At 65.5% G+C, this 54,974-nt stretch carries 55 protein-coding genes and 1 other RNA gene (1 of these 56 running past the window's edge); 23 read left to right on the top strand and 33 right to left on the bottom strand.

The annotated features are described in order from the left end of the window. From HYH08_RS13020 to rsmH, 5 genes are all read right to left on the bottom strand, one after another. Window positions 1-133: the 5' end (the start) of a UDP-N-acetylmuramoyl-tripeptide--D-alanyl-D-alanine ligase gene (locus HYH08_RS13020; RefSeq protein WP_220010204.1), read on the bottom strand. The gene continues 1,247 nt to the left of window position 1, outside the view; only the first 133 of its 1,380 coding nucleotides appear in the window; its start codon is at window positions 131-133; its stop codon lies off the left edge, out of view. Next, window positions 130-1,602 (bottom strand): UDP-N-acetylmuramoyl-L-alanyl-D-glutamate--2,6-diaminopimelate ligase, encoded by a 1,473-nt coding sequence (locus HYH08_RS13015; RefSeq protein WP_220010203.1) that lies wholly within the window; start codon window positions 1,600-1,602, stop codon window positions 130-132. Before HYH08_RS13015 ends, HYH08_RS13020 begins: the two co-directional genes overlap by 4 nt. An 84-nt stretch (window positions 1,603-1,686) precedes the next feature. Next, window positions 1,687-3,453 (bottom strand): peptidoglycan D,D-transpeptidase FtsI family protein, encoded by a 1,767-nt coding sequence (locus HYH08_RS13010; RefSeq protein WP_220010202.1) that lies wholly within the window; start codon window positions 3,451-3,453, stop codon window positions 1,687-1,689. Continuing rightward, window positions 3,450-3,842 carry a cell division protein FtsL gene (ftsL, locus tag HYH08_RS13005; protein WP_220010201.1) on the bottom strand — a complete coding sequence of 131 codons (393 nt, stop codon included), beginning with the start codon at window positions 3,840-3,842 and terminating at the stop codon, window positions 3,450-3,452. The genes HYH08_RS13010 and ftsL overlap by 4 nt, the downstream gene beginning before the upstream one ends. Window positions 3,843-3,845: 3 nt before the next feature. Then, complete coding sequence (gene rsmH, locus HYH08_RS13000) at window positions 3,846-4,835, bottom strand: 16S rRNA (cytosine(1402)-N(4))-methyltransferase RsmH (RefSeq protein ID WP_220010200.1); 990 nt, start codon at window positions 4,833-4,835, stop codon at window positions 3,846-3,848. Window positions 4,836-5,370: 535 nt separating this feature from the next. On the opposite strand from rsmH, the gene HYH08_RS12995 reads away from it, so the two are divergent. Further along, window positions 5,371-6,153 (top strand): N-acetylmuramoyl-L-alanine amidase, encoded by a 783-nt coding sequence (locus HYH08_RS12995; protein ID WP_502787942.1) that lies wholly within the window; start codon window positions 5,371-5,373, stop codon window positions 6,151-6,153. A 163-nt stretch (window positions 6,154-6,316) separates the two neighbouring features. On the opposite strand, the gene HYH08_RS12990 is transcribed toward HYH08_RS12995, so the two are convergent. Next, on the bottom strand, window positions 6,317-7,549 hold the full coding sequence (locus tag HYH08_RS12990) for an RNA polymerase sigma factor (RefSeq protein WP_220010198.1): 1,233 nt from the start codon (window positions 7,547-7,549) through the stop codon (window positions 6,317-6,319). A 21-nt stretch (window positions 7,550-7,570) separates the two neighbouring features. Further along, entirely contained in the window at window positions 7,571-7,924 is a 354-nt protein-coding gene (locus HYH08_RS12985) for a YciI family protein (protein ID WP_220010197.1), read from the bottom strand. 149 nt (window positions 7,925-8,073) lie between these two features. Between HYH08_RS12985 and rnpB the strand changes: the two genes are divergently transcribed. Next, window positions 8,074-8,490, top strand: an RNA gene (gene rnpB / locus HYH08_RS12980) — RNase P RNA component class A. 152 nt (window positions 8,491-8,642) lie between these two features. Here the strand turns inward: rnpB and HYH08_RS12975 are convergent. The 3 genes from HYH08_RS12975 to HYH08_RS12965 form a co-directional block, all read right to left on the bottom strand. Next, window positions 8,643-8,951 carry a putative quinol monooxygenase gene (locus HYH08_RS12975; RefSeq protein WP_220010196.1) on the bottom strand — a complete coding sequence of 103 codons (309 nt, stop codon included), beginning with the start codon at window positions 8,949-8,951 and terminating at the stop codon, window positions 8,643-8,645. 320 nt (window positions 8,952-9,271) lie between these two features. Next, the gene (locus HYH08_RS12970; protein ID WP_220010195.1) at window positions 9,272-9,985 is read right to left on the bottom strand and encodes an alpha/beta fold hydrolase; all 714 of its coding nucleotides are present in this window, start codon (window positions 9,983-9,985) and stop codon (window positions 9,272-9,274) included. A gap of 72 nt (window positions 9,986-10,057) precedes the next feature. Further along, the gene (locus tag HYH08_RS12965) at window positions 10,058-10,519 is read right to left on the bottom strand and encodes a DUF983 domain-containing protein (RefSeq protein ID WP_220010194.1); all 462 of its coding nucleotides are present in this window, start codon (window positions 10,517-10,519) and stop codon (window positions 10,058-10,060) included. Window positions 10,520-10,568: 49 nt separating this feature from the next. Here HYH08_RS12965 and HYH08_RS12960 point away from each other — a divergent pair, with 49 nt between their 5' ends. Then, window positions 10,569-11,939, top strand: a complete 1,371-nt coding sequence (locus HYH08_RS12960; protein ID WP_220010193.1) for an aminotransferase-like domain-containing protein — start codon at window positions 10,569-10,571, stop codon at window positions 11,937-11,939. 60 nt (window positions 11,940-11,999) lie between these two features. Here the strand turns inward: HYH08_RS12960 and HYH08_RS12955 are convergent, their stop codons facing one another. Further along, on the bottom strand, window positions 12,000-12,257 hold the full coding sequence (locus HYH08_RS12955; RefSeq protein WP_220010192.1) for a hypothetical protein: 258 nt from the start codon (window positions 12,255-12,257) through the stop codon (window positions 12,000-12,002). Window positions 12,258-12,497: 240 nt separating this feature from the next. On the opposite strand from HYH08_RS12955, the gene HYH08_RS12950 reads away from it, so the two are divergent. Next, window positions 12,498-13,241 (top strand): sulfite exporter TauE/SafE family protein, encoded by a 744-nt coding sequence (locus HYH08_RS12950; RefSeq protein ID WP_220010191.1) that lies wholly within the window; start codon window positions 12,498-12,500, stop codon window positions 13,239-13,241. On the opposite strand, the gene HYH08_RS12945 is transcribed toward HYH08_RS12950, so the two are convergent. The 5 genes from HYH08_RS12945 to HYH08_RS12925 form a co-directional block, all read right to left on the bottom strand. Then, complete coding sequence (locus HYH08_RS12945) at window positions 13,238-14,512, bottom strand: O-antigen ligase family protein (RefSeq protein ID WP_220010190.1); 1,275 nt, start codon at window positions 14,510-14,512, stop codon at window positions 13,238-13,240. The two genes, HYH08_RS12950 and HYH08_RS12945, sit on opposite strands and share 4 nt — an antisense overlap. A 70-nt stretch (window positions 14,513-14,582) precedes the next feature. Further along, window positions 14,583-16,016 carry an MATE family efflux transporter gene (locus HYH08_RS12940; protein WP_220010189.1) on the bottom strand — a complete coding sequence of 478 codons (1,434 nt, stop codon included), beginning with the start codon at window positions 16,014-16,016 and terminating at the stop codon, window positions 14,583-14,585. 55 nt (window positions 16,017-16,071) lie between these two features. Beyond that, window positions 16,072-17,871: an ABC transporter ATP-binding protein gene (locus HYH08_RS12935; protein WP_220010188.1), complete on the bottom strand. Its 1,800-nt coding sequence runs from the start codon at window positions 17,869-17,871 to the stop codon at window positions 16,072-16,074. 507 nt (window positions 17,872-18,378) lie between these two features. Continuing rightward, complete coding sequence (locus HYH08_RS12930) at window positions 18,379-19,962, bottom strand: DHA2 family efflux MFS transporter permease subunit (protein WP_220010187.1); 1,584 nt, start codon at window positions 19,960-19,962, stop codon at window positions 18,379-18,381. 28 nt (window positions 19,963-19,990) lie between these two features. Further along, complete coding sequence (locus HYH08_RS12925; RefSeq protein ID WP_220010186.1) at window positions 19,991-21,298, bottom strand: HlyD family secretion protein; 1,308 nt, start codon at window positions 21,296-21,298, stop codon at window positions 19,991-19,993. A 196-nt stretch (window positions 21,299-21,494) separates the two neighbouring features. Here HYH08_RS12925 and HYH08_RS12920 point away from each other — a divergent pair, with 196 nt between their 5' ends. After that, a complete protein-coding gene (locus HYH08_RS12920) occupies window positions 21,495-22,130 on the top strand; it encodes a TetR/AcrR family transcriptional regulator (protein WP_220010185.1) in 636 nt (211 codons plus the stop codon). Between the two features lie 46 nt (window positions 22,131-22,176). Continuing rightward, window positions 22,177-22,512: a DUF6665 family protein gene (locus HYH08_RS12915; RefSeq protein ID WP_220010184.1), complete on the top strand. Its 336-nt coding sequence runs from the start codon at window positions 22,177-22,179 to the stop codon at window positions 22,510-22,512. Between the two features lie 10 nt (window positions 22,513-22,522). Here the strand turns inward: HYH08_RS12915 and HYH08_RS12910 are convergent, their stop codons facing one another. The 4 genes from HYH08_RS12910 to HYH08_RS12895 are packed head-to-tail and all read right to left on the bottom strand — an operon-like array spanning window position 22,523 to window position 25,612. Next, window positions 22,523-23,110, bottom strand: coding sequence for a histidine phosphatase family protein (locus tag HYH08_RS12910; protein ID WP_220010183.1), 588 nt, complete (start codon window positions 23,108-23,110; stop codon window positions 22,523-22,525). 1 nt (window position 23,111) lies between these two features. Next, complete coding sequence (locus HYH08_RS12905; RefSeq protein WP_220010182.1) at window positions 23,112-24,317, bottom strand: extensin-like domain-containing protein; 1,206 nt, start codon at window positions 24,315-24,317, stop codon at window positions 23,112-23,114. 48 nt (window positions 24,318-24,365) lie between these two features. Then, a complete protein-coding gene (locus HYH08_RS12900) occupies window positions 24,366-24,683 on the bottom strand; it encodes a hypothetical protein (protein ID WP_220010181.1) in 318 nt (105 codons plus the stop codon). A gap of 56 nt (window positions 24,684-24,739) precedes the next feature. Then, on the bottom strand, window positions 24,740-25,612 hold the full coding sequence (locus HYH08_RS12895; protein WP_220010180.1) for a DUF2147 domain-containing protein: 873 nt from the start codon (window positions 25,610-25,612) through the stop codon (window positions 24,740-24,742). Window positions 25,613-25,822: 210 nt separating this feature from the next. Here HYH08_RS12895 and HYH08_RS12890 point away from each other — a divergent pair, with 210 nt between their 5' ends. Next, window positions 25,823-26,611 carry a DUF2147 domain-containing protein gene (locus HYH08_RS12890; RefSeq protein ID WP_220010179.1) on the top strand — a complete coding sequence of 263 codons (789 nt, stop codon included), beginning with the start codon at window positions 25,823-25,825 and terminating at the stop codon, window positions 26,609-26,611. Window positions 26,612-26,799: 188 nt separating this feature from the next. Next, window positions 26,800-28,266 (top strand): FecR family protein, encoded by a 1,467-nt coding sequence (locus HYH08_RS12885; protein WP_220010411.1) that lies wholly within the window; start codon window positions 26,800-26,802, stop codon window positions 28,264-28,266. Window positions 28,267-28,551: 285 nt separating this feature from the next. Here HYH08_RS12885 and HYH08_RS12880 read toward each other — a convergent pair whose 3' ends face one another. After that, entirely contained in the window at window positions 28,552-29,127 is a 576-nt protein-coding gene (locus HYH08_RS12880) for an NUDIX hydrolase (protein ID WP_220010410.1), read from the bottom strand. 66 nt (window positions 29,128-29,193) lie between these two features. Beyond that, window positions 29,194-30,057, bottom strand: coding sequence for an archaetidylserine decarboxylase (gene asd / locus HYH08_RS12875; RefSeq protein WP_220010178.1), 864 nt, complete (start codon window positions 30,055-30,057; stop codon window positions 29,194-29,196). A 35-nt stretch (window positions 30,058-30,092) separates the two neighbouring features. On the opposite strand from asd, the gene HYH08_RS12870 reads away from it, so the two are divergent. Beyond that, window positions 30,093-31,757, top strand: coding sequence for an aminotransferase class III-fold pyridoxal phosphate-dependent enzyme (locus HYH08_RS12870; protein ID WP_220010177.1), 1,665 nt, complete (start codon window positions 30,093-30,095; stop codon window positions 31,755-31,757). Window positions 31,758-32,075: 318 nt separating this feature from the next. Here the strand turns inward: HYH08_RS12870 and HYH08_RS12865 are convergent, their stop codons facing one another. From HYH08_RS12865 to HYH08_RS12855, 3 genes are all read right to left on the bottom strand, one after another. Then, entirely contained in the window at window positions 32,076-32,735 is a 660-nt protein-coding gene (locus tag HYH08_RS12865; protein ID WP_220010176.1) for a hypothetical protein, read from the bottom strand. 155 nt (window positions 32,736-32,890) lie between these two features. Further along, window positions 32,891-33,580: a class I SAM-dependent methyltransferase gene (locus HYH08_RS12860; protein ID WP_220010175.1), complete on the bottom strand. Its 690-nt coding sequence runs from the start codon at window positions 33,578-33,580 to the stop codon at window positions 32,891-32,893. Between the two features lie 35 nt (window positions 33,581-33,615). Next, window positions 33,616-34,668 (bottom strand): glycosyltransferase family 4 protein, encoded by a 1,053-nt coding sequence (locus tag HYH08_RS12855; RefSeq protein ID WP_220010174.1) that lies wholly within the window; start codon window positions 34,666-34,668, stop codon window positions 33,616-33,618. A 275-nt stretch (window positions 34,669-34,943) separates the two neighbouring features. On the opposite strand from HYH08_RS12855, the gene HYH08_RS12850 reads away from it, so the two are divergent. The 3 genes from HYH08_RS12850 (at window position 34,944) to HYH08_RS12840 (ending at window position 36,761) form a co-directional block, all read left to right on the top strand. Then, entirely contained in the window at window positions 34,944-35,660 is a 717-nt protein-coding gene (locus tag HYH08_RS12850) for a L,D-transpeptidase (RefSeq protein WP_220010173.1), read from the top strand. Window positions 35,661-35,756: 96 nt separating this feature from the next. Next, entirely contained in the window at window positions 35,757-36,170 is a 414-nt protein-coding gene (locus HYH08_RS12845) for a c-type cytochrome (protein ID WP_220010172.1), read from the top strand. 84 nt (window positions 36,171-36,254) lie between these two features. Next, the gene (locus tag HYH08_RS12840) at window positions 36,255-36,761 is read left to right on the top strand and encodes a GNAT family N-acetyltransferase (protein ID WP_220010171.1); all 507 of its coding nucleotides are present in this window, start codon (window positions 36,255-36,257) and stop codon (window positions 36,759-36,761) included. On the opposite strand, the gene HYH08_RS12835 is transcribed toward HYH08_RS12840, so the two are convergent. Further along, window positions 36,745-37,032 carry a hypothetical protein gene (locus HYH08_RS12835; protein WP_220010170.1) on the bottom strand — a complete coding sequence of 96 codons (288 nt, stop codon included), beginning with the start codon at window positions 37,030-37,032 and terminating at the stop codon, window positions 36,745-36,747. The two genes, HYH08_RS12840 and HYH08_RS12835, sit on opposite strands and share 17 nt — an antisense overlap. Further along, on the bottom strand, window positions 37,025-37,813 hold the full coding sequence (locus HYH08_RS12830; RefSeq protein ID WP_220010169.1) for a DUF899 domain-containing protein: 789 nt from the start codon (window positions 37,811-37,813) through the stop codon (window positions 37,025-37,027). The genes HYH08_RS12835 and HYH08_RS12830 overlap by 8 nt, the downstream gene beginning before the upstream one ends. A 99-nt stretch (window positions 37,814-37,912) precedes the next feature. Here HYH08_RS12830 and HYH08_RS12825 point away from each other — a divergent pair, with 99 nt between their 5' ends. The 8 genes from HYH08_RS12825 (at window position 37,913) to HYH08_RS12790 (ending at window position 47,375) form a co-directional block, all read left to right on the top strand. Beyond that, window positions 37,913-39,133 (top strand): winged helix-turn-helix domain-containing protein, encoded by a 1,221-nt coding sequence (locus HYH08_RS12825; RefSeq protein WP_220010168.1) that lies wholly within the window; start codon window positions 37,913-37,915, stop codon window positions 39,131-39,133. A gap of 30 nt (window positions 39,134-39,163) precedes the next feature. Further along, entirely contained in the window at window positions 39,164-39,802 is a 639-nt protein-coding gene (locus tag HYH08_RS12820; RefSeq protein WP_220010167.1) for a Vgb family protein, read from the top strand. A gap of 116 nt (window positions 39,803-39,918) precedes the next feature. Further along, the gene (locus HYH08_RS12815) at window positions 39,919-41,487 is read left to right on the top strand and encodes a DUF4403 family protein (protein WP_220010166.1); all 1,569 of its coding nucleotides are present in this window, start codon (window positions 39,919-39,921) and stop codon (window positions 41,485-41,487) included. A gap of 80 nt (window positions 41,488-41,567) precedes the next feature. Further along, window positions 41,568-42,677, top strand: a complete 1,110-nt coding sequence (locus HYH08_RS12810) for an ABC transporter ATP-binding protein (RefSeq protein WP_220010165.1) — start codon at window positions 41,568-41,570, stop codon at window positions 42,675-42,677. A 48-nt stretch (window positions 42,678-42,725) separates the two neighbouring features. Beyond that, window positions 42,726-43,784 carry an ABC transporter substrate-binding protein gene (locus HYH08_RS12805; RefSeq protein WP_220010164.1) on the top strand — a complete coding sequence of 353 codons (1,059 nt, stop codon included), beginning with the start codon at window positions 42,726-42,728 and terminating at the stop codon, window positions 43,782-43,784. A gap of 6 nt (window positions 43,785-43,790) precedes the next feature. After that, the gene (locus tag HYH08_RS12800) at window positions 43,791-45,053 is read left to right on the top strand and encodes an ABC transporter permease (RefSeq protein WP_220010163.1); all 1,263 of its coding nucleotides are present in this window, start codon (window positions 43,791-43,793) and stop codon (window positions 45,051-45,053) included. Then, window positions 45,050-45,877: an ABC transporter permease gene (locus HYH08_RS12795; RefSeq protein ID WP_220010162.1), complete on the top strand. Its 828-nt coding sequence runs from the start codon at window positions 45,050-45,052 to the stop codon at window positions 45,875-45,877. The genes HYH08_RS12800 and HYH08_RS12795 overlap by 4 nt, the downstream gene beginning before the upstream one ends. A gap of 289 nt (window positions 45,878-46,166) precedes the next feature. Next, complete coding sequence (locus HYH08_RS12790) at window positions 46,167-47,375, top strand: ABC transporter substrate-binding protein (RefSeq protein WP_220010161.1); 1,209 nt, start codon at window positions 46,167-46,169, stop codon at window positions 47,373-47,375. Between the two features lie 99 nt (window positions 47,376-47,474). On the opposite strand, the gene HYH08_RS12785 is transcribed toward HYH08_RS12790, so the two are convergent. The 5 genes from HYH08_RS12785 to HYH08_RS12765 all read right to left on the bottom strand — a co-directional run bounded on the left by HYH08_RS12785 (window position 47,475) and on the right by HYH08_RS12765 (window position 51,226). Then, window positions 47,475-48,014: a PRC-barrel domain-containing protein gene (locus HYH08_RS12785; RefSeq protein WP_220010160.1), complete on the bottom strand. Its 540-nt coding sequence runs from the start codon at window positions 48,012-48,014 to the stop codon at window positions 47,475-47,477. Window positions 48,015-48,237: 223 nt separating this feature from the next. Beyond that, window positions 48,238-49,125: a manganese catalase family protein gene (locus HYH08_RS12780; protein ID WP_220010159.1), complete on the bottom strand. Its 888-nt coding sequence runs from the start codon at window positions 49,123-49,125 to the stop codon at window positions 48,238-48,240. A gap of 215 nt (window positions 49,126-49,340) precedes the next feature. Next, a complete protein-coding gene (locus HYH08_RS12775) occupies window positions 49,341-49,697 on the bottom strand; it encodes a hypothetical protein (protein WP_220010158.1) in 357 nt (118 codons plus the stop codon). 31 nt (window positions 49,698-49,728) lie between these two features. Continuing rightward, window positions 49,729-50,613, bottom strand: a complete 885-nt coding sequence (locus HYH08_RS12770; protein ID WP_220010157.1) for an MBL fold metallo-hydrolase — start codon at window positions 50,611-50,613, stop codon at window positions 49,729-49,731. 40 nt (window positions 50,614-50,653) lie between these two features. Continuing rightward, window positions 50,654-51,226 (bottom strand): NuoB/complex I 20 kDa subunit family protein, encoded by a 573-nt coding sequence (locus tag HYH08_RS12765; protein ID WP_283844131.1) that lies wholly within the window; start codon window positions 51,224-51,226, stop codon window positions 50,654-50,656. Window positions 51,227-51,638: 412 nt separating this feature from the next. Here HYH08_RS12765 and HYH08_RS12760 point away from each other — a divergent pair, with 412 nt between their 5' ends. Further along, window positions 51,639-52,394, top strand: coding sequence for a response regulator (locus HYH08_RS12760; protein ID WP_220010155.1), 756 nt, complete (start codon window positions 51,639-51,641; stop codon window positions 52,392-52,394). Window positions 52,395-52,407: 13 nt separating this feature from the next. Further along, a complete protein-coding gene (locus HYH08_RS12755; RefSeq protein WP_220010154.1) occupies window positions 52,408-53,733 on the top strand; it encodes an ATP-binding protein in 1,326 nt (441 codons plus the stop codon). Window positions 53,734-53,890: 157 nt separating this feature from the next. Here the strand turns inward: HYH08_RS12755 and HYH08_RS12750 are convergent, their stop codons facing one another. Then, window positions 53,891-54,118 (bottom strand): hypothetical protein, encoded by a 228-nt coding sequence (locus tag HYH08_RS12750; protein WP_220010153.1) that lies wholly within the window; start codon window positions 54,116-54,118, stop codon window positions 53,891-53,893. A gap of 231 nt (window positions 54,119-54,349) precedes the next feature. Between HYH08_RS12750 and HYH08_RS12745 the strand changes: the two genes are divergently transcribed. After that, window positions 54,350-54,880, top strand: coding sequence for a lytic transglycosylase domain-containing protein (locus tag HYH08_RS12745; RefSeq protein ID WP_220010152.1), 531 nt, complete (start codon window positions 54,350-54,352; stop codon window positions 54,878-54,880). Window positions 54,881-54,974: the final 94 nt, after the last annotated feature.

Below are 54,974 nucleotides of genomic sequence, written 5' to 3'. Positions count from 1 at the left end.
GCGCGACGAACAGGCTGCCCGGTTTCACCAGGCGGCTGTCCTGGGTCACGAAATCGATCGGCGTGTCCGGAAACAATCCGGCCACGCCCAGCGCGCGCGCCACCTCGGCAACCGTCCATAGTGGCCCGCTCATGCAATCCTCGACGTCAATGCGGCGGCGACCGCCTCGTGATCACTGAAGGGCAGCACCTGGCCGCCGACGATCTGCCCGGTCTCGTGGCCCTTGCCGGCGACGAGCAGCGCATCGCCCTCCTGCAAGTCCTCGATCGCGGCGCGGATGGCAGCAGCACGGTCGCCGATCTCGCGCGCGCCCTTGGCCGTGGCGAGGATCGCGGCGCGGATCGCTTCAGGCTTCTCGCTGCGTGGATTGTCGTCGGTGATGATGATACCGTCGGCATTCGCGGCGGCGATCTCGCCCATGATCGGCCGCTTGCCGGCGTCACGATCGCCGCCGGCGCCGAACACGACGATGAGCCTGCGCTTGGCGTAGGGGCGCAGCGCCTGGAGCGCCTTCGCCAGCGCATCGGGCTTGTGGGCGTAATCGACGAAAACAGGCGCGCCGTTGCGCTCGCCGACGAACTCCAGCCGGCCCTTGGCGCCTTCGAGATGCTCGAGGCTCGCGAACACTTGTGCGGCATCGCTGCCGGTGCCGATGGCAAGACCGGCCGACACCAGCGCGTTCTCGATCTGGAATTCGCCGACCAGCGGCAGCCGGATGGCGTAACGCTTGCTGCGATGCTCCAGCGCAAGTTTCTGCGAAAAACCTTCGACCACGGCTTCGACGAGGCGGATGCCCTCGCCTGCCCCATCGCCGTTGCGCCCGACCGCCATCACGCGCAGGCCATGCGACTTCGCGGCGTCGATCGCTTCCGCCGAACACTCATGATCGGCCGAGATCACCGCCGGGCCGCCGGGCGCGACCAGCTCGCGGAACAGCCTGAGCTTTGCCCCAAGATAATGCGCGACGGTCGGATGGTAATCCATGTGGTCGCGCGTAAGGTTGGTGAAGCCGCCGGCCGAGACACGCACGCCGTCGAGACGGTACTGGTCGAGCCCGTGCGAGGATGCCTCGAAGGCGAGATGCGTCACGCCCTCGCGCGCGATCTCATTGAGTTGCCGGTGCAGCGCGATCGGATCGGGCGTGGTCAGCGAGCCATAGACCGTGCGCTTGGGCGAGACGAGACCGATGGTACCGATGCTCGCCGAGGGATGCCCCAGGCGCTGCCAGATCTGGCGCGTGAAGGCGGCGACCGAGGTCTTGCCGCTGGTGCCGGTCACCGCGGCGATCGTCGCGGGCTGCATGGGGAAGAATCTTGCCGCAGCCAGCGCCAGCGCGCGGCGCGGATTGGCCACCGCGATGAACGGCGCCTTGCAGCCATCAGGCGCATGTTCGCCGACGACCGCCACGGCGCCTGCCGCAATGGCGGCATCGATGAAGCGCGCACCATCGGTCTTGCTGCCTGCGAGGGCGAAGAAGACATTGCCCGGCCTGACCACGCGGCTGTCGAGCGCGACGCCGGTCACCTCGAGCGCGGCGACAGCGGGCTCGATCGCGGCATCATTGTCCAAAACGTTCTGGCCTAGAAGGTCGCGCAGCTTCATGGTTGTCCAGTCGACAATGCCGCGCCGGGAAGCCGAATCGTCAGGAAAAGCCGAATCAGCGCCGGCGATGGCCATCCCAGTTGATTACTGGGTTGTCCTGGATGCTGCAAGAATAAGGCGGTCCGCGGGCGGCAGATCAAACCGCGGTTCGACGCCCAGGAGCGGGGCAATCCGCTCGATCACCTTGCCGCCGGTCGGCACCGTGTTCCAGCCCGAGGTGATGAAACCATGCGTTTCCGGTATCGCCTGCGGCTCGTCCAGCATGATCAGGATCTGATATTTCGGATCATCGCAGGGCATGATCGCGGTGAAGGAATTGAGCACGCGCTTCTTGGCATAGCGGCCGTTGATGACCTTTTCGGAGGTGCCGGTCTTGCCGCCGACATAGTAGCCCTTGACGTCGGCGCTCTTGGCGGTGCCGATTTCGGCGTTGAGCCGCATCAGGAACCGCATCTTGTCGCTGGTCTCCGTCTTGATCACGCGCTTGGCCAGCGCCGCCGCTTCCTCAGGGGTGCGCTTCATGAAGGTCGGCGGAATCAGATAGCCGCCGTTCACCAGCGCGTTGATGCCCATCACCGCCTGCAGCGGCGCCACCGAGAGGCCCTGACCGAACGCGGCGGTCACCGTGTTCAGCTCGCTCCAGCGGCGCGGGATCAGCGGCGCCGCGCTCTCCGGCAACTCGGTGCGCAGCCGCGTCAACTGACCCATCTTGGCGAGAAACGCCTTGTGCGCCTCGACGCCCTGGCCGAGCGCGATGCGCGCCGCGCCGATGTTGGACGAGTAGGTGAACACTTCCTTGGTGTTGATGAAGCGGCCGAGTGGGTGGCTGTCGTGGATGGTGAACTTGCCGTAGTGCAGGTTCCCGCGCGCATCCCACGACGAGTTCAGATTGATCTTGCCGGAATCGAGCGCCATCGCCAGCGTGAACGCCTTGAAGGTCGAGCCCATCTCATAGACGCCGGTGGTCAGGCGGTTGATGCGGTCGGGGTCGTGCGCTTCCTTCGGATTGTTGGGGTCGAAGTCCGGCAGCGAGACCATCGCGACGATCTCGCCGGTCTTGACGTTGGAGACGATGCCGGAGGCTGCCTTGGCGTGGAACTTCTCCTTGGCCTTCAGCAGTTCGTCGCGCAGCGCATGCTCGACGCGCAGATCGACCGAGAGCTCGATCGGCTTCTGCAGCCGGTCGGTGGCAAAGCCGGCGCGGTGGAGATCGGCAAGGCCCTGGTTGTCGAGCCACTTCTCCATGCCGGCGATGCCCTGATTGTCGATGTTGACGAGACCAATGAGGTGGGCGACCTCGTTGCCGGTCGGATAGACGCGCTTGTTCTCGCGCAGGAAGCCGATGCCGGGAATGCCGAGCTTGTGGATGTCCTGCTGCTGCTTCGCCGTGACCTCGCGCTTGAGCCAGACGAACCCCTTGCGACCCGACAGGCGCTCGCGCACCTCGGCCTCGTCGAGATCGGGCACCGTCGCGGTCAGAAGCTCGATCGCCTCATCCTTGTCGATGATGCGGCGCGGCTCGCCGAACAGGCTCGCGGCTTTGACGTCGGTCGCAAGGATGGCGCCGTTGCGATCGACGATATCAGGGCGCGCGGTCGCAACGACCTCTTGCGAGGCCGCACGGCGCGCACTGTGCGCGTCGGCACCGATCGCGAACATCACGAGCCGGCCGCCGATCAGCGCATAGACCGAGGCGAAGGCGAGCATGGCAAGGCCGACGCGTGCGCGCGCCTTCGCGGCGCGATCGACATTGCGTCCGTAGAGCAGGCTGCGGATCAGCCGCTGGCGCCAGGGTTCAGTCGGCCTCTCAGTCGGCTTCTCGGTGGGTTTTGCAGGCGTCGCCGGGCTCATTGCTTATCCTCGGCCTGAGGCACCGAGCCCGTCACGGTGTCAGGATCGCTCGCGGCTTCGATGGTGTTGAGCATGGCCCCGATCGGATCGGGCTCACCCGGCCTGAACATCCGCGGCGGACGATCCGGCAGGTTCTTCAGCGAATCGTATTGCGTGCCGTTGACCGGTTTGAGCGGCAGATGGCGCTCGGCCAGGCCTTGCAGGCGCAGGGGCGCATCGAGCTTGGCCCATTCGGAACGCAGCGAGGCAATCGCATCGCGTTGCTCGCGGATCTCCGCATGCAGCCGCAGTACTTTTTCGACGCGCGCGGTGGAGTCCATCTTGATCCGGTAGACATAGGCCGCCGCAAAGATCAGCGCGCCGATGACGAGAAGGTGGATGAAGCGCATGTGCTAGCCGCCCCTCATCACGTCGGAGAGTTTTGGCCAGGACGACGGCTCATTGTCATCATGCGCAGGTGCATCGGTGCGCTCGGCGGCACGCAGCTTTGCCGAACGTGCGCGCGGATTATGCGCGACTTCCTCTTCGCCGGCGACCACAGGCCGCCGCGTCAGCAGCTGGAAGCTCGGCGAGACCTGCGCCACTTCCGGCAGATGCCGCGAGCCGCCGCCGGTCTTCGAACGCAGGCTGAGGAAATTCTTGACGATGCGGTCTTCCAGCGAGTGGAACGAGACCACCACGAGCCGCCCGCCGGGCTTGAGCACGCGCTCGGCCGCGGCGAGCGCGGTCTGGAGCTCTTCGAGTTCCTCGTTGACGAAGATGCGCAGCGCCTGGAACGTCCGCGTCGCCGGGTGGATCTCGCCGGGCTTCGCGCGTACCACCCGGCCGACGAGATCGGCGAGCGCGCGCGTCGTCGTGAACGGCGTCTCCTGCCGGTCAGCGACGATGGCGCGGGCGATGCGACGCGAATTTCGTTCCTCGCCGAAGAGATAGATGATGTCGGCGAGATCGCCTTCTGAGGCACGCGCGACGACATCAGCCGCGGTCGGTCCGGTCTGCCCCATCCGCATGTCGAGCGGGCCGTCGAGACGGAACGAGAAGCCGCGGCCGGCCTGATCGAGTTGCATCGAGGACACGCCGACGTCCATGACGACACCGTCAACGCCATCGACGCCCTGCGCCGCGCAGACTTCGGCCAGATTGGAGAAGCGGTCCTCAACCAGGGTCAGCCGACCCGCGGAACGTTCGACCAGCCCGGCGCCGCCCGCGATCGCAGTGCGGTCGCGATCGATCGCGATCAGGCGGGTTCCCGGCACGTCGAGGATGGCTCGGCTGTAGCCGCCGGCACCAAAAGTGGCATCGATATAGATGCCGCCCGCGCGCGGCGCGAGATGTTCAATCGCCTCGCGGCCGAGCACGGGAATGTGAGGCGCGTCGCTCATGCGTCGCGCCTGCCGCGTGCGCAGGTCAATTTGGCGGCGAAGCAGCCCATCACGCCTCGAATCATTCCGCGTCGCGGCGGTTCCACGACCCAGCCCCTCTCCCGCACGCTTGCCAGCATGCGCGCCGAGCCCCGTCATCCCAGGCCGCAGACCCGGTGTTCCCAGCGGAATATGTCGGGCAACCATGGGATTTCGAGCCAAAATACGCTTTGGCCGCCTCCGGACGCGGGTCGGCTCTTCATCCTCAGTAACGGCCCTTAGCGTTAAGAAAGCGTTGATCGGCTGATTACAAGTCGAAAAGCTCGATGGACGGTGATGCCGCATCCACACACACGCGCAAAATGCATCCGTTAACCAAACCGCTCGATTGCGTGGAGCGGAGGGTAAAGGAATAGTAAAGAGAAGGAGTTGGCCTCCTCACTGGCCCATTCTCCTGTGCGACTTTGAGCTGTTCATGCCGTCCGGTTCGTCCACGCCGCCTGGAACTGATTCGAAGCGTCAGCGCGTTCTCCCGGTTCCCAAGGCCGCGGCGAACATGCGGACGTTCGAGCCGGATTCCTCGATCGTCTCCGACATCATCCCCTCGCCGAATTACGGCGAACGCAACAGGGGGCGGCAGGTCGACATGATCGTGCTGCACTACACCGGCATGCCCGACGTCGAGGGCGCGCTGGCGCGGCTGTGCACGGCGGGCACCGAAGTGTCGGCGCATTATGTCGTGCTCGAGGACGGCCGCATCGTGCAATGCGTGTCCGAGGCCAAGCGCGCCTGGCATGCCGGCGTCTCGTCCTGGGCCGGCGAGGATGACATCAATTCCTGCTCGATCGGCATCGAGATCATCAACCGCGGCCATGACTGGGGCTATCCGGATTATCCGCTGCGCCAGATCGCCGCCGTGATCGCGCTGTGCCGTGGCATCATGCTACGGCGAAAGGTGCCGCCGCACCGGGTGCTCGGCCATTCCGACGTTGCACCCGCGCGCAAGAAGGACCCCGGCGAAAAATTTCCGTGGCATTCGCTGGCCAATTCCGGCGTCGGACATTGGGTGACGCCGGCGCCGATCGTACGCGGCGAAAGGCTGATGCTCGGCACCATCAGTGACGAGGTGCTCAGCCTGCAGCAGGCGCTCGCGCGCTACGGCTATGGCGTGCCGCTGTCGGGCAAATACGACGCCGCGACGATGGAGGTCGTCACCGCCTTCCAGCGCCATTTCCGTCCCGCGCGGCTGGATGGTGTCGCCGATCACTCGACGCTCTCGACCTTGCAGGCGCTGCTGGCGAGCCTGCCGGCGGACGCGACGGTAGTCGCGACGAAGTGAGGGGAGGCCTGCGCCACTTTCGTGTCCCGGACGCGGTGCGGCGCGAAGTGCCGCTCCGCAGAGCCGGGACCCAGTCGGCGACACGATCCTCTGCGGTGAGATGGGCCCCGGCTCTGCGGCGCGCCGCTGAAGAAGCGCTGCGCCGCGTCCGGGGCATGAGAGCCTAATCCATCTCCCTGACCCTTCGCGCATACAATCTCCACAGCGGCTCGAGTTGCGTCGCCTCCGTCGCCGCGCGATAGGCCTCGCGCGCTTCGTCCTTCCGTCCCAACCGTCGCAACAGATCGGCGCGCACCGCAGGCAACAGCTCGTAGCCACGCAAGCCCCCGCGCGCGGCGATCGCATCGACGAGATCGAGCGCCCGCGCGGGCCCATCGACCATCGACACCGCGGCGGCATGGTTGAGTTCGATCACCGGCGACGGGTTGATCCGCAGCAGCACCTCGTAGAGCCCGGCGATCTGCGGCCAGTCGGTGTCTTCATAGCTTGGCGCGCGCGCATGCAACGCGGCGATCGCGGCCTGCACGACATAAGGCTGCGGGAGCCCGGGCACACCAAGCGCATCGTCCACGAGCCGCAGCCCCTCCTCGATCTGCGCGCGGCCCCACAGCGTGCGGTCCTGCTCCTCAAGCAGCACGATGTCGCCAGCCGCGGTCTCGCGGCCGGCGCGGCGCGCATCGTGCAGCAGCATCAACGCCAGCAGGCCCTTGATGCCGGCGCGATCCGGCATCAACTGGTCGAGCAGGCGGCCAAGCCTGATCGCTTCGGTCGCAAGATCGGGCCGCATCAGATCCGCGCCTTCGGTTGCGGCATAGCCTTCGGTGAAGACGAGATAGATCACGGCGAGCACGCCATCGAGCCGCGGCGCCAGCGCGTCGCGCTCGGGCACCTCATAGGGAATGCCGGCGAGCCTGATCTTCTGCTTGGCGCGGACGAGGCGCTGCGCCATGGCGTCCTCACTGATGAGGAAGGCGCGCGCGACCTGCGCGGACGAGAGCCCGCAGACGGTGCGCAGCGTCAGCGCGACCTGGACCTCGGGCGCAAACGCCGGATGGCAGCAGGTGAAGATCAGCCGCAACATGTCGTCGTCGAGCACCGCAGGCGACTCGTCGGAGCTCAGCGCGTTCAGCTCGATCTCGTGCACCAGCGCCTGCTGCTTGCCGCGAAAGACAGTTTGGCGGCGAACCCGATCGATCGCCTTGTTACGCGCGACATTGACCAGCCAGGCGCGCGGATTGTCCGGCAACTCGCACGACGGCCAGCGCTCCAGCGCGACCGCAAACGCATCCTGGAGCGCCTCCTCGGCGAGATCGAAATCGCCGACGAGGCGGATCAGCGTGGCCAGCGCCCGCCCCGCCTCGTCGCGAAAAATCTTGTCAATCTCGTCCGGGATCATGCGTCGATGCGCAGACTGGCGTCACTTGTCGTAGACCCAGATCGGCCGCACCTCGATCGATCCGATGCGCGCGCTCGGTATCCGCGCCGCGATCTCGATCGCCGCGTTGAGATCCTTGGCTTCGATCAGATAATAGCCGCCGAGTTGCTCGCGGGTCTCCGCAAACGGGCCATCGGTCGTCAGCACCTTGCCCTCGCGCACACGCACGGTCGTCGCCGTCGTGGTCGGCTGCAAGCGGTCGCCGGCCTTGAAGTTGCCGCTCTGGACGATACCCTGCGTGAAGGCCTGGTATTCGGCCAGCATCCTCTGGCTGGTCGCGGCGTCGTTCTTGGCGTACTCGACCTCGTTCTGGTAGATCATCAGCAGATACTGCATGGCTTAACTCCTGTTGTTCGGCTGTGTTGCCGACTTCCAGTCGAACGGGACATGCGCCAAACGACATCTTCAGAATAAATTATTCGCAGGCCGCGTGTGCAGCGATATCCGCTTGACGGAACTGTCACAAATGCTCCATGCGTAGCCGGTCAGTCGGCCGGACGGCCGCTCCGGCAGGTGCCGAAAGGCCGCCGGGGAGGAAAGTCCGGGCTCCCTTGACATACGGTGCCGGATAACGTCCGGCGGGGGCAACCCCAGGGAAAGTGCCACAGAGAACGAACCGCTCCCTCCTCGGAGGAAGTAAGGGTGAAAAGGTGCGGTAAGAGCGCACCGCGGATCCGGCAACGGAGCCGGCATGGTAAACCCCACCGGGAGCAAAACCGAATAGGGACGGCGTAGCGGGCTGTTCGCGAAAGCGATAACGCCGCGGGGCGATGTCAGGCCCGCCGTCCGGGTAGGTTGCTCGAGGGCATGTGCAAACATGGTCCCAGAGGAATGGCCGTCACGTATCGTTCGCGCAAGCGGACGGTGCCCTACAGAACCCGGCTTACAGGCCGGCTGATATTCTGAAGTGCTTTCGAGCGAAGTGGTTTTCCGGTTCGCGTCAAGAAAGCGCATCTTGCCAGAGTGACGAGGGGTTCGATGCTGACCGCATCGGGCCCCTCACCATTTTCATCGCTGTCATCCCGCGGCTTGCGAAGCGGGACGGCCACACCCTTTACTTTGCTGATTTGTCCGCGATGATACCCAATTTATGGATTTCCGGTGTTTTGGCGAACATGTCGCCTGCGGTGATCTTCTCCATCAACGCGGCGGCGACCTTTCCGTTGAGATGCGCGTCGCGTCCCGCTTCGTCGTCGAATGTATCGAATATTGCGAAAGAGGAAGGTCCTTCCTGAATCGCATACCATGAGATCGTTCCGGGTTCGGCGTTCACCAGAGGAACCGCCGACTTCAGGAACTCCGCGACCTCCTTCTCCTTGCCGGGCTTGGCTTCAAGCGGAACGTACAGCGCGAACTTTGTCATTCTGTCTCCTGTTCTGATCTTCGCTAGCGTCGCTACCAATCGGCTTCGTGCCATGACCCCTCAGCCAGCTAATTCCTCGCCCCTGAGGTCGATCCTTGAGGAACCCTGTTTATTATTTCCCCGTTGCGACAAATTGACTGATACAGCGCGCGAGGTGCGCGTTCGACTTGTTGCCAAGCTCTTGTCCCGTCTGAAAATCAGGATGAATGCTGCCCGCTGACCGCGGATAAGATGCAGATTGGATCGGGGCATTTGTCCACCAGCGCAGCGCCTGGGAATATCCCGCCGAAGAGAAAGCGGACTGAGGCATCTTGCTTTAGCTAGGCAACGATCTCGTTCAACACCTTCATCAACGCCTCCGGCGCCGTCACATTCGGCGCGTGGCTCGCATCGAGCTCGAAATATCGCCAGCCATCCTCGGTCTTCGCGCGCTGCGCAAACTGCCCGAACACGTCGCCCGGCGGAATGCGCGTGCAATAGATGTAGCTGCGCGGCATCGTCGGCTCGCCATGCACGAGCTTCAGCTTGGTCTCCAGGCATTTGATCGGCATGTTGACGCGCCGCTCATCGAGCCAGCGGAGATCGGCCTGTGGCGTATCCGCCGGCGGCGGGTTTGGCGGGACACGGTAGCCATCACCCGCGGCCGCCGCCTTGCGCATCGGCTCGCGGCCGGCCTCGTGCAGGTCGAACAGCGACTGGCCGTCGCGCGGCACAAAAGCGTCGAGGTAGATCAGTTGCGATACATATCCGCGCGCACGATCGGCGATGCCGGTTGCAACCATGCCGCCATAACTATGCCCAAGCAGCACGACATCGCGAAAGTCCTCGAACTTGATGACGTTGAGGATATCCTGGATATGCGTGTCGAGATCGACGCCGGGACTGGCGAGATGTTCACGCTCGCCGAGCCCGGTATAGGTCGGCGTCACCAGGCGGTGACCGGCTTGCGCCATCAGCGGATGCATCTTCTTCCAGGACCATCCGCCGGACCATGCGCCATGACAGAGCAGAAAAGTTTTCGAGCGTCCGGCCATCTACATTTTCCATCGTCGTGTCGGTATGATGGAGTGTAGTGGCCAGTCGCGCCAAGTAACCTCACGACTGCTTCAGGCGGCGCGCGAGTCCTTCACAAATACAGGAGCGAGCTCGCTGGCCTCACGCCGCAGCTTGGCCGGCTCGAAACCATGCATGCCGATCTGCCATTGCAGTCCGACGATGGCGCCCTTGGTCGGTTGCAGCAGCGCGAGCGCGGCAAACAACGTCACCGGCAGCCACACGGCGAGCTGCAGCCAGACCGGCGGCGCGTAGGCGGTCTCGATGGCGAGGGTCGCCGGCACGACGAGATGGCCGACCACGACCATCACCAGATAGGCCGGAAAATCGTCGGCGCGCTGATGAAACAGCTCCTCGCCACAATGATCGCAGGCGTCTGCCACCTTTAGGAAACGCCCGAACACATGCCCTTCGCCGCAGTTCGGGCACTTGCCGCGAAAACCGCGCCACATCGCCTTTGTCAGGGAAACCGAACCGGTCGTCATGACGACACCTCTTCCGTTTTGCTGATCCATACAATAATATCTTGCATCCATACATTCAAAGGATATGGGCCCAAATTGCATGGATTGGACTCCTACAATCTCGGAGCTGTCAGGGCCGCGCTACCAGCGCATCGTCGAGGCCATGGAGGCCGACATCGCCGCGGGCCGGCTGGTGCGCGGCCAGCAATTGCCGACGCAGCGCGCACTGGCGAAAGCGCTGGGCATCGACCTCACCACGGTGACTCGCGCCTATACCGAGGCGCGGCGCCGCGGCATTATGGAAGCGCGGGTCGGACAGGGCTCGTTCGTATCGGAGACCAGCGCGCGCCGCGCGATCGACCTGCCACATCCGGTCGCGATCGACCTCTCGATGAACGTGCCGCCGCATCCGCTGGAGGCGCAGCTCGACGAGCGCATCATCGCGGGGATGGAGGCGCTGCGCACGCGATCGGGGCTGACCGCATTCCTGAACTATCAGCCGCCGGGCGGCAGCGCGCATGAGTGCCAGGTCGCGGCGCGCTGGATGCGTGCACGCGTGCCGCACGCACATGCCGACAGGCTGGTGATCTTTCCCGGCGCGCAGACCATCCTGTTCGACCTGCTCGCATTCCTGGCGCGCCCTGGTGACGTTGTGCTGACCGAGGCTCTCACCTTCCCCGGCATCAAGGCGGCCGCGGCGCGGCTCGGCGTCAAGCTCGTCGGCGTCGCCATGGATGACGGCGGCTTGCTGCCCGATGCGCTGGCGAAGGCGTGCCGCGTCCACAAGCCGAAAGCGGTGTATCTGATCCCGACACTGCACAATCCGACCACGGCCACACTGTCCGCAGAGCGCCGCAGCGCCATCGCAAAGATCATTCGCGAGGCCGATACCGTTCTGATCGAGGACGACGCCTACGGGCTGCTCGATCGCTCGGCTTCGCCGATCGCGAACCTCATTCCCGAGCGGACCTATCTTGCGACCACGCTGTCAAAATGCCTCGCACCGGCCTTGCGCGTCGCCTATCTCGTCACGCCCGACAATGCCGCGCAACAAGAGATGCGCAGCACTTTGCAAGCCACCGTGCAGATGCCGGCACCGTTGATGGTCGCACTGGTGACGCACTGGATCGAGAGCGGCATCGCCGATCGCATCATCACCGCCATTCGCAACGAAGCCGTGGGCCGCCAGCAGCTCGCGCAACGCGCCTTGAAGGGATTTCAGTTTCTCGCCAGGCCGGCCGCGCATCATCTCTGGCTGCGGTTGCCGGAGGGCCGGTCCGATGTCGCGGCGCATCTCTTGCGCAACGGGCTTGCGATCGTCGCCGGCGATGCCTTCACCGTGGACGGCGTACCGCCGCATGCGGCCCGCGTCTCGCTGGGCGCGGCGCGGAACAGATCCGAATTGACGGAGGCGCTGCGCATCCTGGTCGGCGCGCTGCACAAGCCTGCCGACACGAGGCAGATCGTCTAGAGCATGATCCGGAAAACTGCGCAGCGGTTTTCCGACAAGATCATGCTCAAACGATGAGCCCTATTGCTGGTGGAGGTGGTGGCGGTGCCGCGGGCGAACCGCGGGCACAACAGCCGACGGATAGGCCGCATAGGCCTCGCCCGGTGCCACCGTCTCGCCACGGGCCGCGCGCCCCGCGGGCGTCAGCTGGCCACCATTGAGCACATCGCGATCGGGATGAGCGGCTTGATAGGCCGCGGGCTCGGAAAACTGCGCCTGCGCCAATGTCGGCGTCAGCGCGGCGGCCGACAGTAGCGCCGCCGCAGCGGCAACGTTCATGCGGATCAATGATCATGCTCCTTCATCGGATCAGGGACGGCGCGGCATGACGCCCCGCAAGCCCCAACATTGAAATACAGGCATCATCTAGGTGCATCTTCCGCGAACGCCCGCACCATCAGGATCACGCTTGCGTGCGGTTTTGAAATTGACCGCTCCCGCCGCATCTGTGCTATGCGCCAGACGACGCCAAACTGCGATCAACCATTCGGCATCGCCGCTCACGACAGGACATCATTGGTGGACATGCTCACCCCCGCGCTGCTGCTGCTCGGCGCCTTGGCCGGCGGCTTCGTCTCGGGCCTCGCCGGTTTCGGCACGGCGCTGATGGCGCTCGGGATCTGGCTCTACGTGCTGCCGCCCTCGCTCGCGGTGCCTCTGGTGCTGATCTGCTCGGTGATCGCGCAGACCTCGACGCTGCCGTCGATGTGGAAGAGCTTCGATCTCTCGCTGGTGTGGCCGTTCCTGATCGGCGGCCTCATCGGCGTGCCGCTCGGCACCATGATGGTCGCTTCCGCCGATCCAAAGGTGTTCAAGCTGAGCATCGGCGTGCTACTGCTGATCTTCTCCAGCGCGCTCTACCTGAACAAGCGTCCGCTCTCCGTGACATTCGGAGGCCGCATCGCCGATGGCGCGATCGGTTTTGCCGGCGGCATCCTGGGCGGCCTTGCGGGCCTGTCCGGGCCGCTGCCGATCCTGTGGGCCAACATTCGCGGCTGGAACAAGCACGAGCGGCGTGGCATCTTCCAGCTGTTCAATTTCACCGTGCTCGCAACTGCACTCGTGCTGCAGACCGCCTCGGGCCTCGTCGCCTTCGAGGTGGTCTGGCTCGCGGCGATCGCCTTCCCGGGCACGCTGATCGGCGCATGGGCCGGCGCGCGCGTCTATCACGCGCTGAACGACAAGCATTTTGGCGACGTCGTCCTCGGCCTGTTGTTCCTGTCGGGCTTGACGCTCGTTTGGAACACCATCGGCGCGTTCTAGCTGCGCGCCTTCTTCGCCGCGAGCGCCATGCCGCCGGCGACACCGACCCCGAGCACATAGATCCAGCCCGAGGTGAAATCGAACAAATGCGTGTTGAGGAGCGAGGACAGCATGTTCTGCGCCACGACCAATAGGCCGATCCAGCACGCGATCCCCTCACCGCGGAACATCGACAGATGCGCAAACCACAGCGCATAGAGCATGAAAACGCCGACGACGCCCCACTGCACGGCCACGCTGAGGGTCTGATTGTGCGGGTTGCTGACGATCTCGCCGCGCAAGGGCTCGGCTTCCGCATCACCAGCCGCGCTTGCGAACAGGCCGCGGATCGACCCGGTGCCATGGCCGACCAGCGGCGCATCGGCAATGAACCGCACTGACTTGCGCCAATATTCCAGGCGCGAGCCCATGCCGCTGACATCGCTGCCGACGATGCTGGTCTCGTAGTCGCCGCCGAACTTCGCGACGGTCGCGCGCAGATGCGGCGAGACGGTCCAGAGCGACACCGCCAGCAGGGCCATCGCGCCGGCGGCGATGAGCGCCCCACGCCAGTGCAAATGCAGCAGCGCAAACACCACCACCAGCACCGGTAATGTCACCAGCGCCGTGCGCGACACCACGACGAACATCATGTTGGCGAGAAAGCCGATCGCAAGCACGGCGAGCAGCGCGGCGCTGCGGACGCGGCGGTGGGGGAACAGCGCCACGACCGGATAGACCAGCGCAAGCGCGCAGAGCGCGAACTCCTGGCTCTGGTCGATATAGTTGCGCACGGCAATGCCGCTTTCGACCTTGTAGGGCCCGCGCGAGAAATAAAGCTTCAGCGAGGCATTGGGATCGATCGCCACGATGAAGGAGTACAGCATCAGCAGCGCGCAGGACACGAGGAACGCCGAGAACACCCAATTGCCGTAGGGCCAGCGCTCGAACTGGTAGATCAGCAGCGGGATTACCAGCAGCTTGGCCGCCGGCCCGATCGCATGGATCCGCTCCGGCCACGGCGCATCCGACCACAGCGTCCCGGCTGCGGCGAGGACCACCAGCGCGATCGGCAGCAGGCAGACCGGGCGCAGCAGCGATCGCGGAAATTCGCGGAGATCGACGAACGCAAAGGCGATCAGCCAGGGTACCAGCGCAAAGATCAGCCCGGTCGTCGTCCACGGCAGCAGCAGCGCGATCAGCGCGACGAAGCGGGCCGGCGTGCGATAGCGCGCCGCCCAGATCGCCGAGAGCATGGATGCCGGCCGCACCTCGTCAGTCACTCCGGTCATCAGCCCTTCTCAAGCCCACCATTCCCCGCGGGACGGCAAATTAGCCGGAGCCGCGGGGAATGAACAAGCATTACGCGGGTTCGCGGGCGAGGGGCGTGACCGGCTCGGGTCTCACCGGCTCCGCAGTGCTCGCCTCGGCAGTGCTCGTATCTACAGTACTCGTCTTGGGCACGCCAAGGCGCTTCCTGAACTCGCGGCGCAGCAGCCACAGGCTCAAGGCCGCCTGCAATGTGGTCGCCGCAATCGACAGATACCAGACATACTCCATGCGGAAGCCCGGCCGCGTCGAGAGCCAGATCGCCGGCAGCGAATAGGTGAACACGCGCGACGCCGAGCTCAGCAGCACCGGCCTGGTGTTGCCGAGGCCCTGGAACATGCTCGAGCAGGTGAAGATCAGGCCCTGCGCCACCATGTTGAACGAGATGATCTGCAGGAACAGATAGGCGATAGCCATCGTCTCCTGGTCGTTGGAGAATCCGGCGAGCAGGAATTCCGGCTTCAACTGCGCAAGCAGCAAGAAGCCGACCATCACGATGGTCACGATCAGCGCCGACTTGACGAAGGTCTCGCGCACCCGCGCGCCGTTGCCGGCGCCGACATTCTGGCCGGCGATCGGGCCGGCCGCCAGCGCCACCGCAAGTGCCGGCATGTGGATCAGGCCGAGCATGCGCTGCCCGATGCCGAATCCCGCCTGCGCCGCCGCGCCGAAATCGCGCAGCACGTAATAGACCACACCCATGAAGATGAACATCATCACGAACTCGCCGCCGGCCGGCAGGCCGACATTGAGGATGCGCATCAGATGGCGCGGCTGCGGGCGCCATTGCGCCGGATTGAACGCGACATAGCGCTCGACCTTGCGGAAATACACCAACAGCATGAAGGTGCCGATGGCGACCCCGATCGAGGTCGCCAGTCCCGCGCCGGCGACGCCGAGCGGATAGCCCGTGGCCCAGCCCGAGATCAGCACCGGCGCCAGCGCGATGTTGATGGCGACCGCGACGACCCGCACCAGCATGGCGGACCGTACGATGCCGGTCGCGCGCAGCGCGGATGCAATCACCTGCATGACGAATTCCAGCGCGAGCGCCGGCATGAGCCACAGCAGATAGATGGTTCCCGCCTCGATCGTGGCCTCATCCGCGGCGACCGAACGCATGTAGAGACGCGACAGCGCTGCCGTCAAAACGAGAGTCAGCAGGCCGAACAGCATCGACAACGCAACTGCCTGGTTGAAGACCAGATTGGCGTCCGCCCGATCCTTGCGTCCCACGGCGTGCGCAATCAGTGCCACTGCGCCGACGCCGAGCACCTGCAACAGCGCGTTGACGAGGAAGCCGGCATTGCCGGCCGCGGCGACACCCGCCACGGCGGCATCGCCGAGGCCCGACACGAAATACAGGTCGACCAGCTGGCAGACCATGATCGAGATCATGCCGGCCATGATCGGCGGCGTCATGACCAGGATATGTCTCACGATGGAGCCGTGCGTCAGGTCTTTCATGTCATTCCATTTCCGGCGACGTGACGGAAGGACCTTTGCCCCGCCGCCGCGCGCCTCATTCCGCTGCTGCGATGTGCCCGAGCTCCACCACCTGGCGCTCGAACAAGCCGCGATAGATTCCGCCGGGCTTGCCCGCGAGCATGGCATGCGTGCCTTGCTCGACGATCTCGCCGCGGTCGAACACCAGGATCCGGTCGAGACTGCGCACCGTCGACAGCCGGTGCGCGATCACGATCGAGGTGCGGCCCTTCATCAGCCGCTCCATGGCCTGCTGGATCAGCGCCTCCGATTCCGAATCGAGGCTCGACGTCGCCTCGTCCAGGATCAGCACCGGCGCATCGGCCAGGAAGGCGCGCGCCAGCGCCACGCGCTGCCGCTCGCCGCCCGAGAGTTTCACGCCACGCTCGCCGACCAGCGTGCCGTAGCCCTTCGGCAGGCGCAGGATGAAATCGTGCGCGTTCGCCAGCCGCGCCGCCTGCTCGATCGCCTCCAGGCTGGCGCCGGGCCGGCCATAGGCGATGTTCTCGGCGAGTGTCCGGTGGAACAGGATCGGCTCCTGCTGCACGATCGCGATCTGGCTGCGCAGCGATTGCTGCGTCGCCTTCGCGATATCCTGCCCGTCGATCAGCACGCGGCCGGCGGTGACGTCGTAGAGCCGCTGCACCAGCTTGACGAACGTCGTCTTGCCGGAGCCGGAACGGCCGACCAGGCCGACGCGTTCACCGGCGCGGATCGTCAGCGACAGCCCATCATAGAGCGGCGCGCGATGCCCGCCATAATGGAACGTGACGCCGTCGAACACGATCTCGCCGCCCTCGATCACGATCGGCCGCGCGCCGGCCACATCGGCAATGCCGATCGGCTCGTCATGGATGGCCACCAGTTCCTCCATGTCGTTGACCGAACGCTGGAGGTTGTTGATGTGCATGCCGACGTCGCGCAAGTAGGCGTGAATGACGTAGTAGCTCGTCAGCACGTAAGTGACGTCACCGGGCGAGGCATGCCCGTACATCCATAGCAGCACCGAGCCGCCGATCACCGAGCCGCGCAGGCACAGCAGCAGCGAGAGCTGCGCCATGGCGGTGTAGTTGTAGCGAAACCAGGTGCGACGCACGCGCGTGCGCCAGCGCTTGATGACGCGGCCAAGCCGCGCCTCCTCGCGCGTCTCGGCGCCGAAGGATTTCACCACGGCATTGCAGGTCAGCGCATCCGCCAGCGTGCCGCCGACCTTGGTGTCCCAGGCATTGGAGACGCGCGCGGCCGGCGCGATGTAGCGCGTGGAGAACAGCACCGTCATCGTGACATAGGCAGCCGCCCCAAGCGCGATCACCGCGCCGAGCGAAGCCCAGTGCACGCCGAGCAGGATCATTGAGCCGATCAGCACGACCAGCGAGGGCAGCAGCGCCAGCAGGATGGTGTCGTTGAGCAGGTCGAGCGCCCACATGCCGCGCGTGATCTTGCGCACGGTCGAGCCGGCAAAGGAGTTGGCGTGCCAGTCGGTCGAGAAGCGCTGCACGCGCAGGAAGGCGTCCTGCGCGACGTCGGACATGATCCTGAGCGTGAACGGCACGATCACCTGCAGGCCCGCGAGCCGCAGCACCATCGAGGCCGCTCCGAGCGCCACGATCGCGCCGAACGCGACCAGCGCTGCGTGGCGCGCGTCGGGATCGGACGGTCCGCGCGTCAGCGCATCGACCAGATGGCCGGAGAACACCGGCATGAACAGGTCGGCAGCGGTCGCGCCCATCAGGCCGGCGACGACGGCGAGCGTCCGCCCCGGCTGCTTCAGCCAGTGCCGGAACACGAAGGGCAGCACCACGCGGATCGCCGCGGGCTTGTTTGACAGAGCGGTCATGGCGTCATCCGGCCGCTTCTCGGGCGGGCCGGCTCCATCGATGGACGCGAGCCGGCCGCAAGAGCCGGGACGGCGTCACTCAGGACGGATGTTCACTTGGGAGGCGGAGAGATCGGGACACAAAACCCGATCGAAGCTGGCGGAAAGGACCTCTCAGGAGGTCTTGTACGTACCGAGCCAGAACATCATCGAGCACGGGCGCACGATCTGCGAATGCGACGAAATCATGCAAATCTCTCCCCGGTTCGAATGAATGAGGTGCGCTTTATAGATGTGCCGTTCGCCGTTTGCAACGGGGCTTCCGCGAGATCACGGACGAGTGTTGCATTTTGGTGCGGATGCTGCTGTCGCGCAACGCCGCCGCCTTAACACTCCGCTGTCATCCTCCGCGAAAGCGGGGGATCCAGTACGCCGCGGCGGATGTGGTGAGAGCGAGCTCTCCAACGCCGGCCTCTGGAATACTGGATCGCCCGCCTTCGCGGACGATGACACCAACCTTGTGGCCAGCTAGTGCGCGTCGCCGCCGCCCGCCAACGAGGCCGGCTTGTTCAGCAGCGTCACCAGCAGGCTGAGGCCGAGATAGAACACCGTCAGCACGAAAAAGGCATCGCCGAAGCTCATCACCGTGGCCTGGCGATGCACGATCTGGCTGAGCTGCTTCATCGCCATCAACGTGGAATCGCCGAGGCCCTGAAATTTCTGCTGGAGCATGGCCAGGGTCTCGGTGGCGGTGGCGTTGCCCCAGGTCACGCGCTCCTGCAGACGCGTGATATGCAGATCCGTGCGGTCGTTGAGCACGGTGTTGATGACGGCAAGGCCGACGGCGCCGCCGAGATTGCGCATCAGGTTGAACAGGCCGGATGCGTTCTTCACCCTATCAGGCGCCAGCGTGCCGAGCGCGATGTTGTTGGTCGGCACCATCGCGAACATCATGCCGATGCCGCGCAGGATCTGCGGTACCAAGAGCTCGTAGAAATCGTAGTCGCGGGTGATCCAGGTCATCTGGTAGGAGCCGATCGCGAACACGATCAGGCCGAACGCGATCATGTAGCGCATGTCGAGCTTGACCATGAGCCGGCCGACCAAGGGCGCCACCAGGAACATGGTGATGCCCGAGACGAACATGGTCTCGCCGATCATCAACGCGCTGTAGCCGCGCACCTCGGCAAGGTAGCGCGGATAGATGTAGGTCAGACCGTAGAGGCCGATGCCGATGCAGAACTGCAGCAGGCAGCCGATCGCGAAATTGCGGTTGGAGAAGGTGCGCAAATTGACGATCGGCTCGGCCGCCGTGAACACGCGCCAGAAGAAGGCGATCGCCGAGATCGCGCAGATCCAGGCGCAGATCGCGACCGACGTGTCCTGCATCCATTCATATTGCGGACCCTCCTCCAGCACGTATTCGAGCGTGCCGAGAAAGCCGGCCATGAACAACAGGCCCCACCAGTCGAAGCGGTCGAGCAGTTCGAAATGCGGCTCGTCGAAATCGACCAGCGCGATCACTCCGAGCGTGATAGCGATGCCCGGCACGACGTTGATGAAGAACAGCCAGTTCCACGACATCAGATCGGTGATGTAGCCGCCGACGGTCGGGCCGATGGTCGGGGCCAGCGTCGCAACGAGACCGATGATGGGACCGACGATGTGGAATTTGGAGCGCGGGAAGACCGTATAGGCCGAGGCGAACACCGTCGGGATCATGCCGGCGCCGAGAAAACCTTGCAGCGCGCGCCAGAGGATCATCTCCTCGATGGTGGTGGCGAAGCCGCACAGCAGGCTCGACACGGTGAAGCCGGCCGCCGAGATCGCGAACAGCAGCCGCGTGCCGAGGGCACGCGACAGGAATCCCGAGAGCGGAATCGCGATCACTTCGGCGATCAGATAGGCGGTCTGGACCCAGGAGACCTCGCTCGAACTCGCCGAAAGGCCGGCCTGGATTTCGCTCAAGGACGCCGAGACGATCTGGATGTCCAGGATCGACATGAACATCCCGAACACCATGATGATGAAGGCGAACAGCCGCTTCGGCGCGATGCGCTCTTGAGCAGGGTTCGCCATCATGGCGGGGGAAGCGGTGGTGGCGTTGGCCATGGCCCGACCTCGCAGCGCTTGTATTTGGTTACTGCGGGTGAATCGCGGTGGGATCGTCGAGATCGACCTCGCTGTCGGCGTCGGCGGCGCCCTTGTTGGTGTCGACGGTCGCATAGACCGACATGCCGGCGCGGAGCAGGTTCTGCTTCGCCACCGATTTCGGCACGCGGATGCGGACCGGCACGCGCTGCACGATCTTGGTGAAGTTGCCGGTGGCGTTGTCGGGCGGCAGCAGCGTGAACACCGAGCCGGAGCCTGCCGCAATGCTGTCGACGACGCCGTTGAACTTGCGCATGCCATAGGCATCGACCTTGATCGTCACCGGCTGGCCGGGACGGATGCGCTTGAGCTGCGTTTCCTTGAAATTGGCGTCGATATAGACCTCGTCGAGCGGCACGACGTTGCCGAGGCGCTGGCCGACCGCGATGAAATCGCCGGCATTGACGAGGCGGTTCGAGAACGTGCCGTCGACCGGCGCGCGCACCGCGGTGAAGGCGAGATCGCGCTCGGCCTTGGCGAGCGTGGTCTTGAGCTCGGCGAGCTGGGCCTGCGCTTCGGCCTGCTGCGCCCTGGTGACGTCGACATTGCTGACCGCGACGTCGTAGGCGGCCTGCGCGGCCTTGACCGCGGCGGCGCCCTGGTCGCGTCCGGCTTCCGAGCTTTCGAAGGTGGCGCGCGAGGCAAAGCCCTTGCTGCTCAGCGCCTGCTGGCGCTCATAGTCGAGGTCGGCGCGCTTGAGGCCGGCTTCGGCCGAGACGAGCTGCGCCTTGGCCTGCGCGACCTGGCTCTCGAGCGCGGCAATCTGGCGGCCGATGCGGTCGATGCTGGCCTGCTGGGTCGCGATGCGGGTCGCGGCGGCATCGACGGCAATCTTGTAGTCGCCGTCGTCGATGCGGAAGATGACGTCGCCGGCTTTCACCGTCGTGTTGTCGCCGGCCAGGACCGAGGAGATGTGGCCGGCCACGCGCGCGCCCAGCATGGTGTTGTTGGCGCGGACATAGGCGTCGTCGGTCGAGATGTAGAAGCGGCCGACCAGCGTGTAATAGCCGGCATAGCTCGCGGCCGCGAGCGCCAGCACGAGGCCGATCCCCATCATGACGAATTTGCGCTTGCCGGATTTTGGCGCGGCAGCGGCGGGTGCGGTCGGGGCCGGCTTGTCGGTCACGGGCTTCTCCGGCGCATCGCCGGTGCGGCGCTTGGTTTCCTCGGCCACATGAGAGCGCAACTGCTCGCCGATGGCGGTGGGCGTCCCGGCCGCAGCGTCACCGCTCGCCGAATTCGTCTCCACTGCTTCCTGGCGAAGGACGCGCGCAGCCTGGTCTCTCGATACGGCCATAAAGGCCTCCCCAAAAAAAGCACGATCAAGGACGGCCGAGCTCCGGCCCGCCCTTCTCGTTGATCCCAAATATCATTGACCGAACGGTTCGGTCAATATACATAATATTCCCGGGCATAACCCTACTGGCCCGAATCCTTTATTTGCGTTTCTTAGGTTGGCCCCCTGTCCAGAAACCTTCCGAGACCCTGAACCAATGGTTGTAGCTGCCGGCGAACATCTGCACGTCATCCAGGAGGAGGACAGCTCCAAGCGCCGCCAGATCCTGGACGGTGCCCGTAAGGTGTTCATGGATCTGGGTTTTGACGGCGCCAGCATGGGCGAGATCGCCCGGGCGGCGCAGGTCTCCAAGGGCACGCTCTACGTCTACTTCGCCGACAAAAGCGCCCTGTTCGAAGCCATCCTGGAACAGGAGGCGCTTCAGCACGGCCAGGTCGTGTTCAATTTCGATCCCGCCCGCGACGTCGAGACCACGCTGAACGAGTTCGGCCAGGCCTACATCCATCTGCTGTGCCGGCCGGGAGGCGGTTCGGCGATCCGCACCGTGATGGCGATCGCCGAACGCATGCCCGATGTCGGCCGCCGCTATTATGCGCGGGTGCTGGACAAGACCATCAACCGCCTCTCCGAGTATCTCAAAGCCCATGTCGGCTCCGGCGATCTCACGATCGACGATTGCGACCTTGCGGCCTCGCAGTTCATGGAACTGTGCAAGGCCTCGCTGTTCCTGCCCTTTGTGTTCCAGGCCGCGCCGACGCCGTCGGAACAGCGCATGACCGAGGTGGTCGACAGTGCGACGCGGATGTTTCTGGCGGCGTACCGGGCGAAGTGACGGCGACGCGTTGCGGATGCCGGCCTGACCGCATTATGTTCGGGCCATGTCCCGTGACCTCCGCCCGCCCGTCGATATCCTCCATTATGAGATCGTCCAGGAACAAGCCTCCGCGCTTGGACGGATGGGCCGCACCCTCGAGCAGGCGCTGACGCGCTTGCGCGAGTTCGACGCCGCGAACGCAGAGACGCCGTCATCGATGCAGCCGGCGCGGCGCAAGCTGGTAATGGAAGCCGGCCATGCGCTGTGGATGTTCGTGGTGCAGCGTGAGGCAACCGGCCTCCGCGACAGCCGCCACATCATGCGCACCTACAATGTCCCGGCTGAGGTGCAGCGCTGCATGGGGTTGTCTCCCGCCCCGTCGAAGCCTGTCGCGAAATAATGCCGCAAGGCTACGTTCCCATCTCTTCCAGTCTTCGCCAGCCGTGCAGGATCTGGCGCGTCTCGCGCGTGAAGGCAAAGACGTGACCGCCGCCGGCGGGCTGGTCGTGACGGCGATCGATCGGATGGCCGGCGACGCGGCAGAACAGCAGCGTGCCGACGGCGCCGTGGCCGACGAACAGAACATCGCCGGGACGATTGCGGGATAGCACGGCCTCGGCCTCGCGCACGATGCGCGCTTGTGCATCCGCCGCGCGCTCCCAGCCGCGGACGCTGATATCAGGCTGCGCGAAAAACTGATCGGCGACCTGTTCGAATTCCGTCGGCTTCAGGAAGCCGGTCGCCGAGCGGTCGTTCTCATGCATCGCCTCGCGGATCTCGATCATGATTCCGGGCGGGCGAGCGATGATCTCGGCGGTCTCGATCGCCTTGCGTTCGCCGCTGGAGATGATTTGCGTCGTGCCGGCGAGCCAGCCCGCACGCGCCACAGCCTCGGTGCGCGCGCGACCGACCGGGCTGAGGCCCCATTGCGGCACCGGCACGGCGGGATCGATTTGCACCTGCGGGTGGGTAAGATAGCGGACGATGTCGGTGGGCATCTCAATCGTCGGCGTAATCGTCTTCATCCTGCTTGCGCGTCGTGCTCTTGCGCGTACCGAGCGAGCCCGTGACATAGGGATCGCGCCGGCCGGCATAGGGGTTGCGCTGCTGGGCGCGACCCGCGACTTCTTCGCCGGAGACGGCGGCGGGCTGGCAGATCAGGCGGCGGCTGGCGCGGCGCATCAAATCCACGTGGATGTGATCGTAGTGGTAGACGTTGGAGCCCGGCGCCAGCACCGTGGTGAAATGCGCGCAGGCGCCCGACTGCACGTCGCGCAGGAAGCCCTGCTCTTCCGGCATGCCGCGCCAGCCGTCCTTCACGGTGACACGCCGGCCGTCGGCGAGCACGAAAGCGGCGATGTCGAGCGCATTGCCGAAAGCATGCTCGGAGATGTGGGCATGCGGATTGCCGTTCATGCCGCGGCAGGAATAGGCAGAGATCTGCTTGATCTCGACGACGCGGGCACCGAACCAGCGCATCGCCGACGGCTGCACGGTGTCGGCGAGCCAGCGATCGAGCTCGGACACGATCGGACAGGCCAGCGTCGCGGTCGGCTTGATCGCGACCGGACCGACGGTGGTCACAGGATTGCCCTGTGCGGGACCGAGGCGCGGCAGCGGCTGTTGCGCGGGAGCTTGCGAATAAGGTGCGGCCGATCGCGCCGGATAGCTCGGCGCATTCATGTAGCGCGCGGCGCCGGCCGCATCAGTGCCCTCGGGCGGCAGGTCGATCTCGTCTTCCTGCGGCGCCACGCCGGGCGCGTTCAGCGACATCGGTCCAGACTGCGCGCCATAGCCCGAGGGCTGGCGCACTGCGCTTTCGGGATAGTTCGAGCGCTGCGGATAGGACGATGCCGGATAACTCTGGCCCTGCGGATAATTCGACTGCGGCTGCACCGGCCAGCGCGGCTGGTTGCCGACGCTCCCCGGCGGACGCAACTCCTCATCGGCAAAGCCGTAGCTGCCCAAGGCCTCGCCGATGGCGGCAACCTTCAGCGGATATTCGGCGCCGCACATGCCGGGGCCCGAGATCGGATCGATGCGGACGAGATCCGGTCCCTCCTTCACCGCGCCCGATTTCAGGCATGCGGCTTCGGCCTCGGCCCGCCACGGTTCACGTTCGGCCTGGAATAAGCCGCGTCCGCAACCCGCAAGCGAAACAAGGACGATGGAGCCGACGAGATACAAACGAACTCCGCGCGTCATGCACGCAGGTTCGATGAATTTACTTAAAGACTCTTCAACACGTTGATTTCAGTGTTCTTTAACCATACCGGCCATGCCACGCCGGTTGCCGCCGAAGACGAGCGACAGCAAGTCTGACTTTTTCCAGAGCGCACTTTCTGTTAACCACGATCCTGCGCGAAGAGCAGCGCGCATGGAGGGAGCCACCTCATGACGTTCACCGGGAGACTGAGCGTCATCACCGCGTACCTCGCCATGGCCTTCGTCGGCGCCATCGTGCTCGGCATGATCTAGCGACTTTGACACCACCTCAATTGAAGGTCTCGTAGGGTGGGCAAAGCGAAGCGTGCCCACGCAAATTTTGTGATCGAGAGAGATGGTGGGCACGGCGCAAGTGCGCCTTTGCCCACCCTACGATTCTTTGCTTGTGAAGGAAAGAAGCATCACGATCTTGCGCCCCACTGCCGCGACGTCGTGATCACCGGCTCGCGCCGCTCCTCGACCCGCGTCCAGTCATTGCCGGAGCACCAGAAGCGGCCGAGCGCACAGGCTTCGACATAGAGCTTTCCAGAACTCTTCAGCGTCATGGTCCCATAATAGGTATTGCCGCTGGAGCGGCTGTAGATGCTGCCGGCCCAGGCGTCGTGCGCTTTCGGCTTCATGTTGACGAGCACGCTCTCGCCGCGGCTCGATGTTTCGGTCAGGACGTAGCCACATAGCGCAGGGCCACAACGTTCGATGCGGACCACGCCCTTGGCGCCATCGCTCTCCCATTGTCCGAGCGGCAGATAGGCAGGCTCGTCGTCACTGGTCTTCGCGCCGGTCCTGGCCGGCATGAACCTGAGGTCCGCAGGCGGCGGCTCCGCCTGCGGCGGGTCGGGTGTCATTGCAATCGTCTTCGGCGGCTCCAGCCGTGACAGTTCGACCCGCGGCGGATTCGGGCTCGGCACATCGACCTTTGGCGCGGGCGGCGGCACGACGGGCTGTGACGTCGTGGCGGCAAGGACGGGAGCCGGCGGCACCGGCGGCGGAGCGACGACCGTCGCTTGCACAGGCCTCACCGGGGCAACCGCATAGACCGGCGGCGGCGCCTGAACCACCGGTGCGGGCGCAGGCAGCGGCGCGGTGGCGACATCGTCCGTCGTCCGCAAGCTGCGCTCAGATATCGAAACACAGGAAGTGGAGCGGCAATTCCTGGGCGCCTCGATACGGAAGCGATGACCGCCGATCGAGAAGGAGTAGGAACCGGCCTGCGCCGTCGTCGCCGTTACCGTCAGTGCGATCACGATGCCAAGCGAAGTCACAAGCCGCGTCATCGGCGTCTCCCCCTCTGTGCCGCGACGAGATTGCGCAGATGAAACCGCGGCTGAATGTGCGCTGCCTCACTCAAGAACTCTCTTGGGAGGGCGCCACCCTCTTGTGACACCCATCACAGAAGACGCGACCGGCCCGGCATAGGGTCGAACCACGCTTCATCCACCGGCGACTCCGTCCACATCGGGACCACGCCATCTTCGGAGGTTGTCATGAACAAGCTCACCATCGCCGCCACCGCGCTCTTGCTGGCTTCGACCGCCGCCGCCCATGCCGGCAACACGATCTCGTTCCAGATCGAGGGCCAGCACATCCGCATCGAGACGCCGCGCAACTGCGCCTCGCTCAATTGCGTGACCATCGTCGCCCCTGGCCTGTCGGACAAGCCGATCAAGCTGAACAACATCAACCTCAAGGGCCTCGGCTCCAAGGACGATGATTCCGACACCACGCCGGCTCCGGCCGCGACCACCGCGCAGCCTGCTCCGGTGCAGCAGCAACCCGTGCTGCCGCCGACGGTCCAGGCGACCGCGCCGGCAATGCCTGCGGCCGTCGCCCCCGCGGCTCCCGCCGCGACTGTTGCTGCCGCTCCGGCCGCCGGTTACGACAACACCGCCCAGCCCGCGCCCGTTGTGGCTCCGGCGCCCGTTGTGGCAGCGCCCGCGCCTGCTTACGTGCCCGCGCCGGCGCCGGTTGCCGCAGCGCCCGTGCAGATCGCCAACACGCCGATCGGCGTCTGGGCGACCGAAGAAAACAAGGGCAATGTCCGTGTCGAGCAGTGCGGCCCCAATCTGTGCGGCTATGCCGAGAAGACCAACGAGCGCATCCTGATCAACATGAAGCCCGACGGCGCCAAGTGGAGCGGCCGCATCCACGATCCCGACTCCGGCCGCAACTACGACTCCACGATCGCGATGAAGGGCCCGAATGCGATGCGCGTGCAGGGCTGCGCCTTCGGCGGCATGTTCTGCGGCGGCCAGACCTGGAAGCGCGTGAGCTGACGCGCGAAGCGCGTCGCGGCTGACAAGCCTTCTTGTTCTTATGATGGCGCCACGTCCCTGACAGCGGGACGTGGCGTTGAACGTTCGCCTGCTCTGTGCGACGCATGTTCATCCGCCATTCAGCAAGCTCCGGCTGATATCGGCAGACCTCGCCTCGCGTTCTCACCGGGACCTCATTCGTGGCTTTGATGGTGGCTTGGCGCCGCATCGTGCTTGCTGCTCCGCTGCTGGCCTTGCCGCTGGCCGGCGCGAGCGCCGCATCTGCATCCGAAACAATCGAGCTCGCGCAAGTACAGCCACAAGCGCAGCCGACGCCTGCGCCTTCCCCTGCACCGTCCCCGACACAAGCAGCCTCTCCGGCGCCTGCGGCCGACGCGCAACCGGCCGCCGTCGAGCCGATCGGCAACGTCGCAACCGTCACGGGGATCGCGACCGTGATCCGCGACAAGAATTCCTATCCGCTGAAAGTGCGCGACGACATCTATCTCAACGACGTCGTGCAGACCTCGTCGAACTCCTCGCTCGGCATCACCTTCAACGACGCCACCACGTTCAACCTCTCCGCCAGCGCGAAGATCACCATCGACAATTACGTCTATGAAGACGGCGGCAAGCAGAACTCGGCGATCTTCGACATCGGCAAGGGCACCGTCGCCTTCGTTGCCGCGGCGGTGGCGAAGACCGGCGACATGAAGATCGCAACCCCGACCGCGACGCTCGGCATCCGCGGCACCACCGGCGTCGTCGACGTGCCCGAGAACGCGACCACGGCGAACAACGTCAACATCAAGCTCTACCCCGATGCCGACGGCCGGGTCGGCCACATCGAGGTCAACGACCGCACCAGCGGCACGCGGCTCGGCGCGCTGACGCAAGCCGCCAGCGGCTTTGCGATCCGCCCGGGCACTGGCGGCGCTGGCGGCATGCGCTTTGCCGCCGTGCCGATCACGATTCCGGCGCAGCAGATCGCGCGCGACCGCGGCTTCGTCAGCCAGGTGCACCTCGCGCAGACCACGGGCCGGCAGATCGTCACCGAGCAGCGCGACTTCCGCCGCGCCAATCCGGCTGCGATCAGCCGCATTCCGCGCCCGGCCCAGCCGCCGCAGCAACAGCAATTGCGGCCCGCGCCTAGCCAGCAGCGACCGCAGCGGCCGAATGGCCAGCCCGGTCAGAACAACCGTTCGGGTCAGCAGCAGCCAGGCACGCCGGGCCGGCAAGGAACACAGCCAGGCGCGCAGCCGCCGCAGCGGCAGGGCCAACAACAAGGCGGCGCCGCGCAGCCGGGCGGCCAGCGCGCAGGTCAAGGGCAGCGCCGCCAGCAGCAGCAAGGTCCGCAGCAACCCGGGCAGCAAGGCGCCGGCCAACCGTCAGGTGCGCCGCGCACCGGACCGGGCACGCAACCCGGCGGCGCGCCACAGACCCAGCCGTCTCGCACCGGCCAGACTCCCGCCCAGCCCGGCGGAGCCGTGCCGCCGAGCACGACACCACCTCCGCAAACCCCGCGCACCGGATTGCAGCCGGGCCTGCCGCCCGCAGCCCAGCAGCCGGGCCTGCAGCGACCGGGCGGCTTCCAGCAGCGCCTCCCCGCCGCACCACGCCCCGCAGCGCCGCGCAAACCGGTGCCCGCGCCGAAGGAGAAGAAAGAGCGGCGGTAGAACGTAGAGCGCGCCACACCGCCGGTGCGCTCTCTCGCCCCGCCCTTGCGGGGCCGCGACGAGCTTCGCTCGCGCTAAGAGGGTTGGGGCAAGGGGCTGCTTCCGCGAGCTCGATTTCAATTGAAAGCGAAGCACTCAGCTCGAACGTTATCGTACGAGTCGGATGGACTTTCAGTTCTGCAACAGCGCGCCATGCCCCTCACCCGGATCGCGCCGGACGATGCTTTGCATCGCCGGGACGATCCGACCTCTCCCCGCTGAAGGGCGGAGAGAGGTAAAGAGACCTCACGCCTCGCCGCGCAGCCAGGCCTTCACCTTCTGCAACAGGCCGTGCCGCAGTTCGTCGACCGAAGCAGCCTCGGCCGGCGTCAACGTCTGCAACGTTGCACCGATGTCGTCGGCACCGAGCATCGGCTCGACAACAGGCTCGGGCGCGGGTGACGACGCCAGCCCCGCCGCGGCAATTGCGATCGGGCCGATCTGGGTCAGGAATGCGCGCTCATATTCGCGCGACAGCCGGGCGAGCGCGTCGTCCAGCGTCAGCCAGTCCACCGCCTTGATGTCGTTCATCAGCTTGCGGACCGGGCCGCCCTCGGCCTCCATCCGCCAGAAATGCACGATCTTGGAGCGGCCGCCGGACTGATAGGCCATCGTGCCCAGGAATTCGTGGATGGTGACCTCGTGGCCGGTCTCTTCCAGCACCTCGCGGTGCGCGGCTTCCCTGGGTGTCTCGCCGTCGTCGAGCTTGCCCTTGGGTAAAACCCATTCGTTACGTTTGCGCTGGCGCACGATGGCGATCAGCGGCACAGCTCCATGCCGCAGCACAATCCCACCCGCCGCCATCACCGGCGCCCGCGCCATCATCCAACCCGTACTGTCGATTCGTCCCCGCCGACCATATAGGCGGCGGGGCCGGCGGATTGAAGGCTAGTTTCGCGTCAACAGCGCTTGACCGGCGCGAATGCGCGTGCCCTCGACGATGCCGTCGGCGAATTTGAAATCACCGGGCGCCAGGATGATGATGGTCGAGCCGTGCTCGAACCAGCCGAGCTCCTCGCCCTTGCTGACGTTGACGTCGCAGGGGAAATTCACCGGCCCGCGCGTCTGCGCGTTCAGCACCCTGTCGAGGAAGTGCAGCCGGATGCTCGCAACCAGGATCGCCGCAACCGGCACCAGCGTCACCGCCTCGCCGGTCGCTAGACGCGTGCGGATCACCGCGCGCTCGTTCTTGCAGAACAGCCGCTCGACCCGCTTCAAGGCGATCGGGTTGACGTTCCAGACATCGCCATGGATCAGCGTGACGCGCTCGATATGCGCGTCGAACGGCGCATGGAAGCGGTGATACATGCTCGAGGTCAGCCGCAACGTGACGAAGCTGCCGTTGCGATGCTGGTCGACCAGCGCGGAATCGCCGAGCAGATCGAGCAGCGAATAGGGCGCGCCCTTGACCTGGAACAGCTCGGTGTCGGCGATCCGTCCGTGCGCACCGACGATGCCGTCGGACGGGCTGGCAACCACGGAAGGGTCAGCATCGAACGGCCGCAGGCCCGGCTGCAACTCCCGGGTGAAGCAATCGTGCAGGCTGTTGAAATGGGTCTTCTTCGCCTCCGACAGATCGAGGTCGGAGAACAGCTTCCAGAGCGCGATGGAGACGTCCCGCACGAAGGGATTCTCGATCTTGGAGAACCAGCCCATGAAGCGGGTCAGGGCCGCGCGGGGGATGCGGTTGGTCAACAGGAAGTTGAGGTCTTCCTGCTGGGTGAAAGAGGCGATGAGGGCTTTGACTGTCATGAATCTGTCAGCTCACAGTATTAGCGCTTGTTGTCATGGAAACGACACTCCCGATTCTCTCATTTTCCGTGGCCGCCGCAGCGTCCGCTGCCGCCGTCTTCCCGAAGCTCAAGGCGCGGGTCGAATTGTCCCGCGCCAAGCATCGCTCGCTCGCCGGGCACTCCAAGATGTCGCGCCGGGTGGCAAAGCTGCTGCCGTTCTACGAGTTCGAGGGCGACAAATATTTCGGCTGCGATGGCGCGCCCGACGACGTGGTGAAGCAGCGCAAGGATGCCTTCTTCCGCCTCGCCAAGCTCTACGCCGAGCGCTACCCGAAGGGGCGCGCGATGACGAAGGAAGCGGCGGAGACCATCTCCGACCTGAACTTCACCGAGAGCTACCGCGTGCCGTTCCAGTTCTCGCGTCTCGTCCGCGAGCATCTGGGCACCTCGACCTTCATGGAGTCCTCGAGCGGCGTCACCGTCACCGATGTCGACGGCAACACCGCCTACGACCTCACGGGCTCCTACGGCGTTAACATCTTCGGCAACGATTTCTACAAGGAGTGCATCGAGAGCTCCGAGAAGCGCGCGCATGCGCTGGGTCCCGTGCTCGGCCCCTACCACCCCGTCATCCTCGAGAACGTGCAGCGGCTCTGCCGGATATCGGGCCTCGACGAGGTCTCGTTTCACATGTCCGGCACCGAAGCCGTCATGCAGGCGGTGCGGCTGGCGCGCTACCACACCAAGCGCACGCATCTGGTTCGCTTCGCCGGCGCCTATCACGGCTGGTGGGGCGACGTGCAGCCCGGCGTCGGCAACCCGATCGCCGCGCACGAAACCTACACCCTCGCCGAGATGTCCGAGAAGACGCTGCACGTGCTGCGCACACGCAAGGACATCGCCTGCGTGCTGGTCAATCCGCTGCAGGGCCTGCATCCGAACGGCAACGCGCCCGGCGATTCCTCGCTGGTCGACAGCTCCCGCGGCGGCCATTTCGACCGCGCGGCCTACACCGAATGGCTGAAGAAGCTGCGCGAGGTCTGCGACCAATGCGGCATCGTGCTGATCTTCGACGAGGTGTTCGTCGGCTTCCGTCTCGCCGCCGGCGGCGCCCAGGAATATTTCGGCGTGAATGCCGACATGGTGACCTACGGCAAGAGCCTCGCCGGCGGCCTGCCGGTCGGCGTGGTCTGCGGCAGACGCGAGCTGATGCGCCGCTTCCGCGACGACCGTCCCGCCGACATCTGCTTCGCCCGCGGCACCTTCAATTCGCATCCCTACGTCATGACGGCGATGGACGAATTCCTGAGCCGGCTCTCCAGCCCGAATTTTCGCGCTGTCTATGACGGTCTGGAGGAGACCTGGAACGGCCGCGCAAAGCAGCTCAACGAGATGATGGAGCGGGCCGACCTGCCGGTGCGGTTCGCCAATCTCTCGTCGATCTGGACGGTGAAATACACCACCCCGTCCCGCTACAACTGGATGCTGCAATATTACCTGCGCGCCGAGGGCCTGGCGCTGAGCTGGGTCGGCACCGGCCGGCTGATCTTCAGCCTGAACTACACCGACGCCGATTTCGCCGAAGTCGCCGAGCGCTTCGTCCGCGCTGCGCAGAAGATGAAGGCCGACGGCTTCTGGTGGCACGACGGCGTGCTCACCAACAAGAATATCAAGCGACAGATCTTGAAAGAGATGCTGGCCAAGCGCTTCGGGCGCTGAGGCTTCGCTCCGCCCACCACTCGCCCCGAACACCGCTGCCAATTCCCCCTCGCCCCGCTTGCGGGGAGAGGGTCGGGGTGAGGGGGACTCTCCGCGGGGACAGTGAGAGTTGGCGCACGATTCGTCGGCAGCTCCCCCGCGGAGAGCCCCCCTCACCCGTCGCGCTGCGCGCGCCGGCCTCTCCCCGCAAGCGGGGCGAGGCGAAGAAAGCGCGCGGCTCCACTGAGTCACCTTAGAGTATCCCAAAGACGTGGATGCCCGGCACAAGGCCGGGCATGACGTAAACCATCGACATTCGAAGACTGCGCGACGGCCGGCTCAGGCGTGCTGCTCTTCGAGCACGGGCTCGGAGATGAGGCCCAGCGTGTGCTCGGGGTTGAGGTGCAGGCCGGGGTCCATCAGCTCGCCGCGCATCAAAGCGAGCGGAGCGCTGCGATAGAGCATCAGGTCGTGGAAGGGGTCGGTCAGGATCTTGGTCATCCAGACGAGGCCCGTCTCGACGTCGCGGATGAAGAACAGGTGCACCGTGCGGAACAGCAGACCGCCGCCGCCGATCACCAACCAGATCTTTGCGACCTGACGCATGAAGTCGGTCGCGCTCGCCCAGGGCGTGAACAGGCCGAACAGGGTGGGATCGACGACCAGCACCAGCGGCGACAGCGCCCAGATCGCCATCAGCACCACCTTGCGCTGAAGGTTGTAGCCGACCTTGATCTCTTCCTTGTACTCGTGCGTCGCCTGGTTGATGTGGTCGTAATCATGCGGCTCGAAGAAGAAGTGACCGGCCTGGCGCGAGGTCATCGAGACCAGCCAGCCGACCAGCGCGGAGATCATGGGATCGACGAACAGCCAGACATAGGCGAAGAGGAAGCTCAGCGCGCTGACGAAATGCAGGCTCTGATTGATGCGGCTGTGGTGATAGTAGCGATGGTCGTCCCAGCGCTGGATCCGCAGCTGCTCGAGATAATTCTTGATCATGCTCTCCCCCAAAATGCTTTCGGGTTCAGGATTTACAGGGATTCGATGTACGCCATGTGACATCATCATTTTGTCATGTGACGATGTGCAGCGGCGCGATGACGCACGCGAACGCGTGAGCGACGAAGCGAACCGCCGCTCTCACTCGGCCTTGCTCAGGCCGCCTTGGCGACGTCGACCTTGCGGAAGCGCACCAGCGAGAAATGGCCGAGCGGCGGAATCAGGCGGCGCTCGGCGAGCTCGATGCCATCGGCGCCAGAGAGCCATTTGGCATAACGCGACCAGGCGAACTCGGCGGTGCGGAAGCCGAGCGGACGCACCACCGGCTGCAGCTTCTGCTCGATGAAACGGCGCATGCCGGTGTCGGCGCTGACGCGGGTCAGGATGATCAGCTCGCCGCCCGGACGCAGCACGCGGGCGAATTCGTCGAGCGCCTTCTCGGGGTTCGGCACCGCCGTGACGACATACTGCGCCATCACCACATCGAAGGAATTGTCGGGGAATTCGAGCTTCTCCGCGTCCATCACCGCGAGGCCCTCGACGTTCTTGAGGTTGCCCTCGCGAACGCGCCGGCGGGCCTTGTCGAGCATCGCGTCCGAAATGTCGGTGCCGAAGATGCGCAGGTTCGGGGCATAGAGCGGCAGCGAGATGCCGGTACCGACGCCGACTTCGAGCACGCGGCCCCCAATTTTGTTAGTGGCTGCGATCGCGGCCTGGCGGCCCTTGGCGAACACACCGCCGAACACGAGATCGTAAACGGGCGCCCAGCGGTCATAGGCCTGCTCGACCGAGCCACGGGTGAGGTCGAGCTGCTGGGTGCCGTCAAGGTTCATGATCTTAGCCATCGATGAGGTTCTCGCTGTGGGTCAAACGTTTTGGATCAACCGCGCACCGGCCGCCGCGCCATGATCGGCGAGGCGCGCAGGACGCGGCTGGGCTGAAGTGAGGTGAGGTTTCCGACGAACTGGCGCGCGCTGTTGTCCCAGGAGCGCTCCAGCGCAAAATTGCGGCAGGTCTCGCGCGACATGGTCAGCGCGCGCAGGCAGGCGACGCGTAAATCGTGGTCGATCGCGCCGATCGGGTGATCGGCGATGACGTCCTTTGGACCGGTCACCGGGAACGCCGCGACCGGCGTGCCGCAGGCGAGCGCTTCGAGCTGCACGACACCAAACGTATCGGTCAGGCTCGGAAACACGAACACGTCGGCCGCAGCGAGATGCGCAGTGAGATCCGCGCCCTTCTTCTCGCCAAGGAAGACCGCGTCGGGATATTTCTTCTCCAGCGCGGCCTTCTGCGGGCCGTCGCCGACGACGACCTTGGTGCCGGGCAGATCGAGCGAGAGGAACGCTTCGAGATTCTTCTCGACCGCAACGCGGCCCATGGTCATGAAGATCGGGCCGGGCAGGCCAAGCCTGGCGGGACCGTCGGGATGAAACAGCTCGGTGTCGACGCCGCGCGTCCAGAAGCCGAGCCGCTTGAAGCCGCGCTCGGACAACTCCTGCCGCAGCGACGGCGTCGCCACCATGGTCATGGCGGCGGCATCGTGGAAGTGGCGCAGCACGGCATAGCCGACGGCATCGGGGATGCCGGTCCGCACCGAGACATATTCCGGAAAGCGCGTCGTATAGGACGTCGTGAAGGCGAGCCCGTTGCGGCGGCAATAGGCCCGCGCGGCCCAGCCGATCGGGCCTTCGGTGGCGATGTGCAGCGCGTCCGGCGCGCTCCTCTCGATCCGCCGGGCGATCTCCTTCCGGCTCGGCAGCGCGATGCGCAGGCCCGGATAGGTCGGCAGCGGCCAGGACGGAAAGCCCTCCGGCGTCAGAAAGTCGATCTCGACGTCGAGCGCCTTGGCGGCAGCGGCGAGCGAGGTCAGAGTGCGGACCACACCGTTGACCTGCGGATGCCAGGCGTCAGTCGCGATTAATACCCGCATGGGGAAATCCCGAGAGTTTGATGATTCTCGGCTTAGGACCATCAACCACGGATATTTCAGGCGTGTGACGTCACAGAAGTGTCGGCCCGTTGTTTTGTTCGTTAACGGGCACGCGCAGCCATGAAACCGTCATGAAACAATCCTTGCCGCGATGAAACCGTTTTCGGTTTTCCGCGCAAACGTCCCGAAACTTCTTTCCGTTAATGATCTAGCCAACGGAGCACCGAAACGGTGCCGGGGTGACCGAAGAAACACCAAGCAAACAGGGGCGACCAATGTTCAATCTGGACACGTTCAGGAATTATTCGCGCGCCGTTGCTCTCAGTGCGGTGGCGGTGACCGCAATCGCGTTCGCGGGACCGGCCAAGGCCGCGCCGGTGCAGCTCTTCCCCTTCTTTCAGCCGCTGCCGCCGATGGCCGCGCCGCAGCCGCTCCAGCCCTATCAGCCCTACCAGGCACCGACCTACCAGACCACGCCGTCCGAGGATCAGGACACGGTCGAGACGCCGGCCCGCTTCCGCCGCCAGAACGTTGCCTACGCGACGCGCGAGGCCCCCGGCACCATCATCATCGATACGCCCAACACCTATCTCTATTACGTGCTCGGAGGCGGCCAGGCCGTCCGCTACGGCATCGGCGTCGGCCGCGACGGCTTCACCTGGTCGGGCGTCCAGTCGGTGACCAAGAAAGCCGAGTGGCCGGATTGGACCCCGCCGCCGGAAATGATCGCCCGCCAGCCCTATCTGCCGCGCCACATGGCCGGCGGCCCCGGCAACCCGTTGGGCGCCCGCGCCATGTATCTCGGCGGCACGGTCTACCGCATCCACGGCACCAACGCCCCCGACACGATCGGCAAGCACGTCTCGTCCGGCTGCATCCGCCTGACCAACGACGACGTCACCGACCTCTACTCCCGCGTCAACGTCGGCACGAAGGTGATCGTGCTGCCGATGACCGAGCGCCGCGCCGACCTCGGCTCCGCGACGCGCTGACCAAACAGGACATTCTGACGCAAACGGCCCCGGAACCCACCGGGGCCGTTTTCGTTTGCCCCGACATCGCGCACGTGTGCTGCGGCGCGATTCCCGATGGAGGCGCAGATGCAAACTTCGCCCGGCACATGGTTGCGCACGATCGCCGGCGCCGGAGCGCTGACGCTGCTCTTCGCCACACCCTCATCGCTGGCGCAGCAGCCGGCGAGCGACGAAGCCGCCCAGCAGGCCTTCAACAACTCCTGCCGCACCTGCCACTCCGTGAAGGAAGGCGACAACCGCCTCGGCCCCAACCTCAACAAGGTCGTGGGCCGCAAGGCGGGCTCGCTGCCGAACTACAACTACTCGCCGTCGATGAAGGACGCCGGATTCATCTGGGACCCGGACAAGCTCACGCGCTTCATGGTCAAGCCAGACGAGGTCGTGTCAGGCAACAAGATGCAGCCCTATGGCGGTATCTCGGCGGAGGAAGCGAGCAAAATCGTTGCTTATTTGCAGGCGGCGTCGTGATCGCCTTCGATCTAAGAGGCGAGCCAGCCTCGATGAAGGACAGGCAATTGCATCGCCATCACCGTCATGTTTTGCTCTACGGTCATGACGCCCGCTCAGACTTCAGCAATCCGGCTGCTCACACCCGCCGACGCCGCGCTCTATCGCCCGATCAGGCTGGAAGCCCTCGCCAACAATCCCGAGGCCTTCACCAGCACGTTCGAACGCGAGCAGGACAAGCCGCTCGCCTGGTTCGAGGAGCGCCTCGCGATATCGGACGTGTTCGGCGCGTTCGTCGCGGGTGAGCTGGTCGGGACCGCCGGCTTCAGGCGGGAGGACGGTGCGAAGACCGCGCACAAGGCGGTGCTCTGGGGGATGTATGTGCGGCCGCACGCGCGGAAGTCCGGCACCGACCGCCTGCTCGTCGATGCGGTCGCGGCGCACGCCGCACAGCGTGTCGAGCAGCTTCATCTCGTCGTCGTCAGCGAGAACGTCGCCGCGTTGCGCCTCTACACGGCAGCCGGCTTCGTCGAATACGGCCGCGGCGTGAAGGCGCTGAAGTTTGACGGCCGGTACTACGATGAGATCCTGATGGTCATGTTCTTCGACTGACGTGGCGCGATGCCCCTCGCCGCTCCGCAATCAGCCTCAACCACGCCGCTGAATGAAACGCGCTCATCAGGAGATACATCGGCACCATCCCGCCGAGCCCGGACCCGTGCCCGGCGGCGCACAGCATATCCGCCGGACCGGCGCCGATCACGGCCGTCAGCACGGCCATGATCGCGAAGGTCGGCGTGGCCGCCAAAGCCAGCCACCTTGCGAGGTGGCGCGCAGCCGCGACACCGTCGCGGGCGGCCGTTGCGCTGACGATGCTAGTCACGGCCTTCCGCAGCCTCCTGACGAAACGCCTTCTCGCCGGCGTCGGAGATCTCGACCCATTTCTTGTCGGGCGCGGCGCCTTCGGCGTAGCTGTCGTGCCAGTTCCACCATTTGTAGGTCGGCGTCTGCGGATAGCCGGCCGGCGAGTCCTCCCAGACCTCCTGGCGGCCGAGCGGGGTGATGTCGAGATAGTTCCAGGTGCCGCCCATCTGCTCGTCGCCGCGGCTCTTGACGAAATAGGTGCGGAAGATGCGATCCCCGTCGCGATAGAACACGTTGGTGCCGTGCCATTCGTCGACGCCGAAATCCGCATCGAAACTGTCGGTGATCGTGACCCAGGGCATGGTCCAACCCATCCGCTGCTTCAGCCTTGCGATGTCGGCCTGCGGCGCGCGCGAGGCAAACACCAGCGTGGTGTCGCGGGCGTTGAGATGCGCGACATGGGCGACCTGGTCGGCCACCATGGAACAGCCGCGGCAGGCATGATCGGGCCAGCCGAACACGCCGGGCTCGAAGAAGGCGCGGTACACGATCAGCTGCCGCCGGCCCTGGAACAGATCAACAAGACTGACCTTGCCGCCTGGCCCCTCGAACGCATAGGTTTTGCTAACTTCCATCCACGGCATGCGCCGGCGCTCGGCGGCGAGCGCGTCGCGGGCACGGGTATGCGCCTTCTCCTTCACGAGCAGTTGCTGACGGGCTGCCTCCCAGTCCTGCGGCGACACCACCGGCGGGGTTTGCATCGCGGCGTTGGTTCCGGTTTTTTCTGCTGATGTCATCATGGCTCTCCAAATCTCCTGCTCACCGCACATCGTCGGCCGCCAACGATTTCTGCCACCGGGCGGCCAGCCGGTGGGAGTAACAAGTGTGGCGGGATTGGCATGGAGTCGCTGATCACCGCCGCCGCGCGGGCGCTCGAGGCCGGCGATCCGCTCGGCGCGCTGAACCGTGTGGCGCTGCGCAACGACGCCCCGTCGCTGGCGCTGCGCGGCATCGCGATGGCGCAGCTCGGCGATCTCGCGAAGGCGAAGACGCTGCTGCGCAGCGCCGCGCGTGCGTTCGGTCCGCGCGAAGCCATGGCGCGCGCAAGATGCGTGGTAGCCGAGGCCGAGATCGCACTGGTCTCGCGCGAGCTGAACTGGCCGGTGAAAGCGCTCGTGGACGCGCGTGCCACGCTGGAAAGGCACGGCGATCTCGCCAATGCCGCGCATGCGGGCCACATCGAGGCGCGCCGCCTGCTCCTCGTCGGCCGCATCGACGAGGCCGAGCGCATCCTGGCCGGGCTTGGCGCCGTCCCGCTCGCGCCGGCCTCGCAAGTCGTCCGCGAGCTCGTGGTCGCCGGCATCGCGATCCGGCGGCTGAAGACGAAAGAGGCGCGCGCGGCGCTTGAGCTGGCGGCAAAAGCCGCGCTTCAGGCCGGCATTCCCGCGCTTGCGGCCGAGGTCGACAGCGCCAGGCTCATCCTCGATACGCCGGCCGCGCGCCTGATCGCGCGCGGCAGCGAGCACCCGTTGCTGCTCGGCGAGGTCGAGCGCCTCGCGACATCGACCGCGCTCGTGGTCGACACCTTCCATCATGTCGTGCGCCGGCAGGGCGTCGTTGCCTCGCTCGGAACGCGGCCGGTATTGTTCGCGCTGGTGCGTCTGCTGGCGCAGGCCTGGCCCGCGGATGTCTCGCGGGAGGCGCTGATCGCAGGCGCGTTCCACGCAAGGCACGCCGATGAGTCCCATCGCGCGCGATTGCGCGTCGAGATCGGCCGGCTCCGCACCAAGCTCAAGCCGCTGGCCGACATCAGCGCGACCAGAGAGGGTTTTATGCTCTCGCCCCGGAAGACGCGTGACGTCCTCGTGCTGGCGCGTCCCGTCGAGGAGAAGCACGCCGCGGTCCTCGCCTTCCTCGCCGACGGCGAGCCATGGTCGAGCTCGGCCCTCGCGCTGGCGCTGGGCACGAGCGCGCGCACGGTGCAGCGTGCGCTCGACGAGCTGGCGCGATCGAACAAGGTGCAGTCGTTCGGACATGGCCGCGCGCGGCGCTGGATGACGCCGCCCGTCCCGGGTTTCCCGACAGGCTTGTTACTCCCCGCACCCATCCTGAAGATTTAAGCTTGCGGACACATCACAGGGATCACGCAGATGAAACGCTCAGCCGCCGAGATCGTCAGGGAATACGGACCGTTCGCAGGCGTCGAGGCCGTGCACGGCGTCACCTATGACGGCACCCATGTCTGGTTCGCATCGGGCGACAAGCTCAACGCCGTCGATCCCGCCAGCGGCAAGATCGCCCGCTCGATCGACGTCGCCGCGCATGCGGGCACCGCGTTCGACGGCCGCCATCTGTTCCAGATCGCCGAGGACCGCATCCAGAAGATCGACGCCGCCACCGGCAGGGTAATTGCCACCATTCCCGCGCCCGGCGGCGGCGGTGACTCCGGGCTGGCCTGGGCCGAAGGCTCGCTCTGGGTCGGACAATATCGCGACCGCAAGATCCACCAGATCGATCCGGACACCGGAAAAGTTCTCCGCACCATCGAGAGCAAGCGCTTCGTGACCGGGGTGACCTGGGTCGACGGCGAGCTCTGGCACGGCACCTGGGAGGGCGAGGACAGTGACATCAGGCGGGTCGACCCCGAGACCGGCAAGGTGCTGGAGCAGCTGGATATGCCCGCGGGGACGATGGTTTCGGGACTGGAATCGGATGGTGGCGACCGCCTGTTCTGCGGCGGCGGTGCTACGGGCAAGGTGCGCGCAGTCCGCCGTCCCAAACGCGGCTAGGCGTGCAAGGGCGTGCGCAAACGTTAACCTGTTCGCCCCAATTCCACCCCCTTGGTGCGCTCTAGCGCCCTCCTCGCCCGGCCTGTAAAATCCCCTCCGGGCGGCCTGGGGGATTGATGCGTCTGACGTTGAATTTGAAAACTGTCCTGATCGCAGTCGCGGTGCTGGCGGTGTCGTTTGTCATCAGCCTGAAGGCGATGGACTGGCTGTCGCCGCGCGCGACCAATTCCGCCCCGCCGGTCGCGCAATTGCCCCCGCTGCCGCCGGCCGCAAAGAGCTCGATCGTGGTCGCGCCGGTCGCGATCGCGATATCGGCGATCCGGGAGCAGGCCGAGAAGGCCGCACCGCGCAACTTCGCCGGCAAGGCCGACAACCCGATTTCGCAGATCCTGGAGAATGCCGACATCGGCTGGTCCGCCGTGCGCGGACCGATGGCCGCCACCGGCGACAAGGACGTGCTGACGATCTCGACGCCGCTCTCTGGCAAGCTGAACGTGACGGGCTCGCTGTCCGCGAAGACCACCGGCGCCCTCGGCGATGCGCTCGGCAGCGTGCTCGGTGGTGACGCCGCGAAGCGGATCGGCGCGATCAACATCAAGAATTTGAACGCCAGCGCCGAGATCAAGGGTAACGTCATCGTCACCTCACGCCCGAAGCTCGCGGCCAACTGGCATCTCGAGCCCAATCTCGGGGCGCAGGTCAATCTCGGCGACACCAACGTCAACCTCTCCGGCGCCAAGGTCAACGTGCCGGCGCAGGTCAAGCCGCTGATCGACAAGAATGTCGGCGAGCAGATCAATATCGTCTCGGAGCGCATCCGCAACGATCCCTCGCTGCGCGAGAATGCGAAGATGCAATGGGCCAAGGCGTGCCGCTCGATCCCGCTGCAAGGCACCGGCTCGTCCGCTGCGCTGCCGCCGCTCTGGCTCGAGATGAAGCCGACCCGCGCCATCGCCGCGCAGCCGCGCGTCGACGCGCAGAACGTGACGCTGCTGATGGGCCTCGAGCTCGAGACGCGCGTCACCTCGACGCCGTCCAAGCCGGACTGCCCGTTCCCCGAAAAAATCTCGATCGTGCCGCCGACCGGCACCGGCGTGAACATCGGCGTCCCCATCGACGTGCCCTTCACCGAGATCAACAAGCTGATCGCCGCGCAAATGGTCGGCCACACCTATCCCGAGGACGGCTCGGGCCCGGTCGACGTCACCGTGAAGAGCGTCGACGTCGTCCCCTGGGGCGAGCGCCTGCTGATCTCGCTGCTGGTGCGCGCCAAGGAGAAGAAGAGCTGGCTCGGCCTCGGTGCCGAGGCGACCGTGCACATCTGGGGCCGGCCGATGCTCGACCAGGCGCAGCAGACGCTCCGGCTCGCCGACATCCAGCTCGCGGTGGAGTCCGAGGCCGCCTTCGGCCTGCTCGGGGCCGCAGCCCGCGCGGTGGTGCCGCAGATGCAGCAGGCGCTGGTGCAGAAGGCGACGCTCGACCTGAAGCCGATCGCCGCCAATGCGCGCGAGAAGATCGCAGCCGCCATCGCCGACTACCAGAAGAGCGAGGACGGCCTCAAGGTCGATGCGAAAATCGACAGCCTCACCCTCGCCGACATCGCCTTCGACTCCAAGACGCTGCGCGTGGTCGCCGAAGCCGGCGGGACGTTGAACGTGTATGTGACCAAGCTGCCGGGGATGTAGCGCGCCTGCTTGCGCCGCTGGCATTCTCGCCCGAGGGTGCTAATCTCGCCCAGCAACATAGGGGACGACGCGAGGACAAGATGGAAGCCGGCATGGTCACGCCTGCGCCGGCCTTGGTGCGCTTTTCCGGCATACAGAAGACCTATGATGGTGAGCACCTCGTGGTGAAGAACCTCGACCTCGACATCAGGAAGGGCGAGTTCATCACCCTGCTCGGCCCCTCGGGCTCGGGCAAGACGACCACGCTGATGATGCTGGCCGGCTTTGAGGTTCCAACCCAGGGCGAGATCTTTCTCGGCGAGCGGCCGATCAAGAATGTGCCGCCGCACAAGCGCGACATCGGCATGGTGTTCCAGAACTATGCCCTGTTCCCGCATCTGACCATCGCCGAGAACATCGCCTTCCCGCTCTCGGTACGCAACACGAGCACGGCCGAAACGCAAGAGCGGGTCAACGCCGCGCTGCGCATGATCAAGATGGAGACAATGGCGCAGCGGCGGCCCGGGCAATTGTCCGGCGGCCAGCAGCAGCGCGTGGCGCTGGCCCGCGCACTGGTGTTCAATCCGCAACTGGTGCTGATGGACGAGCCCCTGGGCGCGCTGGACAAGCGCCTGCGCGAGCAGATGCAGCTGGAGATCAAGCAGCTGCACGAGACCATGGGCATCACGATCGTCTACGTCACCCACGACCAGAGCGAAGCGCTCACCATGTCGGACCGCATCGCCGTGTTCAACGACGGCATCGTGCAGCAGATCGACCGGCCCGACGCGCTGTATGAGCGTCCGGTCAACAGTTTCGTGGCGCACTTCATCGGCGAGAACAACGTGCTGGCCGGCACGGTCGAGACCATCGACAAGGACTATTGCCGCGTCGCGCTGGCTGGCGGCGGCGCTGTCACCGCGCGGGCGGTCAATATTTCGGGCGCGGGCGCATCGACCTCGCTGTCTGTGCGTCCGGAGCGGATTGCCATCATCCCCGAGGGCACTTCCAGCGACGGGCCGAACCGGCTGCCGGCAAAAGTGCAGAACACTATCTATCTCGGCGACCACGCGCTGGCCGTGCTCGATGTCGCGGACAATGCCGAGTTCATGGTCAAGCTTCAGCTTGGCGCCCATCGCAGTCTTACACCCGGCGAGAGCGTATTCATCAGCTTCCGGCCCGAGGATTGCTTGGCCCTCGATCCCGTCTGATCCAGCGGTCAAGCTCAACGCAACACACAGGAAGAAGGAACAAGGACCATGCTGAAGCGCAAGACTGGCACGATTGCTCTGGGATTCGCCGCGGCGTTTTGCGCCAGCGCTGCGCTGGCCCCTGTCGCGCAGGCACGTGACCTCACCGTGGTGTCGTGGGGCGGCGCGTACCAGGAGGCCCAGAAGAAGGTCTATTTCGAGCCGTTCAAGAAGGCATCGGGCATCGCCATGAACGACGAGTCGTGGGACGGCGGCGTCGGCGTGCTGCGCGCCAAGGTGCAGGGCGGCGCCGCCACCTGGGACGTCGTCCAGGTCGAGAGCGACGAGCTCGCGGTCGGCTGCGAGGAAGGCCTGTTCGAGAAGCTGGATTATTCGAAGATCGGCGGCGAGGCCGCCTATATCCCGCCATCGGTCAACGCTTGCGGCGTCGGCGCCATCCTCTATGACTTCGTGCTCGGCTACGACAAGGACAAGCTGAAGGAGGCGCCCAGCGGCTGGGCCGACTTCTTCGACACCAAGAAGATTCCCGGCAAGCGCGCCCTGCGTCAGGGCCCGAAGACCACGCTGGAGATCGCGCTGATGGCCGACGGCGTCGCACCGAAGGACGTCTACAAGGTGCTCGCGACCGACGAGGGCGTCGAGCGCGCATTCAAGAAGCTCGACACCATCAAGGGCGATCTCGTCTGGTGGAAGGCCGGCGCCCAGCCGCCGCAACTGCTCGCCTCGGGCGAAGTCGCGATGACCTCGGTCTACAATGGCCGCATCGACACCGCGAACAAGAACGAGAAGAAGAATTTTGGCATGGTGTGGGACGGCGCGCTGTTCACGCTCGACAGCTGGGTCATCCTGAAGGGCAGCCCGAACAAGGACGCGGCCTACAAATTCCTCGACTTCGCGGGCAAGGCGGAGAACCAGTCAAAGCTGTCGGAGAACATCGCCTACGGCACTTCGAACAAGGACGCAGCCGGCAAGCTGCAGCCCGCTGTCCTGAAGGACCTGCCGACAGCGCCCGACAACATCAAGAACGCGGTCGAGATCAATGTCGGCTTCTGGCTCGAGAACATCGACCGCCTGACCGAGCGCTTCAACAAATGGGCCGCGAAATAGCGACCAATGACGGATGCGCTCTTGATCGGCGCTGATGCCGAGACCGAGGTACCGCTCAAACGCCGGTTGAGGCGCGCGGAGCGGGCACGCCAGGTCAAGGCATTGGCGCTGGTCGCACCGCTTCTCATCTTCCTGCTCTTCACCTTCGCAGGGCCGATCGCCGGCATGCTGTGGCGCGCGGTCGACGATCACGAGGTCCGTCAGGTTCTGCCGCAAACCGTCGCTGCTCTCGCCAATTGGGACGGCAAGGACCTGCCGGACGAAAAGCCTTATGCGGCGCTGGCCAACGACATCCAGACAGCGCGCGAAGCCGGCACCCTTGCGATTGCAGCCAAGCGGCTCAACTACGCCCTGAACGGCTTTCGCAGCATCCTGACCAGCACCGCACGCAATCTGAAGACAGTACCTGATACAGGCACCGCGAAGGAGACGCTCGGCAAGATCAATCCGGCCTGGCGCGAACGGGCGACATGGACGACGATCAAGGACGCGAGCGGCCCCGTAACCGGCTTTTATCTCCTCGCGGCGCTCGACCTGACGCGGAATGCGGACGGCGCGATCATGGCGGCACCGCCCGATCAGGCCATCTATCGCGAAATTTTCGGCCGCACCTTCCTCATCAGCCTCAGTGTCACGGTACTCTGCCTGATCCTCGGCTTCCCCGTCGCCTATCTGCTGGCGACGCTGCCGGCGGGCAAATCCAACCTGCTGATGATCTTCGTGCTGCTGCCGTTCTGGACGTCGCTGCTGGTCCGCACCTGCGCCTGGATCGTGCTGTTGCAGAGCCAGGGCGTGGTCAACGACAGCCTGCACTGGCTCGGCATCATCGATGCGCCGCTGCGCCTGATCTACAATCGGTTCGGCGTCTGCGTGGCGATGACCCACGTGCTGCTGCCGTTCATGATCCTGCCGCTCTACAGCAGCATGAAGGCGATCTCGCCGGCCTATATGCGCGCCGCCGCCTCGCTCGGCGCGCCGCCCCTCACCGCCTTCCGGCGCATCTACCTGCCGCAGACCCTGCCCGGCATCGGCGCCGGAAGCCTGCTCGTCTTCATCCTCGCGCTCGGCTACTACATTACACCGGCGCTGGTCGGCGGCGCCGCCGATCAGATGATCAGCTACTTCATTGCGCTCTACACCACCGAGACCGCCAATTGGGGCCTTGCGTCCGCGCTGGGCGCCGTGCTGCTGCTCGCAACCGTTCTGCTCGCCCTCGTCTACGGCAGATTGGTGCAGGGCCAGCAGGTCACCGGAGGGATGAAGAATTGAGCGACAATTCCACCCTCCGCACGCCCAGCCAGCGCATCGCATGGAGCGCGACCATCGTCATCTCGACGTTGGTTTTCTTCTTCCTGATCGCGCCGATTCTGGCGATCATGCCGCTGTCGTTCAGTTCGGGCTCCTACCTCACCTATCCGCTGCCGGGCTTCTCGTTTCGCTGGTACGACGATTTCATCCATTCGCCGCGCTGGATGAATGCGCTGAAGAACAGCATGATCATCGGCGTCGCCTCGACCGTGCTGTCGATGGTGCTGGGCACGCTGGCCGCGCTGGGGCTGGCGCAGTGGAAGAGCCGCCTCAAACCGCTGGTGCTGGCTTTCGTGCTGTCGCCCGTCGTCGTGCCCGGCGTCATCACCGCAGTGGGCCTGTATTTCTTCTTCGCGCCGATTGGCCTCACCGGCAGTTATCTCGGCCTGGTCCTGGCCCACACCGCGCTGGCAACGCCGTTTGTGGTGATCACGGTCGGCGCGACGCTGCAAAGCTTCGACACCAATCTCACCCGCGCCGCCGCCTCGCTTGGCGCCTCGCCGCTTCAGGCGTTCCGCCGCGTGATCCTGCCGCTGATCCTGCCCGGCCTTGCATCAGGCGCACTGTTCGCCTTTGCCACCAGCTTCGACGAAGTGGTGATCGTGCTGTTCATGGCAGGGCCCGAGCAGCGCACTTTGCCCCGCGAAATGTTCAGCGGCATCCGCGAGAACATCAGCCCGACCATCACCGCGGCGGCGGTGATTTTGACGGCGGTGTCGGTGATCCTCCTCGCGACGCTGGAAGCCTTGCGCCGGCGCAATGAACGACTGAAGGGCGGCGCCTGAACGGCGCTCGACTTCTCCCTCTCCCCGCTTGCGGGGAGAGGGTTGGGGTGAGGGGGAGTCTCCGCAAGGACGCCGGCAGTGAGACTCGCGGAGAGTCCCCCCTCACCCGGAATGCATCTTCGATGCACTCCGGCCTCTCCCCGCAAGCGGGGCGAGGCGAAGGAAACAACCCCCTGCCCCTTCCGATTTTGCATTCCGCTATGGCGCGCGCCGCTTAGCTGCCATGGCCGATAGCGGCTACAACGGTCCTCGCAACAACGCCCAAACAACAATGCTCAGGGAGAAACACATGCAAAAACTCATCGCCGCCGTCGCGGCCGGGCTCGCGCTCGCCGCCGCGTCAGGCGCGGCACAGGCGCAGATTTCCGACGATGTCGTCAAGATCGGCGTGCTCACGGACATGTCGAGCCTCTATGCGGATGCGACTGGCAAGGGCTCGCTCGCCGCGGTCGAGATGGCGGTCGCCGATTACGGTGGCAAGGTCGCCGGCAAGCCTGTCGCAGTCGTCGCCGCCGATCATCAGAACAAGCCCGACGTCGGCGTCAACATCGCCCGCAACTGGTACGACAACGACAAGGTGGACGCGATCTTCGACGTGCCCACGTCGTCGGTGGCGCTGCCGATCTCGGCGCTGACGCGCGAGAAAAACAAGATCCACATCAATTCCGGCGGCGGCTCCTCCGACATCACCGGGCCCGCCTGTTCGCCCAACACGGTGCACTGGACCTACGACACCTATGCGCTGTCGAACGTCGCCGGCAAGGCGATGGTGAAGCGCGGCGAGGACACCTGGTTCTTCGTCACCGCTGATTACGCCTTCGGCATGGCGCTGCAGCGCGACGCCGCCAACGTGGTCAAGGAAAGCGGCGGCAAGGTGCTCGGCGAGGTCCGCCATCCCCTCAACTCGTCGGACTTCTCCTCCTTCCTGCTCCAGGCTCAGGCCTCGAAGGCCAAGGTGGTCGCGCTGGCGAACGCCGGAGGCGACACCACCAATGCGCTGAAGCAGGCGGCCGAGTTCGGCCTGACCCAGGGCGGCCAGAAGATGATCGCGCTGCTGCAGGAGATCACCGACACCCATTCGCTCGGCATCAAGGCGACGCAGGGCCTGATCGTCACCGACGCGTTCTACTGGGACATGAACGAGGAGACGCGCGCCTTCTCGAAACGCTTCAACGACAAGGTCGGGCACATGCCGACCATGATCCAGGCCGGGCTCTATTCGGCGACCATGCATTATCTGAAGGCGATCGAGGCAATCAAAACCGACGAGGCGCCGAAGGTGATGGAGCAGATGCGCAAGACGCCGGTCAACGACTTCTTCGCCAAAAACGGCAAGATCCGCATCGACGGCCGCATGGTCCACGACATGTATCTGTTCGAGGTCAAGAAGCCCGAGGACTCCAAGGGCGAGTGGGACCTCTACAAGCTGATCGCCACCGTGCCCGGCGACGAAGCCTTCCGTCCGCTCGACAAGGGCGGCTGCCCGCTGGTGAAGTAGTCGTCCCTCTCGCCACTTGCGGGAAAAGTGAAGAAAGAACGACACGACAGCGCGCCCGGTGAAAACCGGGCGCGCTTCGTTTAGCTGATCAGAGCCGCATTACTCCGAGTACTTGAACTCGGGCATGTTCTTCAGCTCGTCCTTGCTGGCATTGAACACGGCGTGGTCCGGATACCACTTCGAGGACGACGAGGTCGACGTCGAGCTCGCAGCCGGCCTGTCGGTGCCGGTCGCAGCGCCGGTCGTCGTGGACGCCGCCGGACGCGTGCCCGGGTTCGCGCCGGTGCCGGTATAGGCCACGGCCTCGTTGACGAATTTCAGCTTCTCATAGGGAATGGCGACCAGATGCTCGCCCATGCCGAGGAAGCCGCCGACGCCGATCACGGCGATCTTCACGTTGCCGCTCTTGTCCATCAGCAGATCGTTGATCGAGCCGATGTTCTCGTTGGCGTCGTTGTAGACCTTCACGCCCGCCAGCTTCGACGCACGCCATTCATTGGAGGCGGTTGTGGTGGTCGTCGTCGCAGTGGAGGCTGCACTCGGCGCCTTGTCGCCGGTGGCGGTCGGCGACTGGGCGAACGCGACGGTCGCGAGCAGAGCGGTGCCGGCGAGGCCGGTGGCGATCGATTTCATCAACATTGTTGTCCTCTCCTTCAGCAGAAAACTCGTGCGGAAAGAACCGCGCTGAACACCTGCAGTTCCAGCAGACGCGAGATTTTGGCCGCGCAAAACGGCGCTGCAGTGCGATGGAAGTTCCGCGCGCCAACGTTCCGGATGCACAGTTCCCGTCAGGGGCTGGCTCCCTCAACAACGAAGCGCGCATGATGGGCCGCCCGCAATGGGCGGCCCTTTTTCGGCGGCTTCAGCTCAGCGCATTCGTCACCGGCGGCTCGTTCATCTGCTCCACCTGAGCGCCGCTGTCGGGACGTGCGGGTCCCAGCACCGGCTCCTGTCCCAGGGGCTCGAAGCCCCCGCGGAACGTGAACGTCCCCTTGCCGTCGAGGGAAGGACCTTCGCAATAGCGGCCCGTTTGCAGTGAATCGCCGCCGCGCTCGGTGCCCATGAACATGTAGCTGAACTCGGTTGCCTCCTTGCTGCGATCGAAGCTGTTCGGGATCGGCAGCGACGCCTCCGCGCCCATCTCCTCGATCACCGCGAGCCATTGCTGCTGATGCATGGTGTCGCGCGCGATGAGGTAGCTCAACATGTCCTGCATGCCCGGGTCGCTCGTCGAATTGTAGAGGCGGACGGCAAGCGTCCGCCCGGTGGATTCGGCGGCGACGTTGCAATACATGTCGGCCGCGAGATTGCCGCTGGCGTAGACGTGCGAGCAGTCGAACGGCACGCCGTCGCAATTGGCGGGGAATGCCGACATGCCGGTCGATAGGATGTGTCGATGCAGCATTCCCTCGATGACGTGACGCGGCCTTTCGCCGCCGTTCATGACGGCGCCGACGACCGGATTGGCTTGCAGGCTGGTCTCCTGCATCGTCGCCGGTGCGTCCTCGAGATTCAATGCGACGGCCGTTGCAAGCATCTCGATGTGGCTGATCTCTTCGGTCGCGGTGTTGAGAAGGACGTCGCGATATTTCGCAGGTCCGCGCGCGCCCCAGGCCTGGAAGAAGTATTGGAGGCAGACGCGAATCTCGCCCTCGACGCCTCCGATGGCCTGTTGCAGTTGGCGCGCGAAGATCGGATCGGGCTTCTCGACCCTGACGGGATATTGCAGTCGTTTGTCGAAGTAGTACATGCGCAGCTCCTTTTGTGTCCTGGCACATGTGCGCAATGAAAGCTGCCGGGCTGCGTTCCTAAACTTTTCCCGCGTGACTTCGATGCGTTCTCACATCGGCTCATGCGGCGGCAAAAACGAACGCGGCCCCGGCGCAAGGGAGGATTCGCCGGGGCCGCTCTCGCGCGCACATCTGGAAGGAAACGGACCGAGGCGCGCGTTGATGACGTGATGATCTAGCGCCGTGGAAGGGTGCCGTTCGATGGCGGAGTCGTCTCGTTGCGCATACCCGGAGCGCTCGATGCGCCCTGTCCGCCGCGCTCCGAGTGAGTGATACCGCCGCCACCCGATCCGGCGCCGCCCGAGGCGCCGCCATCGCCCGATCCCGAACCGCCGGCGCCGGCACTGCCGCCGGCTCCGGCGCCACCAGCACCCGCGCCTGCACCAGCGCCTGCGCCGCCGCCGGCGCCGCCACCTGCACCACCACCGGCGCCGCCGCCTGCACCACCACCTCCACCTTGCGCAAACGCTGCGCCGACCGAGGTGCCGGCCAGCGTCGCGGCCATGAGGACTGTCAGAATTGTCTTACGCATGTTTTATCTCCAGAGGTTGACCTCGGACCAATCAGCGGCCGCTCGGAGCGTTCCTAAACGTTGCGTCTTCCGCGGCAACGTTGCGTGGGACGGCGACATCGTCGAAACGCGCGGCGAGCGTATCCAGCGCCGCGCGCATCTGTGGTCCCTGCATCGCGGCGCCATGGCCGGTGACGACGATCTCCGGCGCCAGCGCGGCGAGCTCGCGCACCGAAGCCTTCGCACTCTTCCAGTCAGGCGTGAAATACATCGGAGGCCCGTGCATCTCCGGCGACTGGGTGACGGCCGAATAGACGGACTCCTGTCGCGTCGTGATGAATGCGTCGCCGGCGATCAGCACGCGGTCGCGTTCGCGCCAGAGCGAGATATGTCCCGGTGTATGACCGGGTGTATGAATCCAGCGCCAGTCCTGCATGAAGGGCACGCTGTGATCGCTGGGAAGATCATAGAGGTGCAATGCAACGTCGACCGGCTTGGTCGGAAACAACGGCGAGATCAGCGCGAGCAGCCCGCCGCCCGCGCCGGGATTGGCCGGAGGATAGGAGCGGCTGCCGTCGAGATAGGGATGTTCGGCCGCATGCGCGTAGACCGGCACCTCCCATTCGTTCGCGAGCGTCTCGAGCACGCCGACGTGGTCGAAATGGCCGTGCGTCATGATGATGCAGGCGGGCCGGCCGTTGCCGCCAAACCGCGCGCTTGCCGCGGAGCGGATGGCCTGCGCCGAACCCGGAATGCCCGCGTCAACCAGCACCCAATTGCCGTCACCCGCACCTTCGAAGCCGACGAAGATGACGTTGACGATAGCCAGCTGCCGGTAGGCGACGTCGGCGACGATCTGCCGTGTATTGTCCTTGCGGTCGAGATCGAGGCTCGGTTGTTCCGCCGCGGCGGAGGAAGGAAGAGGAATCTGCTCCATGTCCCGGCGATGTCCTGACACTGATGATCCAAATTCAAGTCTATCGTTCGATCGTTCCCGTTCGCCGGATCTTCTGCTGAAGCAGCATGACGCCATAGAGCAGCGCCTCGGCTGTCGGCGGGCAGCCAGGGACGTAGATGTCGACTGGAACGATGCGGTCGCAGCCGCGCACGACGGAGTATGAGTAGTGATAGTAGCCGCCTCCGTTGGCGCAGGATCCCATCGAGATCACGTAGCGCGGCTCCGGCATCTGGTCGTAGACCTTGCGGAACGCCGGCGCCATCTTGTTGGTCAATGTGCCCGCGACGATGATCACGTCGGATTGCCGCGGCGAGGCGCGCGGTGCGAATCCGAAACGCTCGGCATCGTACCGCGGCATCGACATCTGCATCATCTCGACGGCGCAGCAGGCGAGCCCGAACGTCATCCACATCAGCGATCCCGTGCGCGCCCAGACGATCAGTTCCTCCGCTGTTGCCGTGAAAAATCCCTTGTCGGCGAGGTCGTCGCGGATCTGCATGAAGTACGGATCGGACGTGTTCGCAGGCTGGCCGTCGCCGGGTCGCGGGAGCTGATTCCGGGAAGTGTCCGCTTGTGGAGGAATGACAGTCATGAATCGCCTTGGGAGGATGCCGTCGATGCTCGACCTCACGTTGCGGAGAACCGCCGTTCCACAGGTGCGTTCCTCCTCCCGCGGTCGCATTCAGCGTTTACCTATCGCATGTTAGAACCGGGTCCGTTTCGGAACATGGATCGTTGCGACGGCCGGCAGAACGCCTTCGCTCATTCGAGAACTTCGCCGCCCACAAATCGCTTCTCGCGCGGAAGCCGCCGAAATCGTGGTCATGACGGCTCCGTGGGTTTGGGGTTTCTTGTGTGACCGCGCCACGCTATGGTTAACAGCCATAACGAGACCTCGCCGCTGCACCGCCCGGGTGTGTCGCTGTGCTGCAGTCAGGGCACTCAGAAATGATCTGAAACAAAAATCTTCGCCTTTTGGCCCGAATCTTGGACAAACAAAGCGCATGGCCATTCCCAATCCCAACATCCTGGTCGTCGAGGACGACCGCGAAACCCGGACGTTGATTGCGAAGTACCTGCGCAACAACGCCTGCAACGTCACCGCCGTGAGCGATGGCCGCGAGATGTCGCGCGCCATGGCCGATCACAGGGTCGACCTCATTATTCTCGACGTCATGCTGCCCGGCGAGGACGGTCTCAGCCTGTGCCGCAAGGTACGCTCGGAGGCCCAGACGCCGATCATCATGCTGACCGCGCGCGGCGAGGACGTCGACCGCATCGTCGGCCTCGAGATGGGCGCGGACGACTATCTGCCGAAGCCCTTCAACCCGCGCGAGCTGCTCGCCCGCATCAACGCGGTGCTGCGCCGCCAGGCGGCCGCACAGGCCGCAAGCTCGATCGAAGGTGCGAGCACGCTCGCCTTCGAGGGCTGGCGCATCGATCTTCGCCTGCGCGAGCTGCGCAATCCGGAAGGCGCCCGCGTCGCGGTGACCAGCGCCGAGTTCGACCTGCTCCGCACCTTCTGCGAACGGCCCGGCCGCGTCCTGTCGCGCGACAGCCTGCTCGACCTCACGCAGGGCCGCAACACCGGCTCGTTCGAGCGCTCCATCGACGTGCTGGTCAGCCGCATCCGCCGCAAGATCGAACCCAACCCGGCCGACCCCACCATCATCAAGACGGTGCGCTCCGGCGGTTACCTGTTCACGCCGAGAACCGAACCAGCAAGCACGGAAGCAGTCGCCAGCTCCTTAAGCAGCTGACGGAACGCCGACGATGAAGCCGTTCGGATTTTTCCATCTCAAGGGCATCGGCGGGCAGATCGCCGCGCTGGTGCTGGCTTCGACCGTGACGCTCCATCTCGTCGTCACCACCGCCTTCCTGATCAGCCGGCCGGACCGCCCGGACACGTCGCCGGACGGCGCCCATCAATTGACCGATGCCGCGCTGGTGCTCAATGCGGCCGAGCCGGGTGAGCGGCCGCGCCTGATCGCCGATCTCGCGCGGGCTTTTCCCAAGCTCGGCCTCGAGGCGATCGCGCCAGGCACGGCGACGGCGGTGGACGAGAGCGAGGGCGGGCATGTGCACGGCATGCGCCGCCACCTCGGCCACGCCTACAAGGTGATGCAGCTCACTCCCGAAGGCGGCGCGCATCGCATCGGCGTGCAGCTGCCTGACGGGGCCATCATCGCCGGCCGGGTCGAAGGCGGTCCGCGGCCGTGGTTCTGGGGCGCGCCGTGGCTGGTGACGCTGATGACGGCCTTCATCTGCATCACCGTGCTCGGCCTGTGGGCGGCGCGCGCGCTGGCGGCGCCGCTGTCGTCCTTCGCCAAGGCCGCCGAGAATTTCAGCCTGGACGGCGCCGCCGATCCGCTGCCCGAACGCGGCCCGGAAGAGATCCGCTCGGTGGCACGCGCGCTCAACCGCATGCACGAGCGGATCGCGCGGCTGATGTCGGACCGCACCAAGATGCTGGCGGCGATCAGCCACGATCTGCGCACGCCGATCACGCGCCTGCGGCTGCGCGCCGAGTTCATCGAGGACGAGACCAACCGCAAGCGCATGCTGATCGATCTCGACCAGATGCGTTCGATGCTGGAAAGCGTGCTGTCGCTGCTGCGCAACGACCGCAAGATCGAGGCGGTGACGCTGGTCGACATCGCCTCGACGCTGCAGCTCATTGCCGACCAGTTCGGCGACATGGGCCATGTCGTGCATTACGATGGCCCGCTATCCGCAACCGCCGCGGCGCGGCCCGACGATCTGCATCGCGGCGTCACCAACCTCGTCGAGAACGCGGTGCGCTTCGGCGCCGAGGTCACGATCCGCCTCGACATCTCGGGCGCGCGGCTCATCATCGACGTCGAGGACGACGGCCCCGGCATTTCGGATGCGCGCAAGCAGGAGATGCTGGAGCCGTTCGTGCGCGGCGACGACGCCCGCACCATGGACGATTCCACCGGCTTCGGCCTCGGCCTGTCGATCGCGCGCGCGATCGCGCTCGCCCATGGCGGCGAGCTGTCGCTGCACGACCGCGAGCCGCACGGCCTGGTCGTGCGGATGCAACTGCCGGTGTGGCAGCAACCGCGGCTGGCGGCTTAGGCGTTCCCTTCACCTCTCCCATAGGGAGAGGTCGATTTGCGCAGCAAATCGGGTGAGGGGGAAGATCCCACGAGAAAGCGAAACCCCTCACCCGGCGCTACGCGCCGACCTCTCCCTATGGGAGAGGTGAAGGGATCGCGATGCACAGTGACGCTGATCAGGCCGCGAGCGGTGGATAGTCGACCGCGGGCTCATCGAAGATCGCGATCGCCTCGAAGCGATAATGGCAGGCCTGGCAGGTCCAGAGGTAGGAGACGCGCCCCTCGCCCGGCTCGATCCAGTCGGGCGCTGCGATCGGCGCGCCGCATTGGGCACAGGGGTTCTGCCTTGGGATATCTTTCCGAATATCGCCGGTGTGGGCTTCGACCATGGTTGTTTTTGTCATGGCACCTCTCCCAATTCGCCGCGCTTACATACTCGCTTTCGCAGGCTTGCGCGAATAGACAGGCGTGCTGCCGCGAGTGTCCGCCTGAGGGAACTCTGCGCCAGCTTTGTGCCGTAACGACGGCTCCGCGCCCCGAAAAAGTTAACGGCGGCGTTTGGTCACATCATCGCCGCGTTCGGCAGGCCTAACGGCCACCGGGCGCAGGTTGCTCTGGGACATCAGGGGTATCTGATGAAAATTTTACGCATTGCCGCACTGCTGGCGGCCGGATTGATGTCGCCGCAGGCCGCCTTCGCGGGCCAGGCCGAATATGCCGAGATGGTCGCCATGCATGCGCGCGCCAACGGCGTGCCGGAGGCGCTGGTGCATCGCGTCATCATGCGCGAGAGCCGCTATCAGCCTGGCCTCATCGGCCGTGGCGGCACTATCGGGATGATGCAGATCAAGCTCGCGACCGCCCGTGGCCTCGGCTACACCGGCGATGCCGCCGGACTCCGCGACGCCAACACCAATCTCACCTATGCGGTGAAGTACCTCGCCGGCGCCTATCACGCCGCCAATGGCGACCACGACCGGGCCGTGCGTTATTTCGCGGGCGGCTATTATTACGTTGCAAAGCAGCAGCGGCAGAAGGCCGTGCAGCAGGCGAGCTTCGAGCCTCAGCTGGAGTCCAACGGCAATCCGCAGCCCATGTTCGGCCAAGTGCCTCATCGCAAGCTCGCCCAGCAGGTCCGCAACGCGCGCGCAGAGGCGGCTCGATAACTCCCGTGTCCCGGACGCGCTGCAACGCATCGCGTTGCTGCGCAGAGCCGGGACCCATATGTGGACGGCCCCCGTGGCACAAGAGCTTTGTGAG

Source organism: Bradyrhizobium sp. BR 10289 (genome assembly GCF_019455385.1).
Lineage (GTDB): Bacteria > Pseudomonadota > Alphaproteobacteria > Rhizobiales > Xanthobacteraceae > Bradyrhizobium.
This window is presented reverse-complemented; position numbering and strand designations above follow the sequence as displayed.

What these genes read in the sequence shown, in the direction of transcription:
- HYH08_RS13015 (WP_220010203.1), bottom strand. Translation starts at nt 1,602, where the DNA reads ATGAAGCTGCGCGACCTTCTAGGCCAGAACGTTTTGGACAATGATGCC.
- HYH08_RS13010 (WP_220010202.1), bottom strand. Translation starts at nt 3,453, where the DNA reads ATGAGCCCGGCGACGCCTGCAAAACCCACCGAGAAGCCGACTGAGAGG.
- ftsL (WP_220010201.1), bottom strand. Translation starts at nt 3,842, where the DNA reads ATGCGCTTCATCCACCTTCTCGTCATCGGCGCGCTGATCTTTGCGGCG.
- rsmH (WP_220010200.1), bottom strand. Translation starts at nt 4,835, where the DNA reads ATGAGCGACGCGCCTCACATTCCCGTGCTCGGCCGCGAGGCGATTGAA.
- HYH08_RS12995 (WP_502787942.1), top strand. Translation starts at nt 5,371, where the DNA reads ATGCGGACGTTCGAGCCGGATTCCTCGATCGTCTCCGACATCATCCCC.
- HYH08_RS12990 (WP_220010198.1), bottom strand. Translation starts at nt 7,549, where the DNA reads ATGATCCCGGACGAGATTGACAAGATTTTTCGCGACGAGGCGGGGCGG.
- HYH08_RS12985 (WP_220010197.1), bottom strand. Translation starts at nt 7,924, where the DNA reads ATGCAGTATCTGCTGATGATCTACCAGAACGAGGTCGAGTACGCCAAG.
- HYH08_RS12975 (WP_220010196.1), bottom strand. Translation starts at nt 8,951, where the DNA reads ATGACAAAGTTCGCGCTGTACGTTCCGCTTGAAGCCAAGCCCGGCAAG.
- HYH08_RS12970 (WP_220010195.1), bottom strand. Translation starts at nt 9,985, where the DNA reads ATGGCCGGACGCTCGAAAACTTTTCTGCTCTGTCATGGCGCATGGTCC.
- HYH08_RS12965 (WP_220010194.1), bottom strand. Translation starts at nt 10,519, where the DNA reads ATGGATCAGCAAAACGGAAGAGGTGTCGTCATGACGACCGGTTCGGTT.
- HYH08_RS12960 (WP_220010193.1), top strand. Translation starts at nt 10,569, where the DNA reads ATGGATTGGACTCCTACAATCTCGGAGCTGTCAGGGCCGCGCTACCAG.
- HYH08_RS12955 (WP_220010192.1), bottom strand. Translation starts at nt 12,257, where the DNA reads ATGAACGTTGCCGCTGCGGCGGCGCTACTGTCGGCCGCCGCGCTGACG.
- HYH08_RS12945 (WP_220010190.1), bottom strand. Translation starts at nt 14,512, where the DNA reads ATGACCGGAGTGACTGACGAGGTGCGGCCGGCATCCATGCTCTCGGCG.
- HYH08_RS12940 (WP_220010189.1), bottom strand. Translation starts at nt 16,016, where the DNA reads ATGAAAGACCTGACGCACGGCTCCATCGTGAGACATATCCTGGTCATG.
- HYH08_RS12935 (WP_220010188.1), bottom strand. Translation starts at nt 17,871, where the DNA reads ATGACCGCTCTGTCAAACAAGCCCGCGGCGATCCGCGTGGTGCTGCCC.
- HYH08_RS12930 (WP_220010187.1), bottom strand. Translation starts at nt 19,962, where the DNA reads ATGGCCAACGCCACCACCGCTTCCCCCGCCATGATGGCGAACCCTGCT.
- HYH08_RS12925 (WP_220010186.1), bottom strand. Translation starts at nt 21,298, where the DNA reads ATGGCCGTATCGAGAGACCAGGCTGCGCGCGTCCTTCGCCAGGAAGCA.
- HYH08_RS12920 (WP_220010185.1), top strand. Translation starts at nt 21,495, where the DNA reads ATGGTTGTAGCTGCCGGCGAACATCTGCACGTCATCCAGGAGGAGGAC.
- HYH08_RS12915 (WP_220010184.1), top strand. Translation starts at nt 22,177, where the DNA reads ATGTCCCGTGACCTCCGCCCGCCCGTCGATATCCTCCATTATGAGATC.
- HYH08_RS12910 (WP_220010183.1), bottom strand. Translation starts at nt 23,110, where the DNA reads ATGCCCACCGACATCGTCCGCTATCTTACCCACCCGCAGGTGCAAATC.
- HYH08_RS12905 (WP_220010182.1), bottom strand. Translation starts at nt 24,317, where the DNA reads ATGACGCGCGGAGTTCGTTTGTATCTCGTCGGCTCCATCGTCCTTGTT.
- HYH08_RS12895 (WP_220010180.1), bottom strand. Translation starts at nt 25,612, where the DNA reads ATGACGCGGCTTGTGACTTCGCTTGGCATCGTGATCGCACTGACGGTA.
- HYH08_RS12890 (WP_220010179.1), top strand. Translation starts at nt 25,823, where the DNA reads ATGAACAAGCTCACCATCGCCGCCACCGCGCTCTTGCTGGCTTCGACC.
- HYH08_RS12885 (WP_220010411.1), top strand. Translation starts at nt 26,800, where the DNA reads ATGGTGGCTTGGCGCCGCATCGTGCTTGCTGCTCCGCTGCTGGCCTTG.
- HYH08_RS12880 (WP_220010410.1), bottom strand. Translation starts at nt 29,127, where the DNA reads ATGGCGCGGGCGCCGGTGATGGCGGCGGGTGGGATTGTGCTGCGGCAT.
- asd (WP_220010178.1), bottom strand. Translation starts at nt 30,057, where the DNA reads ATGACAGTCAAAGCCCTCATCGCCTCTTTCACCCAGCAGGAAGACCTC.
- HYH08_RS12870 (WP_220010177.1), top strand. Translation starts at nt 30,093, where the DNA reads ATGGAAACGACACTCCCGATTCTCTCATTTTCCGTGGCCGCCGCAGCG.
- HYH08_RS12865 (WP_220010176.1), bottom strand. Translation starts at nt 32,735, where the DNA reads ATGATCAAGAATTATCTCGAGCAGCTGCGGATCCAGCGCTGGGACGAC.
- HYH08_RS12860 (WP_220010175.1), bottom strand. Translation starts at nt 33,580, where the DNA reads ATGGCTAAGATCATGAACCTTGACGGCACCCAGCAGCTCGACCTCACC.
- HYH08_RS12855 (WP_220010174.1), bottom strand. Translation starts at nt 34,668, where the DNA reads ATGCGGGTATTAATCGCGACTGACGCCTGGCATCCGCAGGTCAACGGT.
- HYH08_RS12850 (WP_220010173.1), top strand. Translation starts at nt 34,944, where the DNA reads ATGTTCAATCTGGACACGTTCAGGAATTATTCGCGCGCCGTTGCTCTC.
- HYH08_RS12845 (WP_220010172.1), top strand. Translation starts at nt 35,757, where the DNA reads ATGGAGGCGCAGATGCAAACTTCGCCCGGCACATGGTTGCGCACGATC.
- HYH08_RS12840 (WP_220010171.1), top strand. Translation starts at nt 36,255, where the DNA reads ATGACGCCCGCTCAGACTTCAGCAATCCGGCTGCTCACACCCGCCGAC.
- HYH08_RS12830 (WP_220010169.1), bottom strand. Translation starts at nt 37,813, where the DNA reads ATGATGACATCAGCAGAAAAAACCGGAACCAACGCCGCGATGCAAACC.
- HYH08_RS12825 (WP_220010168.1), top strand. Translation starts at nt 37,913, where the DNA reads ATGGAGTCGCTGATCACCGCCGCCGCGCGGGCGCTCGAGGCCGGCGAT.
- HYH08_RS12820 (WP_220010167.1), top strand. Translation starts at nt 39,164, where the DNA reads ATGAAACGCTCAGCCGCCGAGATCGTCAGGGAATACGGACCGTTCGCA.
- HYH08_RS12815 (WP_220010166.1), top strand. Translation starts at nt 39,919, where the DNA reads ATGCGTCTGACGTTGAATTTGAAAACTGTCCTGATCGCAGTCGCGGTG.
- HYH08_RS12810 (WP_220010165.1), top strand. Translation starts at nt 41,568, where the DNA reads ATGGAAGCCGGCATGGTCACGCCTGCGCCGGCCTTGGTGCGCTTTTCC.
- HYH08_RS12805 (WP_220010164.1), top strand. Translation starts at nt 42,726, where the DNA reads ATGCTGAAGCGCAAGACTGGCACGATTGCTCTGGGATTCGCCGCGGCG.
- HYH08_RS12800 (WP_220010163.1), top strand. Translation starts at nt 43,791, where the DNA reads ATGACGGATGCGCTCTTGATCGGCGCTGATGCCGAGACCGAGGTACCG.
- HYH08_RS12790 (WP_220010161.1), top strand. Translation starts at nt 46,167, where the DNA reads ATGCAAAAACTCATCGCCGCCGTCGCGGCCGGGCTCGCGCTCGCCGCC.
- HYH08_RS12785 (WP_220010160.1), bottom strand. Translation starts at nt 48,014, where the DNA reads ATGTTGATGAAATCGATCGCCACCGGCCTCGCCGGCACCGCTCTGCTC.
- HYH08_RS12780 (WP_220010159.1), bottom strand. Translation starts at nt 49,125, where the DNA reads ATGTACTACTTCGACAAACGACTGCAATATCCCGTCAGGGTCGAGAAG.
- HYH08_RS12775 (WP_220010158.1), bottom strand. Translation starts at nt 49,697, where the DNA reads ATGCGTAAGACAATTCTGACAGTCCTCATGGCCGCGACGCTGGCCGGC.
- HYH08_RS12770 (WP_220010157.1), bottom strand. Translation starts at nt 50,613, where the DNA reads ATGGAGCAGATTCCTCTTCCTTCCTCCGCCGCGGCGGAACAACCGAGC.
- HYH08_RS12765 (WP_283844131.1), bottom strand. Translation starts at nt 51,226, where the DNA reads ATGACTGTCATTCCTCCACAAGCGGACACTTCCCGGAATCAGCTCCCG.
- HYH08_RS12760 (WP_220010155.1), top strand. Translation starts at nt 51,639, where the DNA reads ATGGCCATTCCCAATCCCAACATCCTGGTCGTCGAGGACGACCGCGAA.
- HYH08_RS12755 (WP_220010154.1), top strand. Translation starts at nt 52,408, where the DNA reads ATGAAGCCGTTCGGATTTTTCCATCTCAAGGGCATCGGCGGGCAGATC.
- HYH08_RS12750 (WP_220010153.1), bottom strand. Translation starts at nt 54,118, where the DNA reads ATGACAAAAACAACCATGGTCGAAGCCCACACCGGCGATATTCGGAAA.
- HYH08_RS12745 (WP_220010152.1), top strand. Translation starts at nt 54,350, where the DNA reads ATGAAAATTTTACGCATTGCCGCACTGCTGGCGGCCGGATTGATGTCG.